Source organism: Psychrobacter sp. UBA2514, assembly GCF_002341255.1.
Taxonomy (GTDB): Bacteria; Pseudomonadota; Gammaproteobacteria; order Pseudomonadales; family Moraxellaceae; genus Psychrobacter; species Psychrobacter pacificensis.
The window spans coordinates 447-53,055 of the sequence record NZ_DDNS01000023.1; the positions used below are offsets into that span (position 1 = coordinate 447).

Consider the following 52,609-nt stretch of genomic DNA (forward strand, 5'->3'; position numbering starts at 1 on the left):
ATTTCAGGAATGGTATAGATACCAGTTGGGACACTAGATACTGGCTCGGCATCACTATCACCGACCATAAAGGCAGCAGCACAGCGACCTTGATCATAGGCAGCAGAGGCTAATGATGGCCAACCGATGACATCACCAGCAGCATAAATATTGTCGACGTCCGTACAGTAAGTATCATCTACTTTTAACTGACCACGGCTATTTGCTTTTAGCCCAATGGCTTCTAAGTTTAAGCCTTCTGTGTTACCTGAGCGACCATTTGACCAAAGAATGGCGTCTGATTTGATTCTTTTACCGCTTTTTAAATGTAGAACCACATAATCATCATGAGTCTCAAGATGATCAATCTCTTCATTACTACGGATAAGCACACCGAACTGTCTAAAGTCATGCGCGATCGCATCACTGATTTCGCTGTCCAAGTAATTGAGCAGCTGATCTTGGTTATTGATTAAATCAACCTTGTAGCCAAGACCCGTAAAGATAGAGGCATACTCACAGCCAATCACCCCTGCACCATAGATGATGATTTTTTTGACCACATAATCCATTTGCAAGATTTTGTCAGAGTCAAAAACGCGTGGATGTTTAAAGTCTAAAATATCAGGACGGTAAGGACGACTACCGACAGTAATGATGGCTTTATTGAAAGTAATAGTTTCGTAGACATTGTCGTCGACTTCAATGCGCAGCGTATGAGCGTCAATAAAACTCGCCCAACCTTGAATAACTTCGATACGGTTGCGCTCATAAAAACGGGTATGCGTACTGACTTGACGACGGATTACTTGACGCGCCTTAGCCAATACTTCATTTAGCGGAACTTGCTTATACTCCATCGCTTTGGTAAACATCGGGTCGCGACGGAAGTTAATCAAGTTAAATACTGATTGGCGCAATGCTTTACTAGGAATTGTACCGACGTGAGTAGAGTTACCTCCTACTTGATCACGCGGATCGACGACGACCACTCTTTTACCAGATTTGGTCAGCTTCATGGCAGCGGCTTCACCAGCAGGACCTGCACCTAAAACCACCGCATCATACTCATACTCGTGATCGTCACTTTTTAGTCGACGAGAATCTTTGGTAAATCCAGATTTGATATCAATACGAGTGTCATCAAGCGGGTTGATGAGATCAGGGTAATGCATGATATCTTCAGTGACCTGCTCATGAGTCTGCTCGATTTTCTGTTTTGCGTTTTTACCTTCAGTATGCTCAGGATTGGGCGAACGACCATTAGATTTATTCGATACTTCAGTATGGACGTCTTTACCAGTATCATTGGTTGCGTCACCTATATTCTTACTTACCATCATGTCCTCTTTATGTATTGTTTGCTCTATTAATATCTATGTGCACGAGTTAATATTTTTAATATCCAAGCAGCTTAGTAAAGTTGTACTCACCATAAGGCATGAATAGACTTTTTACAAACTTGATGACGATTACATATTATAAAATTAATAGTCCATTACCCAATGCGGCGTTTAAGACCTGTCATCTGTAAAATACGCGTTGCAATTTCTTCAACAGACATCTCTGATACATCCAAACTTGGGATACCATGCGTGATATAAATTCCCTGTATCGCGCGCTGTTCTTGCTGGCATTGCTGATAACTTGAGTAACGACTGCCCGCACGGCGCTCTTGGCGTATTTTTACCAAGCGATCGGTATCAATGAGCAAACCAAACAGTTTGTCTTTATGGTCACGCAGCGCTTTTGGTAGTTGATTGTCGTACAAATCATCTTCGGTCAGAGGATAGTTAGCGGCTCGAATACCGAATTGTAACGCAAGATATAGTGACGTCGGTGTCTTACCAGAGCGTGACACACCCACCAAAATAATATCTGCTGCATTATAATGACGAGTACGTGCGCCATCATCATTGTCTAAGGCGAAATGGACTGCATCGATACGCTCTTTATATGTCTCAGAATCAACATCATCATGCGCATGACCTGAATGACCATCTGGCTCTACGCCAGTCTCTTCTGCAACGCGGCCAATCAACCCTTCGTACATATCCAAATTACAGCTGTGTGCTGAGTTGATTGTTTCACGAATCTCTGGATTGACGATCGTATCAAACACCAACGGCAACGACCCATCACGTTGATACGCCATGTTGATCTGCTCTACGGCATCATCGGCACGCTCTAAGCTATCGACGTATGGCAACACTCTTGTCTCAAAAGGGACCGAGGCAAACTGACTCAAAATAGCGCGTCCGAGGGTCTCAGCCGTAATTGCGGTGCCATCTGAGATAAAAAATGCCGTTCTGATGGCTTGTGAGCTGTCCAAGTTTAGCGCATGACGATTTTGGATAGTGGACTTGACTTGTTCAGATGGATTGCTTGAGTACATAACGTTGACACCTCGGTTGAAAGCTCAATAATGATCTTCATTTCATTTTTAGTATTGATCTAATAGCAATTATCTAACTTTGGCTGCCTTATCTCTTGTAAATGCAGAACGATGGCAGCGCTGCTATTGCATATTTATATAGCCATATGCATCACTTATCTATCCGCTACATTATACGCATATTAGCTTGTTAATAGAAATTAATGTTACAGGCGTACACTTAGCACCAACATTGTTTTTCATCTTGTCGTCATAGCCAATCCACCTCTCATCAAGGCATTTTTTATAGCATTTCCTATATATAAACATAAGATTGAAACATAAATTATAAAAATACTCTAAATATGGCTTATTTAAATACGTCTATTTTATGCAGTAATTGGCTTTTGAAAGCGCATAACATCGTCACTAGCAATGATATTTTTCATCTGAGTAAATACGAAACTTGATTAGACTGGCCTTACTCTGTGTAGCAAATCCTACAATTTGTATATTTTTAACAAGTTTTTTGGTAAAACCCCTCGAATTCCTCCTAATATGGCGGTATAATTCACCGTTATAATCTTTACTAAATAACCTTATTTTCTGGAGTTATCATGGCAGCGCAATCTACAGCACTTGTAATCAATCTTGATCAGCTAGGAAAAGACGACATCGAAATGGTTGGTGGCAAGAATGCCTCACTTGGCGAGATGATCAGCCATCTTTCTGATTTAGGCGTTAGTGTTCCAGGCGGCTTTGCCACCACATCAAACGCATTCAATCGCTTTTTGACAGAAACAGGCTTATTAGAAAAAATCAACAACGAGCTAAACACATTGGATGTCAATGATGTTAATAAGCTTGCGGCGACTGGTAAAAAGATCCGTACTTGGATTATTGAGCAAGAATTGCCAAAAGATCTTGAGCAAGAAGTACGTCAAGCGTTCGAAACCATGAGCGGCGGCGAAGACATCGCTGTTGCTGTACGCTCTTCTGCGACTGCTGAAGATTTGCCAGATGCGTCATTTGCTGGTCAACAAGAAACCTTCTTGAACATTCGCGGTATTGATAACGTCCTAATTGCTATTAAAGAAGTATTTGCCTCGCTATATAACGACCGTGCAATCTCTTACCGTGTACACAAAGGTTTTGAGCACGAAGGTGTGGCATTGTCCGCTGCCGTACAGCGTATGGTGCGCTCAGAGACTGGTGCTGCTGGTGTTATGTTCACGCTGGATACCGAAAGCGGTTTTGATCAAGTCGTGTTCATCACGTCAAGCTATGGTCTTGGCGAAATGGTTGTACAAGGTGCGGTCAACCCAGACGAATTCTACATCTCAAAACGTCTGCTCGCTGATGGTAAGCCTGCCGTTATTCGTCGTAACCTAGGCAGCAAGCACAAGAAAATGGTTTATGGTGATGAAGGCAGCACCGCAAAATCAGTGAAAACGGTCGATGTTGAAAAACAAGATCGCATGCAGTTCTCTTTGACTACCGAAGAGCTGACCTCTCTTGCCAAGCAAGCAGTAACCATCGAGCAGCATTATGGCCACGCGATGGATATCGAATGGGCAAAAGACGGTGATAGCGGTGAAATCTTTATCGTTCAAGCACGTCCTGAAACCGTTAAGAGTCGCCAAGACAGCAATGTCATGGAGCGTTATGTCATCGACACGACTGGCGCAAAAGTATTGTGTGAAGGTCGTTCAATCGGTCAGCGCATCGGTTCGGGTAAAGTACGTATCGTTACTCACCTAAACGAGATGGACAAAGTAGAAGAAGGCGATGTTCTGGTATCAGACATGACTGATCCAGATTGGGAACCAGTCATGAAGCGCGCTTCTGCCATCATCACCAACCGTGGTGGTCGTACGTGTCACGCAGCCATTATCGCGCGTGAGTTAGGTGTGCCCGCCATCGTTGGTTGTGGTAACGCCACTGAACTGCTAGTCGATGGTCAAGACGTGACTGCGTCTTGTGCTGAAGGCGACACTGGTTTTATTTATGAAGGCCAGATTGACTTTGAAGTACAGACCAACTCGGTTGAGTCTATGCCAGAGCTTGCATTCAAAGTCATGATGAACGTTGGTAACCCAGATCGCGCCTTCTCATTCACCCAGATGCCAAACGAAGGTATTGGTCTTGCGCGTTTAGAGTTTATTATCAACCGTATGATCGGTGTGCATCCAAAAGCGCTGCTAAACATGAACAGCTTGCCACGTGAGATCTCACAAGCCATTCAAGAGCGTATCGCAGGCTATGCTTCACCTGTTGACTTTTATGTTGATAAATTGGTTGAAGGTATCTCAACCCTAGCCGTTGCCTTTATGGATCAGCCAGTTATTGTTCGTATGTCAGATTTCAAATCAAACGAATATGCTAACTTGCTTGGTGGTAAGCTGTACGAGCCATCAGAAGAGAACCCAATGCTTGGTTTCCGCGGCGCTAGCCGTTATGTCTCTGACAACTTCCGTGACTGTTTTGAGCTTGAGTGTAAAGCGCTAAAACGTGTTCGTGATGAGATGGGCTTAACCAACGTTGAGATCATGATTCCATTCGTCCGCACCACTGGTGAAGCGGCGCAAGTAATCGAGTTACTTGAGAAAAATGGTCTAAAACGCGGTGAAAATGGTCTACGCATCATCATGATGTGTGAGCTACCAACCAACGCGTTACTCGCAGAAGAGTTCCTAGAGTACTTCGATGGTTTCTCAATCGGCTCTAACGATTTGACTCAGTTAACGCTTGGTCTTGATCGTGACTCAGGTATCGTCTCACATCTGTTTGATGAGCGTGACACTGCTGTTAAGAAATTGCTCACTATGGCTATCGACGCTTGCCGTAAGCAAAACAAATATGTTGGCATCTGTGGTCAGGGCCCATCAGACCATCCAGATCTAGCGTTCTGGTTAATGGAACAAGGTATCAGCTCGGTATCATTGAACCCTGATTCTGTGCTAGATACTTGGTTCTTCCTAGCTGGTGAAGAAAAGTAGACCGTTACGTTCAGTCGCAGCGGTAACTCACACAGTCATTAAAGATACCACTATTAGGGTCTATTTGATTTTTTCAAATAGACCCTAATATAATGTCTTAAGACATGACTAACTATGCAGGCAACTATGCAGATTTTCCTTGCTCGAAATAACGTACAAGCTGGTCCATACAATCTGGAGCAGCTTAATATCATGCTGGCATCAGGCGAAGTATTGCTTGATGATTTAATCTGGCATGAAGGCTTAGATCAGTGGCAGCGCGTAGGAAATGTGACCAATAATCAAACGGTCTATCGACCGACTGGTGCTACTACTCCTGATGCGAATGATTCTATTATCAATAATGTGACCGTCTTCCCTGAAGATACCAGCAATACTAAAGATAATAATTCAATATCATTAGATAGACTATATGGCAAGCCTGAACGTTCTAAAAATGTGAAGGCCGATATGACGACCAATCGTCATCAAACGCCGCACAACAATGTCTCATTAAACAAAACTGCTCTCAAAAAGACGGTCGCAGATAATGATAAAGTCATTGGTGATGTGGTACTGGCGCCGATTATGTCACGCATATTGGCAACCGCGCTCAACGGCCTGCTTTACGTATTGGCCATATTGCCATTAGTAATGGCACTGACCAAAATGGATGTAGACTATACCAAGTTTCAAAACATCCAAAATATGGACGCTGCCTATCAATATTCAATGTCGTTGATGGAAAGCATTCCAAGCAGTACGCTCATGATGTCGCAAGTCATGGTTTTTGGCTTGTTTGCACTGCAGCTGGTATTTATTACCATGCGTGGTCAATCCCTAGGCAAAGTAATCACTGGTATTCGGGTTGTGGATCAGACCACACATCGTCTACCCTCGTTTATCAAGCTGGTCGGTACACGTACGTTACTGTTGTTTATTATCTATAATTTACTGTTTTCGTTTACTAGCTTTTTGGGTTTTGTGATTATTGCTATCCATTATTATATGGCATCAAAAAGCCCTGAAAATATCGGTTGGCATGACAAACTTGCCAAAACCTTAGTGGTCAAAGCAGACAGTAGCCAACTGGTAAAAAAGTCAAAATCTGAATAATATTTTATTCACCATATTGTTTCAGATAAAAACGCTGCGCAAGATCGCAGCATTTTTATTGAGTAACGCTTATTTTCCATCTTTTTATATCTTATTGGCAGCCGCTTGGTGATTACCCTTTGTGTTAAGCGCCAAGTGCTGTTATAATACGGCGCTTTATAAACTAAGCTTATTTCTTACTATATTTTTAAGAACGTGGGCTTACCTTATAAATCTCCTTGCTATTAACATAGGGTTAATAGCTACTAATCCGTAAGGAGTCATAATGCGACATTACGAACTGGTGTTACTTGTACACCCAGACCAAAGCGACCAAGTGGTCGGCATGGTTGAACGCTATATCAAGTTGGTTCAAGACAACGGTGGTACTATCCATCGCCTTGAAGATTGGGGCCGCCGTCAATTGGCTTATCCAATCAACAAGATTCACAAAGCTCACTACGTTCTTTTCAACATCGAAACTGACGGCGAGACTTTGGCTGAACTTGAAGAATTATTCCGCTATAACGACGCGATCATTCGTAGTCTAGTTATGCGCCGTGACGAAGCTATCACTGAAGAGTCGCAGTTAGCCAAGAATGCCGATGAAAAACGCGCACGCAAAGCAACTACTCGTCGTCCAGACAATCGTGAAAACGATAATGACGACAACGACAACAGTGAAGACTAATTAAAGGAGAATACTCATGGCACGTTTCTATCGCCGTCGCAAATTCTGCCGTTTCACTGCTGAAGGCATCACTCACATCGACTATAAAGATGTTGAATTGCTAAAACAGTACATTAGTGATAATGGCAAAATCGTACCAAGCCGTATTACCGGTACGTCTACTAAATATCAGCGTCAACTAGCGACTGCTATCAAGCAAGCTCGTTATTTATCGCTACTTCCATACACTGATAACCATCAAGGTTAACCGCTAACTAGGAATGACTCATGCAAATTATTTTGTTACAGCGTATCGTCAACCTTGGTAAACTCGGTGAAACTGTCGATGTAAAACCAGGTTACGGTCGTAACTTTCTTATCCCTCAAGGCCGCGCTCTACCTGCGACCAAAGCTAACATTGAAAAGTTCGAAGCACGTCGTGCTGAGCTTGAAGCTGAAGAAGCAAAAGAGATCGCTACTGCTCAAGAGCGTGCTGATGCACTAACTGACGTTAATGTTATCATGCGTGCGAAATCAGGTGACGAAGGCAAGCTATTCGGCTCTATCGGTACTCGCGATATCGCTGAAGCATTGACTAACTCAGGTTTAGAAGTAGACCGTGCTGAAATCAAGCTACCTGAAGGCACACTACGTCAAGTTGGCGAATACAATGTTGATATTCAGCTACACCATGACGTTACTGCTAGCATCTTAGTTACTATTCTTTCTGAAGATGGTAACAACGAAGATTCAGCTGACGAAGAAGAAGCTGAAGAAGATTATTCTGAAGAGTAATCTTCTAGATAATTAGACTCAGTCTATAAAAAAGCCAGTGACCTTGTGTTGCTGGCTTTTTTTATGTCGATATTTTATACATGTGATCGTAATACTTTCGCATTACATCAGAGTTTTCTTGATGCCTTGTAAGTATCAATCGATTACTAAAAGCTGTATTCAATACTATTTGTCAGCATGATATCTTGCAGTAACCATTTGCAACAACTCACTTAAAAATGCTATACCAACCAACAAGATACTGTCTATATAATTGTATTCATCATAACGAGTAGAAAGATTTTTCTATTTTTATACTTTTCGTTGATAGAGTACTTTAATATGACTAACACTGATGAAATAAACACTGACGATAAACTACTTTGTGTCAAAGGTAACGATTTCTATTCAGAGGGTGAGATCTATACGGTAGGTAGAATCGTAAATGACAAATACTTTCAGATACTGACCAGCGGCGATGATGATCACTGGTATGCAACGCTAGATGATAAAGGTATTTACGTAAGCTTCGATTCTACGATATCTACTGACAATAAAGCGTTCTTCGATAAGATTGCTTAGATTGGAGTTTATATAAAACTCATCTTGAACAAAAAAAATAAGCGATACCTTATAAAAGACTGGCCATCTATAGTGGTCAGTCTTTTTTTAGTGAAAAACCTTGGTTAAATGCGGTCTGAAAATCGAAAAAGCGATAACTCTGCAGGCATAAGAATGCCACTACTCTCATCAGAAAATGTTCATATCGCCATAACAAACAGCATCTCTTTGACAAATGTATTTCCTAGTGCCCCCTATTTGCTATAAAATATGCCCCTTCAAAATTTCGTATCGTTATTGATGCCTGTTTGTGTGAATAACTCATTAAGATATAAACCATATTGAGACAGTGATGATTGTATTTGGGCTTGTGCTGACCATTCTTTTTATTATTTTCGCTACCGCAAAATTGAAGTGGCATCCTTTTTTAGTGTTGATTTTGTCCGCTTTTTTGGTCGCGCTATTTTATCAAGTACCACTTAATACGGTCGCAAAAACGATCTCTGATGGGTTTGGTGGAATTCTAGGCTACATCGGTCTTGTGATTGTGTTTGGTACGATTATTGGCTTAATCCTCGAAAAAACGGGTGCGGCTATTGTGATGGCAGAGTCAGTCATCAAAGTATTGGGGCCACGCTTCCCTACTTTGACCATGTCTATCGTTGGTGCAGTGGTTTCGGTGCCTGTATTTTGTGACTCTGGCTATATTATCTTGAACTCTCTAAAAGAGTCTTTGGCTGAGCGCTTACATGTATCAAGTGTCGCGATGAGTATTGCCTTGGCTACTGGTCTATACGCTACCCACACCTTTGTCCCGCCTACGCCAGGCCCAATCGCGGCGGCAGGTAATTTAGGATTAGAGTCAAACTTAGGCTTGGTTATCATGGTCGGTGTGGTTGTCACGGCTGTTGCCGTATTGGCCGGCTGGTGGTGGTCGAATCGCTTTCTTAACGCTATGCCTGATAATATCAATGCCACAGATGTTCAAGCAGCGACCCTACCTGAAGGCATAAAAACACGCGATGACTACAGCAAACTGCCTTCAGCAACAATGGCGTTTTTACCTATCATTGTGCCTATCATATTAATTTGTCTGTCGTCGGTTGCCAATTTCCCAAGTGCGCCGTTCGGTAGTGGTACGCTAGCAGAGGTTTTGATATTCATCGGTAATCCACTGACTGCATTGTTGATTGGTTTGTTTTTATCGTTTTTATTGATTGATTCAGAGCAAAAAACGCAGCAAATCAGCGATAGTATCTCGCAAGGTTTGGTAGTAGCAGCCCCTATCCTACTGATCACTGGTGCTGGTGGCGCATTTGGCGCTATGCTAAAAGTGACGCCAATTGGCGATTATCTAGGTTCAACGTTATCGGCCTTGGGTTTAGGTATTTTTATGCCATTTATCGTCTCTGCCGCGCTAAAAACAGCACAAGGCTCAACCACAGTGGCATTGGTCACAACCTCTGCTATGGTTGCCCCACTGTTGAACCAAATTGGCTTGGACAGTGAGCTTGGCCGTGTATTCTGCGTGATGGCAATTGGTGCAGGTGCCATGACCATCTCTCACGCCAATGACAGCTTCTTTTGGATCGTGAGTCAGTTTAGTCGCATGAGCGTGGCACAAGCGTACAAAGCGCACTCAATGGCCACTGGTATTCAAGGGGTGACTAGCATCGTATTTATCTGGTTGTTAACCCTAGTGTTTATCTAGTTCATGAGATTGGGTACGTATATATACGTTTATTTGATTATTGCTAAGTAAACGTTTTAGAACACGACACTGTCGCGATGATCGTGTCATTAAGATATTCAAAGAGAGCCGTATGAAAATTTTGATCGCCCCTGACTCGTTTAAAGAAAGTTTAGAAGCACTCGATGTTTGCCATGCTATTCAATCCGGCTTTAGTCAAGTATTTCCAGATGCTGATTACAAATTATTGCCGATGGCCGATGGCGGTGAAGGCACCTCAGCGGTATTGTCTTATGTCTTGGGTGGACGTTGGAAAGAAGTCAGAGTGCATGACCCGTTGATGAGACCAATCATCGCCAAGTATTTGTTATTGCCTGACGCGACGGCGGTTATTGAAGTGGCTCAAGCCTGCGGATTGCACCTACTAACAGCTGATGAGCGTAATCCTATCGTTGCTAGCACTTATGGTGTTGGAGAGCTGATCGCTGATGCTTTGGAGGAAGGGGCTAAACGCATCATCATCGGTCTGGGTGGTAGCGCAACCAATGATGCAGGCCTTGGCATGCTAATGTCGTTAGGCATAACATTTCATGATATCAATGACAGTCTGCTCACTCATGGTGGTGGCGCACTTGCCAGCCTACATAAACTCGATAATACTAACCTTCATACAAAGATATCAGACACGGTATTTGAAGTTGCTTGTGATGTGACCAATCCGCTCTGTGGTCTGCTTGGGGCTAGCGCGGTATTTGGCCCACAAAAAGGCGCTTGTCCGGAGCAAGTCAATACCTTGGATAAAGCGCTCAGTCACTTTGCAACTGTCTGCGGCAATCATGGTTACGAAGACTGTCAACACGTTGCAGGCGCTGGCGCGGCAGGCGGTCTTGGCTATGCGATGATGACTTTCTTTGACGCTCAGCTGAAGTCAGGCTTTGATACAGTTGCCGAAGTGGCTCACCTGTCACAGCATATCGCAGAGGCTGATCTTGTCATCACAGGTGAAGGCAAGCTCGATGCACAAACCGCCATGGGTAAGGTCGCTGGTGGTATCAGCCAAATCGCTCAGGCCAGCCGTACCCCAGTCATCGCTATCTGCGGCAGTGTCGATGGACTAAAACCTGCTCAGACCAGTCAGTTCAATGTTGTAATGCCAAGTATCCAAAAAATAGACACGATCGATAACGTATTAGGCTCCGCTTATAACAACATTGAAACGACTGCTGCTAATATCGCTGCAAGTATCAAACTTGGGCAGACTTTGAGATAGTCGCAATCTATCAATGAACCTTCTTCACTAAATGTACAGTTATTAAACCCTTTGTTAGCTGTACATTTATCACTCTCAACATATCTATAGCCATTTTTTTACTGCATTAATGACCGTATGCATTCTATTAGAAAGTGCCTGCTGTTGTCTGACTGCCAGATATAGCGTTTCGCTAACAGCAACTGGTAAATGATGACTGTTAATCAGCTCAGGCTTTAGATAAGCAGCCACCGCATGCGCCGGCAAGACAGTAAAACCTATTCCCCTGCTGACGGGCTCTAAAATTAGACCAATCTGATTAGAGAAGCCTTTTTTCTCAAAATCATTGATATGCTGGAATTGCTCGTAATTGGCAGTCAGTAGCATGCCTGCATGATGGGCACCATCCGGATGATCGATAAATCCAAGTGCCATAAGCTGCTCCCAGCTCGGCTCTACTGTAGTCGCAGGGGTTACGAGTATCAATGCTTCTTGCGCCATAGGCTTGCAGCTAATCGTTTCATCATCTGAGATGTCCGTCATAAAACCAATATCGATCTCGTGATTTGCCAATGCCTGCTCAATATCAGCATTGGGGGCAAAGCGATAATCAATCACTAGCTTTGGGTGCTGTTGCTGTAAGGTCAAAAGCTGCGGGTATAGCTTAAGTCCCACACTACCCGGTGACATCAACCGTACTAGCCCTTCGTAAGGCGGATCTTCACTGATGCGCTGCTCTAAATTTGATAATCGCTGCAATATCTCGCCTGCTTCTTTATAAAGCTGCTCACCTGCATTGGTCAATGAGAACTGCTTTCCTTGTCGAATTAACAAATCTGTGTCCAGCTGCTCTTCTAGCTTACGTATATGTTGGCTCACACCGGACTGTGTCATATATAGACGTTCAGCCGTGCGAGTAAAGTGCCCAACTTCGGCAAGCGTACAAAAAGTGCGTAGCCATGTGACATTAATCATTACGTTTCATACTTATTTTTATAATATTTGATAATTTTACATAATGACAGTGCGTTTGTATACTGGCCTCACGTCAAACAAGAGTACAGCAAACAGGAGCACAAGCTATGAACAACGTTTATCCCAGAAGCTTTTCGCACATCGGTCTGTCAGTCCCTGACTTAGATGCTGCTGTAAAATTTTATACTGAAGTGCTGGGTTGGTACACCATCATGGAGCCTACTGAGATTATTGAAGATGACAGCCCGATTGGTAAGATGTGCACTGAAGTATTCGGTGCTGGTTGGGGCCGCTTTCGGATCGCTCACCTCTCCACTGGTGACCGTATCGGTGTTGAGATTTTTGAATTTAAAAATCAGGAAAACCCTGAAAATAACTTTGAATACTGGAAAACAGGTATTTTTCACTTCTGCGTCCAAGACCCAAACGTTGAAGCGCTGGCTGAGCGTATGGTTGCCGCAGGTGGCAAAAAACGTATGGAAAAACCACGCTACTACTACCCTGGCGAAAAGCCATATCGCATGATCTATATGGAAGACCCGTTCGGTAACATCGTCGAGATATATAGCCATAGCTACGAGCTTATCTATAGCGAAGGCGCATACTAGGTTCAGTATAAATACAGCTTAGTATGAATTTAGCTTATATTTAACTGAAAAACCAATAGCGTACTCCTCACCTGAGTGCGCTATTTTTTTATGCGCTTTCTATGTGCTCCATCTATTGTATAGAATATGAGCCATGCTACTATTTAGTCAGCTATATATAAAACTATAAACCAACCCATTATCAAGGATGATAAATGACTCAATTAGGCACCACTCTAGATAGAGATGACCTTCTGTATGTTTTATAAGCAGCTGGATATGAGTATCGAAGACGCTTATGACTATGCCAGTGAGGCCATGACTTGCAATATGATGGCAGACGATGTGGGTGAAGGGATTGATGCTTTTATTGAGAAACGCCAAGCGGTATGGAAAGAATGCTAATTCCTATAATAATCATTGTATTGCTTCGCTGATGTTATACGGCGCGTGCTTGGATTAAAAAGCTAGCATATTCCTTTTCAATAATCGAGTTGGCTTATTGCTACGCATAGAAAAGGCCATGATATCGCTATCATGGCCTTCTTTATTTCTATTTAATACATATACTACAAGTACTACGAGCCGCTTATTACTCAGCAGCGATGGCAATCATCTCAACCAATAGCTCAGGGCGTGCCAATGCTGATTCGCCGCAAGCACGCGCTGGTGGCTGTATGCCTTCAAACCACTTGTCATAGACTTCATTCATAGCAGCAAAATCCGCCATATCTTTGATCCAAACGGTGACTGATAGTAGCTTTGATTTGTCGCTGCCCACTTCTTCTAATAGCGTTTGGATTTTTTCCAAACACGTCAACGTTTGCGCTTTGATATCGTCTTCTGCATTACCGACCTGACCACACAAATAGATCGTCTGGTTATGGATTACCGTTTTGCTCATGCGCTGATTGCTATGTAGCTTCTTAATCATGTCTATACCTTTTTATTAATTTGAATCTGTGTTTAGTCAGTCAAGTCGCGCTTAGTTAGAAAAACGCTGGGCACTAAATGGTGCAAGATCGACCAATGCAGGCTTATTATGAATCATCTCTTCAACCAGACGCCCTGTCATTGGTCCCAAAGTGAAGCCTTGATGGCTGTGACCAAATGCGAACCAGAGGTTGTCATGCTTATCAGCAGGACCGATGACGGGCTTCATGTCAGGCATACAAGGACGCGATCCTGCCCATGCTTCACTCTCAACCGCATCTTCTAATGGCAAAATTTTTCTTGCAAGCTTCAATACCGTTTGTAATTGACCAAAATTCTTTGGCGCATTCATGGTAGTCATCTCAGCACCCGTAGTGATACGGATACCCTGCTGCATTGGCCCCATGACAAAGCCTTTGTCCATATCAAACATACTGTGATGGATTGTGTTCTTGTCTGTCACTTTGAAATGCTGATGATAGCCGCGCATTGGGAACAATGGCAGATTGTAACCAAGTGGTCTGATCAAATCATTTGACCAAGGACCTGCTGCGATGACCAATTTATCACTATAATAGGTATCTTTATCAGTGGTGATTTTCCAGCCATCCGCCTCTTTGACGATTTCTTTGACGTCATTTTCTTTGATCGTACCTTGCATGTCTTGGAAGTTTTTTGCGTAGGCTTTTACCAGCGAGCTTGGGTTTGATACCTGCCATGAATTCAACCAATGAATAGCACCAACGAAACCGTCAAAATTGGCGCGGGGCTCCATTGCTTTTAGCTCTTCAAGGTTCAATACATTGTGCTCAACCCCTTGATTACGTGCATCAATGGCGGATGCTTGCGCTTCTTTGAAAGTCTCTTCTGAGCGATGTAATTGTAGCCAACCATCACGAGTAATGAGCTCATCAGCACCAGAGGCGCTAATCATGGTTTGGTGCTCACTGGTACAATGCTCAATCAAGGTCTGCCACTCAGATTCGATTTTTTTGACTGACGCAGGCGTTGAGTATTTCCAGTACTGTAGCAGCGCTTGGTGATAACGCAGAATTGCCGGTATGCGATAACGAATATCAGTACCTTGGTTAGGTAATACTCGGATCATCTCTGTCAGCTGACGAGGAAAAGGATGCGTATGAATGGCTTCGCGCTGAATCAAGCCGGCATTACCATATGAGGTCTCTGACCCTGGCAATTTTTTGTCTAAGAGTAATACGTTTGAGTTATTTTTTTGTAGATGCCACGCGATTGACGTGCCAACCATACCTGCACCGATAACGATCACTTCGTAGCGCATAACCTATCCTTTTCTTAGGGTGTTAATACAGAGTATCAAATATAAAGGTCTTACCAAATTAGGTGGTCATAGTAACGCATTGGGATAAATTTTAAACCCTTATTTGAAAAATATTTTTGCTATTAAATACTTTTGGCTATACATTTATTTGTAGGTCATTTTCAAAAGGAATAGTTGGCGTATGAAGCCATTATTGGACGACCAAAATCCGCAAAATACACACTAAAACCCAGTATGATAGATACCATCAATATCCTCAAAAAATCACCACCATATTGGGTCATCATTTTTCTTGATAGGCGATTTTACCGTCTCTACTGTTACCTCGTCAGCCGATAGCTCCGCAATAAAGCGTGAGGCCATATCAAAGTATCCAGAGTAACTAGAGAAGTAATTCGGCGCGGTCAAATACAGCTGCGTCTTCGCACGACTACAGGCCACATAAAACAGCTTACGCTCTTCTTCTAATGCTTCAAAGTCATCTAATGAGCGATGATGCGGCGTGATGCCATCGACCAATGAATTGACGAATACCACTGGCCACTCAAGCCCTTTTGCGCTATGAATGGTTGAGATCGTGACTTTATCATTACTTTGTCCATCGTCAGAGCTTTCCATGACCGCGACAGAATCATTGGGCGGATCGAGCACAAGATTTTCTAAAAAGCTATCGAGGCTCGTGTGCTCTGCCGCTAAATTCTTTAGCACCCGAAAGTCCTCGCTACGCTCACGCCAGTTGTCTTCTATCAACTTTAATACAGGGATATAAAACTCAAGAATATGCTCAATGGCTGTCTCAACCGTTTCTGCTTGCTGGGCCTTGGTAAGCGTGTGATATAGAGGCTTTAGCTGATCGCTTTTTTTGGCAAACGATGCTGCCAGTAGCGACTCAAACGCATTATTGTCAGCGGTGATGGCTTGGGTTAAGCGCGTCGCCGTGACTGCTCCTACCCCTTTAAACAAAGTTAAAATACGATGCCAAGCAATCGTATCGTTCGGGTTATAGAGAACTTTGACAAAAGCCAACACGTCTTTGATATGGCGTCTTTCAATAAACTTGATACCGCCCACCACGATGAAGGGAATATTGCGCGCCATAAATTCTAGCTGTACGTAATTGGACTGAAAAGACGTGCGGCACAATACCGCAAAGTCGTTATAATCATACTCAGGCTTTAGCGCGACTATCTTATCAGTGATATAACTCGCTTCTTTTGTCTCATCGCTGAGTCGTCGAAATATTGGCTTGTCGCCTGCTATTGGCGCATCAGAATACAGCTGCTTTTGATAACCTAGCGTGATTTGCGCTGACAACGCGTTGATATAGTTTAGTACCGAAGGTGTACTGCGATAATTTTGCTCAAGCTTGATAAGTTTGGCATTGGGATACGTCTCACCAAATAGCAAAATATTTTCGTAATTAGCACCGCGAAAGGCATAGATGCTTTGATTGTCATCGCCAACGACCATTAGTGACACCGAATCAGGCTCACATATTAAGTCAATTAGCTGCTTTTGCGGAATATTGGTGTCTTGATATTCATCAACCATGACATAACGATACGTGTTTTGAAGTCGCTGCCTAAAGGTGTCGTTGGTTTTTAGATGACGTACCACTTGACTGATAATGTCGTCAAAATCGTATAAGTGATTGGCGCGCTTATACTCATGAAAATCAATTGCTAATTGCTCGATGATAGGAATATGTACGGCGATATCAGGATAGCTACTTTCTATTAGGTCGCGAATAGGAATGCGTCTGTTTCTAGAGGTTGAAATGATATTTTGCAATGTTTTTTTGCGCGGAAAGGCTTGGGTTTTGGTTTGGGTAGGATACTTTTTTTCTTTATGTACCAAGTCGATAGCATCCTCGCTATCGCCAGTATCTAAAATCGTAAATCGTGGATTGATACCGAGCAGACCAGAGTATTGACGCAGCAGCATATTGCAAAATGAGTGAAAGGTGCCACTGGTGATATTATTTAATGCCTTGTCAGTTGGTAATTTTTCTTCAGCCAATGCGTCATCAGATAGCTCTTGATTTGAAAGACTACTTGCCAGCAAAGATTTAGCGCGATTTTTGATTTCATTTGCCGCTTTACGAGTAAAGGTTAGTAGCAAAATCTCTTTGGGCGACACGCCATTTTCTAGTAGATAGCTGGTGCGATAGGTCAAGGTTTTGGTTTTGCCCGATCCTGCACCTGCAATCACCAAAACTTTACCTTCGATAGTGGTGGCAGCCATGAGCTGATCGGGATTGAGCTCACTGGCATAGTCGACCTTCAATCCTAAATGACTATCCAACCTTTGAGTCAACAGCTTCGTATTTGCTTGAACATTAGCATCGATGAGGTTTGTCTCGAGCTTTTTGATGGCCTGCTCAAGTCGAGTAAGTTTGGGCTTCATCTCAAGAAAATTCTGCGGATATTTATAGCGGCGTGTGTCAAAAATCGAGGTTGTCATTATCGGATATTGCCTTACATTGTGTTTTGGAGCGAGCTGATTATTTGAAAAAAACTAAACCAGCCAGCAGATTGTACTGACTGCTTGTGAGCTGATGCCACTATTTATCTATGATAACGTACTATAGCAAAAAATACTGAATACCAAATCGAACACCGCTTGTCTAAATAAGAAGCAACCCATTGTATTCACTTTTCAGCGTTTAACCTATCTGAGCCTTAGTAGAAAAACACCTGCCACCGCTGAGTAAAAACCTTAGCATATAAAGTAACAACCTCACCCCTATTCCCGTAAATTTGCTACAATGTGCCCAATTTTGATTGTCTATTTGACTGATATTTCAAACAAGCTGAGCTTTAGATGAACTCAGTTTTATCCTGACTAAATATCAAGTCTTATATTAGCTCAGCACCAACTATTTTATTAATACATTGAGAGACTGTTATGGGTTTTAATTGCGGCATCGTCGGCCTACCAAACGTGGGTAAATCCACCTTGTTTAATGCGTTGACCAAAGCGGGTATCGCCGCTGAAAACTTTCCGTTTTGTACCAAAGATCCCAACACCGGTATCGTACCAGTACCCGATCCACGCCTAAAGAAATTGGCTGATATCGTCAACCCTGAACGCGTATTGCCAACGACGATGGAGTTTGTAGACATCGCAGGTTTGGTGGCAGGCGCGTCAAAAGGCGAAGGCATGGGCAACCAGTTCCTCGCCAACATCCGTGAGACTGATGCGATTGCTCATGTCGTTCGCTGTTTTGATGATGACAATGTGGTACACGTCGATGGTCGCGTCAGCCCGATTGATGATATCGAAACCATCAATACTGAGTTGGCATTGGCAGATTTGGAAGCGGTTGAACGCGCGATACTGAACTTGACCAAAAAAGCCAAAGGCGGTGACAAAGACGCTAGCGCCATGCTGGATGTGTTCAAAAAGATTGAGCCATTATTAGCAGAAGGCAAAGCGGCGCGCGCGGCCAATCTAGACGCTGATGAGAAAAAACTCATCCGCAGCTACGGCCTCATCACCCTAAAGCCAACCATGTATATTGCTAACGTTGCTGAAGATGGTTTTGAAAACAATCCATATCTCGACGCTGTTCGTGATTACGCGACTGGCGAAGAATCTATCGTCATTCCTCTATGCAACCAAATCGAAGCTGAAATTGCCCAGCTAGATGAAGAGGACAAAAAAGACTTTTTGGCTGAAATGGACATGGAAGAAGCCGGGCTTGATCAAGTGATTCGCGGTGGTTATGACTTACTTGATATGCAGACTTACTTCACCGCTGGTGTCAAAGAAGTACGTGCATGGACCGTCGCAGTTGGCGCTACTGCCCCGCAAGCCGCTGGCGTGATTCACACGGACTTTGAGCGCGGCTTTATTCGTGCTGAAGTGATCGCTTATGATGATTTCATCGAATACAACGGTGAAAAAGGCGCTGCTGCCGCTGGTAAGTCACGTCTGGAAGGCAAAACTTACATCGTTCAAGATGGCGATGTCATGCATTTTAGATTTAACGTGTAGCTTTAGCTAGTCAATACTATCTGATAGCTAATCAGCCGATGTTGGATATTTTCCAGCATCGGCTTTATTTTATTATCCTTTTGTTATATTATAACATATCTTATCTTGCTTATTTGAGGGCTTATACTTTGACTGACTTTTTCTCTTTTTCCAAATTTGCAAGTGCTGCTCTCATAGGCAGTGTTATGACAGTTTCATTGTTAGGCTGCCAGCCAAAAACAGACGGTGAGCCAGCAGCATCTGAAGATGTGACAACCGTAGACAGTCACGCAGAGCACGATCATGAAGTACATGACCATGAAAGTCATAATGACATGGACGTTCACGAAGGACATGATTATGAGGGTCACGACCATTCTGAGCACGCTAGCAACAGCACACCATTCTCTTGTGAGCCTACTGCTACTATCGGCGTCTACTATCATACCGATGCCACACCCCAGACCGCGCACCTACTTATTGACGGTATCGAATACGATTTGACAGCTACCTCTGGTAGCGACGCCCTTACTGACAAAACCATATACACAAGTGATATTGGATTAGATGACACTCATGGCATTATATGGCAAGTGGATGGTGACAACGCAACCTTGCTAAACAAAACACTAAATAGTGATGTGCCTATCGACGAGGAAGAGGTAATTTTTGATTGTCATAAATCTTAATTGCCATGGCGCTTAGTGGCTGTACCAAGGGCGCTATTTTGTTATGCTAGAGGCTCCCTTGGTTTCGGATGTTCCAATATGCTAAGTACCCCAACCTCTTTGTCGTCTTCTACTGCGCAATGGTCTCATCTTCTCAACTCACAGCGTCTTGGCGCTGCCAAAAAATACGGCGCTAATACAAGCACTCGCTCACAGTTTCACAAAGACTATGACAGACTGGTATTCTCTCACTCGTTTAGGCAGTTGAATCAAAAAACCCAAGTTCATCCATTGACCAATCAGCTGGGTATCCATACTCGCCTGACCCATTCGCTTGAGGTCTCCTCTATTGGACGCTCTTTAGGGATGATGACCGCAGAAAAGCTCCATGATAAGCTAGGCAATGGCTTACTAGCAGGAGTCTCGCCATCTGATATTGGCGTAATTGTACAAGCAGCCTGCCTCGCTCACGATATTGGTAATCCGCCGTTTGGTCATGCTGGAGAGTACGCCATTCGTGACTGGTTTCGGCAGCCTGATCCTCAAGCGATTTTGCAAAAATTAAGCAGCAACGAGCGACTGGACTTACTGGCCTACGAAGGCAATGCACAAGGGTTTCGGTTGCTGGTGCGCAATGAGCACCATCCCGATAAAGGCGGTATGCGTCTTACCTGCGCAACGCTAGGCGCTTTTATGAAATATCCTTGGCTTGCCACTCACAGCAATGATGCAAATGACAACGCCCATAATGTACAGAAATTCGGCTGCTTTTATAGCGAGACCTCTCAGTTAGAGGAGCTGGCAGCCTGTTTGCATTTGCCGCGCTCAACACATCACGATGGCTTTGCACGCCATCCGTTGGCGTATCTGTTAGAAGCGGCAGATGATATCTGTTATGCGCTAATAGATTTAGAAGATGGTATTAATCTGAATATGCTAACCTATAGCGAGGTTGCCACGATATTTTACGAGCTGATTGGCGAGCATCCTGATAGCGTCAGCCTGCCTGTGCATATGTCAGTCAGGCAGAGTCTGGCCTCTTTGCGATCACGCGCTATGATGCGCTTGGTCAATACGATCACCGATGCTTTTGTGGCCAATAGTGAAGACTTGCTGGCAGGTACGCTCCAAGGCAGCTTGTTTGCCCATTGCGACACCACTGTACAAACTGGCATCTTGCAGGCCAAGCAATTGGCCCGCGAAAAAATATTTAATCATCCAAACAAAGTAAGAATGGAGCTAATGGCCAATCAATGCTTGCATCGTCTAATGGATGCCTTTGTACCACTGGCTTGGACGGGGACTGAGGCAGTAGAAGCTGCTGCATCTATGTCGTTTGAGCAACAGAGTCTGTTAAGATTACTACAGCCACACTTAGATGAGCATCGCCGCGTGTTATCAGATAATATTTATCACAATATATTGAATATTTTAGATTTTATTACAGGTATGAATGACCATGAAGCCTATCGATTGGCGCAAGAATTACAAGGTCACTGGGGTACGGTGGTTTAAAAGACCAATGCAGGTTTAGTAAATTAGCACGAATTGTGCATTTTGGTCGTATTTGTGCGCTGAAATGAGTATGATAAACCTCTATCGGATAATTTTGAAATATTATGAGCAGTCGCGAACAAAAAAAACTTCAAACTCGGCACGCTTTTTTTAATGCCGTACTCGATCTATGTATGACAGGGCAGTCTTTTAGCTCTATCAGTCTCAGACAAGTCACGCGTGAGGTTGGCGTTGTGCCGACTGCGTTTTATCGCCATTTTGATGATATGGAGTCGCTCGGTCGCGCCTTGGTCATCGAAGAGTTGGGTGGTACGCTCGCCACACTCAGCGATAGCCTACAAATTGGGCGCAAGCGTAGCTTTGATCGTCAGATAGCCAAAAGCATTCAGTTGTTCTTATATATGGTCAGCGATCAGCCTTACTACTGGCAGTTTTTGGTCAGTGAGCGCTACGGTGGCTCAGAATCTGTGCGAAAAGCCATCAATGAACTGGTTAAAAAACATGCCCAAAGTTTGGCAGATGATCTGGCATTACAGCCAGCATTTACCCATATCAATGATTATGACCGTCGTCTATTGGCTGAGGCTGGCGTAAATATGTTCTTTTCTTGGATTATCGACTGGTTAGAATTGACCTACACTGAAGATCACGATGACGAAATCGATCTAAACGTCATCGAAGAAAATAAACAGTTGATGCTACATAACTGCACTCGCCAAGCGCAGATGTTGTTTTATGGGGCTTATAACTGGAAATCTAGTGAAGAGACCCGCTTGAGAGATTAATAAAAAGCGCACTACCATTCATCAAAAGCTAGGACGAAACGCCCATAGTCGCTGCGTGACTACTTTGACTTCCTTGGGCTTTCCGCTAATGACATCGCTACTGCTACCACTAGTGTCATTTGTGGCTTGACTGTCGTTCGCTGCGTTTTTGCCAATTAATACGGTAGCAAAGCGCTGTCTTGCCTGACCAACAGTTGCATTATCACTCGCGGTAATAAGCGCCATAAATGCTTGGCTATCAACTGCCAACAAAGGCGTCAATGCTGCCCGCTGCTTTTCATCTAAGCCACTCAAAATTGGCAGTTGCCATAGCTCATCGATAGACGTGAGCACTTGCTTACTGCGCGTGTCGACTATCCCTTGCATCTGCTGACTGGTGGCACCATCGATCAGTGCGGCAAGCAATGCGGGGCTCGCAGTATTAATATTGATAGGTAAATAATAAGGAACCGCCGTCAGATAAGGTCGTAGTGTCGCTAACACCTCTGCACTCACCCCTCGAACCTCTTGTAACTGATCAATGCTAACAAAAGGCTGGTTTGGTAGTGCGCCATCTACTGAACGGTTTAGTTGCTGAGAATATACCGCACTTTCATCACCGCCATCTAGATAGACTTCACTGTCCGTATCTTGCCAATCGAGGACGGCAATAGCAATATCTGGTTCTAAATTCAACTGTGTTAAGAGACGTTGGAACACTTCTAGCGCAGCAGTATCAACCGTACCACCTTGGTACAAGTTATTGATATTAAAACGACCCGCCTCATCACGCAGCTCGATGCTGACACTATGGTTTGCTAATGTGTACGGCGGTATTGGCTGTGCCCAGATATCTTGCTCACTATCGGTGTCGTTAAGCTTGCTATCAGCACGAATCATCGTCACTGCCAGCTGCTGACCGGCATCGATGTCTTGCAATAGCTGATTTTGATCAAACAATAATCCGCTGCGCCTAATCGCAACTTTTTGGCTAGCAAGCATCGCGCCTGCCACCACCGTGATACTCACCACCAATAGTAAGATAGTAAGCAGCGCCACACCGCGCTGAGAGTTTGCTTTCATTGTCATAGAGAGCTTATGTTGCTGAGCAAGTGATGCATGTTAAATACTACCTTCTCAATTACTGTTTCCCACACTGCTATTATCTGTATTACTACTGCTATTACTGTTGTTACTATCACTACCATTATTATTGTCGCTGCTATTAGCAGCCTTTGCGCTACTACGGGGTATTGGTTGTGGCGCTAGGGCCCACTGCCAAGTAATAGGCATGTCTTGATAAGTAAAGTTGACGGCAATTCCTTTCGGTAGCAAAACAACATCGGGATTAGCACCCGCTGCTTGCCCCAATGCTATATTTGTATTGCTACTATTATTGACGTCATCGCTTGGAAATTTGGTGCTAAGCTCTGGCAAATAGGCTTGCCAACGCCCAGCAGTAACACCTTCTAATAGCACACTGTCTAAACTGACGCTATCGCGCCCATCTTCAAGACTGGTATATTGACGACGTATCAGGCGCTCATCTGCAAAAATATATTCAATATGCTGGAGACTAGTGCTGCTTTGATAACGTGGATCAGGATCAGCAAAGCGTACAAAGCTGATATGTTCACCGTCCAAGCTCATAAATGGCTCAGGCGTATTGTCTTGAGCATTATTATTCGTATTGCCATTTATATCGCTACTCGCCGTCCCAGTATTTTGAGTATTAGGCGCTTGATACGGGATTATTTGTGCCATGTCTTGCTGTAATTGTAGATAGGCATACTGTAGTACGGCTAAATTATCCGCATGACGTTGTACGCGCTCGCGGGCGCGGTTGACACCATCAAATACTTGCCAGCCTGCCACTGCCAGCATGGCAAATATCGCCATGGCAACCATTAGCTCAAGGAGCGTGAATCCGCGCTGTAGTTTCATACTCACAAGCCGCCCCCTGCTTGTCCGATACTACTTTCACTACTTAAATCTAAACTGCCTGTATCTTGGTCGGCATTGCTTAGCATGACACTAATATCAGTGACCGACGTGCCTGCCTGTCCGTCTATGATAGGCGCCACTGCGATATTTACTTGTTTTAGTGCAGGTGTGATGGCATCACCGACAGTCATGACTATTTGCCAGTCACGCCCTTGAGCATTAATCGTTTGGGTACGGTTGGCGGTCAACCATGTGTCTTGAATACGCAAATCAGCAGCGGCATTTTGTGCGACAAAATGAGCAAGCGTGCGGGTGCGCAATATATCAACCGATTTCAAATACGCACTGCTAGCACGGCTCGCCGCGACGGCCACTACTGCCAGAATGGCTAAGGCAACCATTACCTCAATCAAGGTAAAACCACTCTCGCGCCCAGACTTAAGTGATATAGATTTGAGAGACGTAGGCTGAGCCTTCGTCGCCGAATATTTGGACAACTTATTCACTATAATCCCTGCCCTATCATCATACTACCATCGGGCATTATCGTAATCACCTCACCCACCAGACGCGAATCGTGAATTACTTCGATGTTGACAGGCGTCGCTTGGCCCGTACCAAACCATAGTACCTGCGGCACGCTTTGATCACTAAACCAAGGCTGTAGCGTTTGCGTCTGTCCTGTACTCGTTGAATTACTAGCATCCAAGCTCTGCACTCTGATACTCACGCCAGCGGGCAGCTCAGGCAAGCTAACCTCTGATTCAACCTCCCAGCTCGGTGTTGGCTGAGTCTCTCCAGTAGAGTCTGACAGACTGCTCAAATCAGCAGACAGCTCCATTGCGTTCTTTGGCTGGTTGTCCCTGTTACCTACTGAAATATCAGCCGTTTGATAGGCAATATAAGGATTCGATAAGGTAACGATTACAGGCGCTACCTGTCCCTGCTTATCTGCCTGCAAACGTAAGCCCATCGGCTGCATACGCTCAACTGATAGCAAACGGACGTAGCTCAGCGAATCAGTGAAGTGTTCATAAAAGGCGCGGTTTTTGCGAGAGTCACTACTGCCGACAGACAGACTCATCATGCCGGCAAATATAGATAGAATCACCACCACTACCACGATTTCAACCAGCGTAAAACCACTTTGCTTATGACTGCTTATTGATGAGGTATGTTGTGAGGGACATGCATTACTTGATAGAGAGAGACAACTACAATCAGACGATGTAGCTAAAATACCAAAGCGATTTGGACAAGGCGATTGACCGACGATGGCTAAAGGGCAATTGGCTGCTGAGCTGGACTGAGTCTTGACAGTGACCGGCATATTGCACCTATAAGCCTGTAATTCAGTTTTGTATATAGGGTGATAACGTTCATTTTTATGAACGCTAAGAAAGATACATTGAAAGATACATTTTGACGTGCTGCCATATCAGGTATGACAACACGTAACACTAAATAATCAATGACATCGAAAATCAGTCGACATTCTAATAATTGGTATTGCGATGCTCTTCTGATTCAGTATCGATCTGCTCTACTAATTCTTGCATATCCTCATCCATCACCTCTTCATCTTCGGCAGGATAATGACTCGGCAATTCTAGCATTTGCTGAACAAAGGCGTAGCGCAAGGTATCACGTCGACCCAAATAACGCTGATAAAAGCTTGAGTTTAGTAGACCCGCACCGCCTTGACCCATCGCCCAAATAGAAGATAAATAATCGCGAGTACTCAGACTACTATGCTCGTCTTTCAGATAAGCACTGATAATATCAATCAAGCGCTTCATACGCTGGCGACGAATATCATACAACTCGCCAAATAAGCGATTCAGACCAGTGACCGATGCTGCCAGACGCTCTTCGATTTGATTCAATAGCATGGCTTTTTGTGGATTAAATAGCTGCTGAAGAATCATGCGGGCAACGCCTGCCGAGGGACAGTCATCAATACGGTTGATATCAAATAGCTGCTCTTCGTAGCGGATAATAATACGCAGATAAAGCTCATCTTTGCTAGAAAAATGCTTATATAGCGTGCCTTTAGCCAAGTCGAGCTGATCTGCCAAACTGTCCAAAGTAATATCACCATCGCCTGACTCAAGTAGCAATTGCTCTGCCATCGCTAAGATATTTTCTTCTCGTGCCTTAAACTGATGCTGACGACTCATAATCTCTCCTAAAACATGACAAGATTAAGCATACAACCATCATTTACGGCAGTACATCGGCAATGAAAGTATGAGACTGTACCAAGACTGCTCGAGGACCACAAAAGGGAATATGCTTATGTTTGCTAAATAGTCATTGATAATCAGGTGGCTATATTTAGTGTGATACATACCTAAGGGGATTGAACCACAAGACTATCAAATAAATGACTGAGTGGTCATAGCATAACCATTTTAATGATACTGTGCCAGTAAATTTTCAAAGTTTTTTGCCGTCAGTGCACCGACTTCCTCGCTACTACATCCATACATGTCTGCGATACAGTTTGCCACGTAGGGAACATATGCAGGCTCGTTTGGTCTACCGCGTTTGGGGACTGGCGCCAAGTATGGACTGTCAGTTTCAATAAGTATTCTGTCTCTCGGCATTTTTTGAGCTGCATCCTTGATGTCTTGCGCGCTCTTAAAGCTCACGATACCTGAGAATGAGATATAAAACCCTAGATCTAGCGCACGCTTCGCCGTCTCCCAATCTTCAGTAAAACAATGAATGATGCCATGCTCCGCACCTTCACTTTTTAGAATATCAATCGTGTCTTCTTTGGCATCACGCATATGGATGACGAGTGGCTTTTTTAGTTGCTGACTGGCATGAATATGACGCGCAAGGCTGGCTTGCTGCGCTTTTTTGTTTTCTGTTGACCAGTAATAATCGAGTCCTGTCTCTCCAATTGCCCACACATGATCCGCTTTGGCCGTTTCTATCAGACGCTCGACTGTCGCTGATTGTAATATACCAATGTCTTCACAAGGATGAATACCGACGCTCATCCCTAGGTTTAAAGTCTCATCATTATAAGTGCTGACAATATCAGCAATCTCATCATATTCAGCAAAATCACACATGATCGCCATCGCGCGAGTGACATTAGCCGTTTTCATGGCGTCAATCGCGCCAGCCAGTTGGCCATCATATTTGGTTAGATCTAAGCGGTTAAGGTGGCAATGTGTATCTGTAAACATAAATAATCTCGTTATTGGAACAATATCAGTAAAAGTTATTGGAATTTAACATTCGTTAGTGTGTTGATTGCTCTAAAGACTTATATTTTCAAGTCGAGAAAATATCGCTATAGTCAAACACAGCAATATTTAGGTGTGGCTATTGTTGATAATCTGGTTTGTAAATACCTCATACTAATGTAGCGGCACCACACGCATCACCTCTTCTATCGTCGTCACCCCTTCACTCACGCGTTTTGCACCAGAGACACGTAAGGGTTGCACCCCTTCGCGGTATGCCTGTTGCTTAAGTACGTCTAAATTGGCATCGGCAGCGACCAATTTTTTTAACTCATTAGAGAGCGGCATAATCTCATAGAGTCCGACTCGTCCTTGATAGCCAGTATGTCGACAGTGCTCGCAGCCTTGCGCGGTATAAATCTGTGTGGGTACTGGCGCGCGCCAAGGCTGAACAAGCTCTTGCCACTGAATGGCTATTTCGCTGTCCGGCGTCACCTCTACTGCTTTTTTGCAGTGCGGACATAGCGTCCGTAACAGGCGCTGTGCCATGACCCCTAATATAGTCGCTGAGGTCAAAAAAGGCTGAATACCCAGATCGTGCAAGCGCGTAATAGAACTTGGTGCGTCATTGGTATGCAAGGTCGAGAGCACCAAATGCCCCGTCAGTGAGGCTTGTACTGCCATATTTGCTGTTTCTGCATCCCGTATCTCCCCAACCATAATGATGTCAGGATCCTGACGCATCAGGGAGCGAATACCATCCGCAAAGTACAAATCGACACCTGGATTGACCTGCATTTGGTTAAAGGCAGGCTCGATCATCTCAATGGGGTCTTCAATCGTACAAACATTCACCTGCTCAGTGGCTAGCTGCTTGAGCGTGCTATAAAGGGTGGTGGTTTTACCTGATCCGGTTGGGCCCGTGACCAAAATAATGCCGTTGGGATTTGCGGTCAGCTCATGCCACGTCTCAAGCTGCTTACCCGACAGACCAAGCTGCGCGAACGAGCGTACGAGCACTTCAGGGTCAAAGACTCGCATGACCAGCTTTTCACCAAAGGCAGTGGGCATGGTAGAGAGACGTAGCTCAGTCTCTAGCCCTTTCGGCGTACGCGTTTTTAGTCGACCATCTTGCGGCTTACGTTTTTCTGCAACGTTCAGACGCCCTAAGATTTTGATACGTGCCGTCACTGCCACGATAATCGCGAGTGGCATCTCGTACACAGTATGCAGCACGCCATCAATACGAAAACGCACTTTTCCTGTCTCACGGCGCGGCTCCAAATGGATATCACTGGCACGCTGCTCAAAAGCATATTGTAAGAGCCAATCAACGACTCTGACGATATGCTGGTCATTGGCATCAGGGTTGGTGTTGTCACCCAATTGCAGCAATGCTTCGACATTAGTAACATCAGCCGCAGCACGTTTGTGAACACTATTTGCCCCTGCTATTGCTTGCGTGACTTGATAGAACTCTTGGCGGTAGCGATTGATTTGCTCAGGATTGATATAGACCGTGCGATAGCTTTTTGACTTGATTAGCTTTTCGATATTTGAGTGCCAATCGGTATAAAAAGGCTGATCTGTCCCGATGACCACTTCATCTAAAGTGACATCAATGGGCAAAATATACTGTGAGCGTGCATATTCAAAAGACATCAGCTGCGTCACTGCCGGGACGTCAACTTTTAATGGATCAATACGAACGAGTGGCATGTCTGCTTTGGCCGCTAGCCACTGATTTAGCCATGCCAGCGTCAACTTATTATCAGAGTTACCATCTAGGGCATGGCCATTGGGCAAACCAAACTCACTAATCGTCAGCAATGGATGCTGCGCTTTGTTTCGGCGGCTGGTGATTACCAAATTATAGCCACGTTGATCGATGACTTTATCTGCCAATAATTCATCTAGGCACCAGCGTAAATCAATCACTATCGAATAATTCTGAGCAGCCATATTTTTCTTCTTTTATTGTTTGGGGTACGTTGACAAACATGCTATCGATTCATATCACTTATATTGCCACTACCGCTGTTATTTGCAACTGTCCTGAGTCTATCAGCCAAAAGCTCACATCAACAGACTTATAGCGCATGATAAATGAGGTTTCTTTCTCTCTGCGGCGGTATGCAGGCCTTGGATCTTGCGCAATTAGCGCTTTGATAGCATCGATATCAGAGATTAGCAATTGACTTTGTATGTGCTCGACCATCGAAGCAACTGTAGCACTTTTCGGTACACTCTTTATAGAGCTATGGCTTGCATCATTATTACTGACTTCAGCAGGCTCTGCTACGCTTGCTAGCAGCATAAATTGTTCGTAAGCCGCCTCTGTCATCACCACATCTAACAATACTGGAGCAATTGGCGCAAATCCACTTTTTGCATCTAGAAGCACGTCGCTATAAGCTACGTACGGCTTTATATCGATAATTGGCGTGCCATCTATCATATCAGCACCCTTGATGATAAGTAGCACACGGCCTTGTACTATCTCCATACGCTCAAGTTTAACAACGGACAGTCCCAGCTCTGATGGACGATACATACTGCGACTGGCAAATACGCCTATCTTTTGATTACCGCCCAATCTTGGTGGCCGCACTTGCGCTCGAAAGCCATTATTGGCTTGTTGATTGTCTTTATCTCGATAATTATGATGAAACTGCCAACTGATCCATATATGGCTAAAGTCTTCTAAACCCTCAAACGCGGCTGGCGTATCGTAGGGCGCTAGCATTTCAATGGCACTGATCAGCGCGACCAAATTCGGCTGACGCGGCGCCCCAAATTTTTGTGAAAGCGGCGCACGATGGTAGCCAATGATTGGGGCGTGGTGAGAGTTATCTAAAGACATATTGTCATCAGACATAGCGCGGCTCCAGTAATAAAAAACGGTTCTTTTTAGACAATTTGGCCAAATGATACAAAATTACTCACTAACGATATTCCATTTTATCATGCTGGTGGGTAGCAGCTAGACGGATTTTTACTTTAAAGTTTGATATCATGTGCAAGAAATTTTTTGATGAGAGTCTTTTACATTTGGCTTGTTTGTAACTCCTCTTATCAATACTGATGATTTAACATGCAAGAAAAATAGTCTACAGCCCTATCGGCTGATAGATAAACCTGATTATTGAATTTTACGGTAGGTACGTTTTAACATTCAGCTTTTTCGATAACTATTAAAATACTGATAGGTTTTTATATTTTTTAATCTATCATTGAAAATTTTGATTTAATACGTATTTAAGCCTAACGACAGCGATAACCACTTATTAATTAACGAGGACTTTATGTCAAAACTTCGCACCGAAACGGTCACAGAGGTTCATCATTGGAATGACTCTCTATTTAGTATCAAAACCACTCGTGACGATGGCCTACGCTTTCGTAATGGCGAATTTGCGATGATTGGTCTTGTTGTCGATGGTAGGCCACTGCTACGTGCTTACTCGATTGCTAGTCCTAACTACGAAGAGCATTTAGAGTTTTTCTCCATCAAAGTTCAAGACGGCCCTTTAACCTCACGTTTGCAGCACATCAAAGTCGGCGATGAGCTATTGGTCAGCAAAAAACCAACAGGTACGTTGGTATTAGACGATCTACTACCGGGTAAGCATCTATATATGCTCTCAACAGGTACCGGACTTGCTCCATTCTTAGCACTTGCTCGCGATCCTGAAGTATATGAGCGTTTTGACAAAGTTATTTTGGTTCATGGTGTCCGCCACGTTGATGATTTGGCTTATCGCGATATGTTCGAAAATGAGCTGCCTAATGATGAAATCTTTGGTGAATGGTTCCGCGAAAAGTTCATCTACTACCCGACTGTCACTCGTGAAGAGTTTAGAAACCAAGGCCGAGTCACCGATTTGATGAAATCAGGTAAATTATTCGAAGACATCGGTTTACCACCAATGAATAAAGACGACGACCGCGCCATGTTATGTGGCAGCATGCCATTCAACGCCGAAGTGTCAGCCATTTTGGATGACTTTGGCCTAACCGTTTCACCGCGCATGGGTGTGCAAGCAGATTACGCAGTTGAACGTGCTTTTGTAGGATAAAAATGTTGAGTTGATCGAAAATTATTTTAAATAAGTCTTGACGATCAAAAATAGGCTGCTATAATACGCAGCCTATACAGAGTTAACCCTGTAGCCCAATTCGATAATATTTATTTAATAGACATTATCTTCTAACATGCCAGTGTGATGGAATTGGTAGACATGACGGATTCAAAATCCGTTGCCTTTAAAAGCGTGTCGGTTCGAGTCCGACCACTGGTACCATATAGCAGTACGATCTAACCTCCCTTTTCGGAGGTTTTTTTGTGTCTGTTACTTTTATATATCTGTGATATTCTTTGTTTACATCGCTACTTCAGATTCTCTAACAACACTTATCTTAATCGGTACGGCATAGCTCCATGGCATGCCAGCACTGCAATAAAAAGACCCATTACGAAACGACACAATATACGCGGTAAAGTCATTACCACAATGATCCATCATAGCTTGCTCGTCGCTGTCATCGCAAACTGCACACCATATTCGTTTTTCGCCGCGTGCTAGCATTGCCCGTGTTAAATCACTCCCTTTCAATTCGTTATTCATTTTCTGCTCCTTGGTCGTTCTGAACTCTCTAGTAACGATATTTTTTTCAAGAGCTAATCTACCAGTACTCAATGCACAAGTTTGGTATGAGCGCTACAAACAACGTCTTTTTACAGTACTAAAAATATATGAGGCGTTAACTATTCTTGTTACCGTGCCTATTACTGTGAATACTTATAGTTTAAAACTTTAATCTGCCAACTATAATAGATGTCCATCAAATTTACGATGAATGGCAGCTCTATTAAGATAGACGGTTTATTAAAATAAGATAACTTGACACACCTCTTAATAAAAGATGCTGATAGAAAACAACTGTTCGCTAACATTAGCATAAGGTTTATAAAGCTGTCTTGTTTACTGTACATAATATTACAATATATTTAATTACCGATATATATCAATAGTTAAATATTATTGCGGTTTAGTCAAAAATTTACGGAAAAGCTACTTTGGTCTCTAACAATTGATAATAGAAAAAGCCATTAATTTAGGTAAAATATTGGATATGACAGACTCTACTCAATTGAACTCCCGTAAAATCATTCATATCGATATGGATGCTTTTTATGCCAGTGTGGAGCAGCGTGACTTTCCTGAACTACGTGGTAAACCATTGGTGGTTGGTGGCGATCCTAATGGTCGATGTGTGGTTGCCGCTGCCAGTTATGAGGTGCGTCAATTCGGTGTACGCTCTGCAATGTCATGCTATGAAGCTCGCAAACGTTGCCCAGAAGTGATATTTGTAAGACCGCGTTTCGAGGTTTATCGAGCGGTCAGTAGTGATATTCGCCGCATTATGCATAGTTTAACGCCCCATGTGGAGCCGCTATCATTAGATGAAGCGTATCTTGATGTCACAGGGTTATCTGTACACAAAGGCTCAGCGACATTGATGGCCAATTGGTTACGTGCGCAGATATTGGAATATACAGGATTGACTGCTTCTGCTGGCGTGTCATTTAATAAAATGCTCGCCAAGATTGCCTCTGACATCAATAAGCCTAACGGTACAGCCATCATCACGCCAAAAGAGGCAGATCACTTTATTAGCACGCTACCCATTGAGCGGTTTCATGGCATAGGCAAAGCAACGGCAAAGCGCTTACATGCGATGGGTGTGAGTAATGGCGCTGATCTTCGGCGTACACCAGCTGCCGTATTGGTACAAGAATTTGGTAAACGTGGTCAGTTTTATCATGATATTGCTCATGGCCGCGATGCGCGCCCTGTAAAGTCTGAACGCACGCACAAGTCTGTTGGTTCAGAGACCACATTTAAAGATAATCTAAATGATGATGACGCGCTACTCACCCAAATATATGAGCAAAACGCCGATGCCTTTAATCAAATGCACCAAAAGCAGTTAGTCGCTCATACCATTACTCTAAAAATCAAATATTCAGACTTTACTCAAATCACTCGCTCACACACGCTTTCTACGACGTTTGATAGCGCTGAGTCTGCACATTATTGGCTAGACAAGCTATTCTTGGATATTCCACGCCAGCTGCCTATTCGGCTAGTTGGTGTGACTTTTTCTTCGTTAGTACCTGCCGCTCAGTTACTGCCTCAACTAAATCTATTCGAGTAAATTAGTCTACAATTGATAAAAACTTCTTTGTAAGTTGACATAGCCTATAATATTTACTTAGGCTATTTACAGGTTTGAAGCATATCTTATACATGATTACTGCTGAGCAAAGTATCCTCTCACAAAGGTATTTCTGCTACAATTATGCCGAAATCCCTATCCATTTAAAGACTGATTATGACCGACTTTCACATTGACTCTGCTGATACTGACGCGCCAACTGATACCGACAAAAACAACGACGTCTTAGATTATCTGAGCGTTGAAGATTATGACTATGAGCTGCCAGACAGTCTGATTGCACGCTACCCATTAGCGCAGCGCTCTGCTTCAAAACTTCTATACTTGCCAGCTCGTACTCAAATAAATGACACTCGTGTAGAAGATCGTTTGTTTTCTGAGTTGCCTCACTTATTAGAGGCTGGAGATCTGATTGTCTTTAATGATACCAAGGTGATGAAAGCACGCTTATTTGGTCAAAAGGATACTGGCGGTAAACTTGAAGTACTGATTGAACGCCTAGTTGGTATCTCGGACTTGGATGAAGTGCCACTGCATCTAAAAGACACCAATGATGAAGCAGTTAATCAAGAGCATATTGCCCTTTGCCATGTAAAAGCCAGCAAAGCGCTCAAGCTTGGTCAACGCTTACAACTTGCCGATGGTCATATGAGCGCTACGATGATTGGTCGCCAAGACAACTTATTCATTTTGGCGTTTGATGCGCCGATATTGCCGCATCTAGAGCTTTATGGTGAACTGCCTATCCCGCCCTACTTTGAGCGCCATGCTGATGACACTGACAACACTCGTTATCAAACCGTTTTTCATGATCCTGCCAAGCTCGCCAGCGTGGCTGCACCAACGGCAAGCTTACACTTCGATGAATCCGTACTGAGCAAGCTTGACGAGAAAGGTATCAACACCGCTTTTGTCACATTGCACGTTGGGGCGGGTACTTTTGCTCCCGTCAAAACAGACAATCTGCTCAATCACACCATGCATAGTGAATACGCGCATTTGCCGCAGGCCACGGCAGACCTCATCAATCAAACGCACGCGAATGGTAAAAAGGTTATTGCGATTGGTACCACAGTGACACGGGTTCTTGAGACAGCATATCAACAGACTGCCATTGAAGGTCAGGCACTTTCTAGTTGGTCAGGCGATACAGATATATTTATTTACCCTGGGTTCAAATTCGGCGTTATCGATCGGTTATTGACCAATTTCCACTTACCTAAATCGACACTACTAATGCTAGTATCAGCATTCGCAGGTAAGGCATCTATTGAACACGCCTATCAACATGCTATCGAAAAACAGTATCGATTCTTTAGTTATGGCGATGCCATGCTACTAGATAAAAAAGCTCAGTGAACACTACAAAGACACTTTGTGCATTGGACACAACAGTTGTGAAATAAACTGGTAAACTAAACGGTATTTTGTTATAACAGCAAAGACAACTTATTATACTAAAGGGCTGCTCATGTCTTGTCATCTATCTCGTCGCTTGACTACTGTACATCGCGCGGTATCGATGGCACTATTTTGTTCTGTAGGGTCCGCCGTGTTAGTGCCGAGCGTACAAGCAGCAACCATTGGTAAGACGGTGGTCACTTCGGCCCAGCATGAGCCTTTAGTAGCGAGCATCGTCGTCAGTAACATTCAATCAGCTGACTTTTCTGCCAGTTTGGCAAACTCGACCATTTACCAGCAAATGGGGTTGACCCCGACTGACTCTATGACAGTGCGTTTTCAGCCTACTTCGGCGACCAGCGGTCAAGTTTTTATTACCACATCACAGCCTGTGTCTAAGCCTTTTGCTGATGTCGTTTTAGCGATTAATGATAATGGTCGGCAAAATATGGTACCAAAAACGCTACTGATGCCATTAAAAGATAGTGTACCTATCAATACTGGTAAGAATATCGCCACAGGTGCCAAGAAGCCAAATTTGCCTAGCGTTTCTGTAAGTAATGCCATGCCTTTGACGGTCAGAAAAGGCGCGCCGCCGCCACTGATGTCGGCCCCTGCTATATCCTCGCCCAAGTTATCAAAACCAAGCAAACCAGCGACTGAATTGTTGGCTTCTACATCACCAGCACCTAATATTAAGGCGCCAACAGTGACGGCTATCTCACAGGTCAACAGTCTTACCTATACACCTAGCCGTCTCAATAATGGTCGCTTAAACAGCAATGCTGACATAAAGAATAATACCGGTCATTCAACTGCTATTGGTAACAGCCAAAGCTCGGTGAACACTTCGGATAACAGTGGATTAAGTGTAGCAAGTAGTAGTAGCGGTACCATGACACCTGATGATAAAGGCGGTACTGAGGCGCGCACTCATAACAACGTAGTTGCGGCAGATAAGCCAAGTACTGACAAGCAGCTTGATATCCTAAACATACAAGTGACGCGCCAAATACAGCCAAGCAGTAAGGCAGACTCTGACCTCATGGCAAGCTCACCTGTCAAAGCAACAACCACTAAAGCGAGAGATGACTCAAAAAGTGCAATCGACTCAGACAATCGTGTTATCGCCGCAGCTCAAGGCAGTAATATACCTGATAACACAGCATTGCCTCCACCAGCTAAAGTGCCCAGTCGCTCAATGAGCACTGGCAATGAAACAACAAATCATGCAACAACTCAGTATCAGGTGCAACGCAATGATAGTTTGTGGATGATCGCGGAGCAGATAGCGCGCGAGAATAATCTCGATACGCCAACAGTAATGAAACAAATTCAGTCACAGAACCCTGATGCTTTTATCAATCAAGATGCTGACCAACTAAAAGCAGATGCTAAGCTTCGTTTACCTAGCTACGATGTTATACCGTCACAGCAAAGCTTAGAAGCAGCCATTAGTGCCCAAAGACAATACAGTCGTAGAGCAAATACGCCTGTGGTAAAAAAATCAGCGCAAACAGCACCCAAAAAGTCGTCTGAGACAGTAAAGGCGGCCAGCGTACCTAAGAAACCGACTACCACTAAAACACAGAAACTGCCACAAGCACAGTTTTCTGTACTTGCCCCTGGTCATGATGGTAATGCAGATGGCACTCAGGCGAAATCAGCGGCAGATAAAGGCAATGGTCTAAGCACCGATATATTAGCAGCGCTAAAAGCATCAAGACAAGAGACTGCCTCACAAGCTCAGCGCTTGTCAAAAACCAGCAGCGCGCTGGACAACTATACGAAAAAGCTTCAATTACAAAATCAAAAACTGGCTGAGCTACAAGCTCGTCTCAAAAAACTACGCAATCAATAATTGCCTAACGGATCAACGCACGATGCTGTGATCTTAGGAGTAGGAATAACTATGGACAATATGCTATATATCATCGCCGGATTGGTGCTTATCCTGTTAGTCGCTGTTTTTTTATTGCGCAAAAATAAAGCACAAAACCAAAGTGTACAACCACCTGCAAGCTCAGTAAAAAATACCGCTGCACCAGCATCAAAAACGGATTATGGCACTGCTGCCCAAACCAATCAAAATGATAGCAATAAGTTCGATCATATTACGATTGCCCAGCGTTTCATGGATCAACAGCGCTACGACAAAGCCATTGAAACGATCAATCGTGGACTAAACGAAAAGCCTAATGACAGTCAGTTATCTATTAAGCTATTGAGCATATACGCTACGCTAGATCAGCCAGAAAACTTTCATGATGTCTATAACCGCATTAAAATGCATAACGATGCCAAAACCATTACGCTTGCTGATGAATTAAAAGATTTATACATTGGAGAGCAAAGTCCAGTAGCCACGCCAGAAGTAGCAATAGAAGATAATAATGATCGTTTTGATAGTTTAGATTTCGATTTATCTACTACTAATCAAGCCGATGATACCGCTAACATATCTGCTCGTCCTGTTATTGAAGATAGTAATGATGCTGTAATAGATGAACCTATCGATAGCTCAGTGTTTTCAAGTGAGTCTACTGAAAACGTAGACGATAGCTTTGATCTGACGCTCAGTGACTTAGAAGATGATTTCAATGAGTCAAATGCTACTGATGAGACTCCTGTTACATCATTGGCCACGGATGAGGATAGCCTTTATATTTCTACAAGCGACCATACTAATACCATCGAAAATAACGAGGCCAAGAATGATGAGGTCATAGAAGACAACGACCTTAGTGACTTTGAGTTCGATTTTGAATCACCTGCAGAAAACACTTTAATTAAAAATTCTGACGTATCAGATGTTCAAGACAGTGAAAGCGAAGCATTAGTGTTAGAAGACGACTTCATCTTAGATTTTGATGATTTAGCAGCCGATGCAGATAAAGATGATTCTGTTAATAAAAATGAAGAAGAAGCTTCTAGCAATGCTGTCCAAAACATTGAAGATGACTTTACTTTATCTTTAGACGATCTGAATGAATCAGACGACATTGATACCGTTAACACTTTCGCGATTAATGAGCCATCTACTACTGACGTAAGTAACGATATTGATGGCTTTGTTTTGGAAGATATTGACTTTGAAAACGCTGATAATGACAGTAGCACTCTCGAAGATGATAGCGTTGCAAACTTAAGTTTTGAAGAACAACTGATCAACGATGACACCGACATTGATGCTTTTGAAGCATCAGATACTACGCCAGTTACGTCGTTAAGATTTGATGATGACACGCCTATAGCTGATGACTTCGATATCATAGAAACTGACTCTTTATTAGATTCTTCCGTAGCGACTCCCCCAGCCTCTACCGTTGCACCAGCAGAACTTGAAACAGATATCAGTCATGAAGCGGTTGAATCAGCAGAAGATTTTTCATCGCGCTTTGCCGCAGATTTTGACTTTGTAAAATCATTAGATAGCAATCAAGTGACGCTAGATTTAGCCAATCAGTATTTACAATTAGGCGAATATGACAGTGCCAAACGTTTGCTTAATGAAGTGATCGCTCAGGGTAATAGTGAGCAGAAACAACAAGCACAACTATTACTTGAGCGCACAGCATAATTAGTCGTTTAAATGCCTATCAGCAAGTATCTCTTATTATCGGAGGCTTGCTGATTTTTTGCATTTAATTCTGATACTATCTATTACTGACCTCTCAACCTGTCACTAATAAACGCTCTGGCGCTTCTTTTTTCATAATTGTTTACTGTGTTGATACTATGCCATCTTCTTTTATGACCAAAACTATGTCTGACCCCATTCAATTAATCTATGCTGGTGGTACCTTTGGTAGCTATGGCAAACCTCTAGCGCCGCTATCGGCAGATATCTTTTTACCTACGCTACAAAAACTATTGGCTGAGCAAGGCAATACGACTGGTTCACCAGAAATTTCATGGCTAGACAACACGCTGATCAAAGACAGCAGCCAGCTTACGCCAGTTGATTTTGTACATTTTTATCAGCTATTACTGAATGCTTATAATCAAGGTGATAAACGCTTTGTCCTGATTAGTGGCACTGACACGTTAAGTTATTTAGGTGCATTTTTAGCAGAAGCGTTTGCCGGTAGCGATATTTGTATTGTGGTCACTGGAAGTATGCGGCCGTTATTAGATAGTGAAGTGATTCACTCCTACGATATCGATGCTCATAGCGACGCTTGGGGCAACCTTAACGACTCATTAAAACTAGCTACGGCTGGTGAATCAGGTGTCAAGATTAGCTTTGGCGGTGAATCGTGGCCTGCACAAACGGTGCAAAAAGTTCATAGTCATGACCTTATGGCATTTACTGGGCATTCTCGAGCAGCATATCCAGCCAACAGTTATATAAAAAATCTCTCAGATACCCGTAGGCAGCATTGGCTTGATGATCAGCAAGACTTACTACCCAATATCAAAGCAAGTGCTGAGCAGGCCAAAATCCATGCTTTATACTGCTTACCTAATGATGTTCAGGTGCTCAATGATCAACTACAAGCGTTATTATCACAGCCGCCTTGTGGCATTATCCTATTAGGATTTGGCGCGGGGAATATTCCCTATTCGGCTGCACTAGCAAAGACGCTTGATTTGGTTCACGAGCATGGACACATGGTGATATCTGCCAGTCAATGTCCGTTTGGCGGTGTGAGCGACAGCTACGCGGCAGGCAGTTGGCAATATGACTACCACATTATTGCTGGTGGACGCTTAACCATCCCTGCTATTTATGCACGGTTGTTATGGTTGCTACTGCGCTATGACAGTCCAGCAAGGCGCCGACAGCGCTGGTTGAATAATGTCAGTCAGCCTGGCACAAGCATCAAAAAGCGATAAATGCTCCTTAATTAATTCCAACTTTATAAGCTTAGAAACCAAAATGTCTAAGATTGAAACTATCGAACCTGAACGTTCACCAACCTATACTTTGGCGATTGCGATTGAGTTTTTGGGTACGCACTATCATGGTTGGCAGCGGCAACGAGAAGTGCTGGGTGTACAAGAAGCACTAGAAACCGCTATCGGCAAGGTCGCCAATGAATCCGTCGAAGTCATCGCCGCTGGACGTACTGATGCCAGTGTCCATGCCAGCAATATGATTGCTCATTTTACCACGCATGCGTATCGCCCTACTCATAACTGGTTACGGGGTGTCAATAGCCTACTACCTGACGATATTGCTTTGCGCTGGATTCAGCCGATGCCAGCTGATTTCCATGCGCGTTTTGGTGCGATTGCTCGTCGTTATCGTTATATCACCCTTAATCAAGCGCAGCGCCCTGCAATACTCAATCATCAGGTTACCCATATCTATGAGCCTTTAGACCTAGCAGCGATGCAAAAGGCAGCTGCCGATATCGTTGGTACTCACAATTTTAGCAGCTACCGTGCGGCAGCCTGTCAGTCCAATCAGCCAGTACGTACCGTCAGTCATGCCGACCTTTTCGCTCATGGTCAGTTTATAGTGTTCGATATACAGGCAGATGGATTTTTGCATCACATGGTTCGTAACTTGATGGGTACGCTATACGCGATTGGCAGACATGAGCTAGAACCAGCAGACTTTTTAAATATTTTGAGCAAAGAGGATCGGACAATTGCGCCGCCTACGGCCTCAGGGGATGGCTTGTATTTCATCAATGCCTATTATCCTGAGCATTTCCAGCGCCTATTGCCGCAAGCACCCCTCACACCGATTTGGTTAAACTTACCTGACTAAATCAGTGTAAATTAGCATACATATCACTTACATGCTGTCAAGTCAAAACCAGGTTCTGTATTGCTTTAATCCGCTAACTTACGTATAATATGGGCTTATTTTTAATTGATTGATACAAATTATGGCAAAAGACGATATTATCGAATTTGAAGGCGAAGTCATTGATACCCTTCCTAACACTTTGTTCAAAGTTCGTTTAGAAAACGGACACGAAATCATTGCACACATCTCAGGTAAGATGCGTAAGCACTATATTCGTATCTTGACAGGTGACAAAGTTAAGGTTGAAATGACCCCTTATGACCTATCTAAAGGTCGTATTACTTACCGTGGTAAAAACTAAATACTCGCCAACCCATATGGTTATAAAAGTATTTATAAAAATACAGCCAATAACCAAATAGCTACTTTATCGCTGATAGCTGATATAGACGCTTGAGTAGTTTGACTGATAATAATAATGAAAACGCTAACCTGCTCATTATTGCCTATCACTGTTTTAGCTATTTAGTGTTCGCTGTTTGTTTTACCATAAAAAATACCGCTAAATTTCAGCGGTATTTTTTTGTCTGCGTTTTATGAAATAATTAAACGATGAGTTATTTGAACTCGACAGTGGCATCGTTCTTGATAACACCTAATAGGCTCAGTGCATCCCAGTTAGTGAGGCGAACACAACCTGCTGATGCCTGACGACTGATACGTTCAGGATCGGGTGATCCATGAATGCCATACGATGGTTTGCTAAGGCCTATCCATACCACACCAACGGGATTGTTAGGGCCTGGCGGGATAATAGATTTTTTGCCATTATCGCTAGTATAGGTGTAATTTGGCTCGTGAATTTTGACTTTGACTTTATGCGTACCCGTTGGCGAAGGTGTTGCTGTGCTACCTACTGTGGTTGGATAGCTGGCAACCAGATTGTCACTGTCATCGTATGCATATAGGGTTTGCGTGTCTTTATCAGCGACCACTCGGCTCACTGGTGTTGTATTAGGGTTTCCTGGGTTATAGACAATGATGGTTTCGCCACTTTTAAAGCTGGCATTTGGGTTAAGCGATTTGAGATAATCACGACTGATATGAAATTTTTCGCCCAAGGCTTCAAGGACGCTTTCATAATACATACCATCTAGCTTGGCTTTGGCTTCAGCACTAGCAGGAATTTGGGTAGTTTTGACATTCACATCAGCATCTGTCAGCTGATAACTGACCAATACAGGCTGTGAAGTAAGCGTAGAGTTCTTAGTCAATGCTTGCCACGTCTCTTCATTGACCGCTTCAGTTACTGGTAATCCTTGAGCCTTTTGAAAAGCTTGCATGGCTTTACGCGTGTTTTTGCCCCAATAGCCATCCACTGCACCCACACCACTATGATTCCAGTTCAGTAGCGCTTGTAATTTGGTAGCAACATTACGATCAATTTTGGTATCAGCTTTCCATGTTGCTTCATTTACCTTTTTAGCAGTTTCTGATAGATTTTCTGTACTGTATTCAATTTTGGTTAGTAATTCATTTAGCGAATTTGCGGCTTTGCTATTACCCTCTATTTGCTGACTAACACCGTTGGTTACTGGACTAATATCGTTACTATCAGCCATCGTGCTGTCCATCGTATCAGCATCGATACTGTTGCTATTAGTTTGGTTACTAGTAGATTGGTTGCTACTAGTACTCATCTTTGCTTCGGTTCCTGCATGGTTATTATTATCTGTTGTAGTGCCTGTCATACCACTATTAGACGACTTGCTGTCATTAGCCGTTTGTGCGCTATTATTAGCATTGCTACTACAACCTACTAATAATGCGGACGTTGTACCCATCGCTATAACAAGGCTGCTAACCTTAAGTAATTGAGACATAAAAAAACTCCCTAAATAGTTACCATATATCAAAAAATATCGAAAAATTTATTATAGAAATATATTGCCATAGTCTTGCCACTATTCCCTAACAGCTTTATGTTAATAACTGACTCTTCCTACTGTGCATTTGTTAAGAGGGTGAACAAACGCACTGATCCGTTTACAATAAGGCATGACTCAATACCATATAACAGAAAAAACCCATAAATTGCTCAGCAACTTATGGGTATAAAATGAACGAGATTAAACTGTAAAAACTACCTTAAAATGGTCTACATTAGATTAGCTGACTTATACCAGTTTAGCCAATACCGCTTGCCCCATCTCTTGACAGCCCACTTGCTTGAGTCCAGCTTCACTGCTGTCTAAAATATCAAGCGTACGCAGACCATCATCAAGCACCTCACTGACTGCTTGCTCGATCGCTTGTGCGGCTTCCTCTTGCTTAAAGGTATAACGCAGCATCATAGCGACAGACAAAATAGTCGCCAATGGATTGGCTTTATCTTGCCCAGCGATATCAGGCGCAGAACCATGACATGGCTCATACATACCTTTGCCATTCTCATCCAAGCTCGCTGATGGCAGCATACCAATAGAACCGGTCAACATTGCCGCTTCATCAGATAAGATATCACCAAACATATTGCCTGTTACCATGACATCAAACTGCTTAGGATCTTTGATCAACTGCATACAAGCATTGTCAGCATACATGTGGGATAACGCCACATCGCTATACTCTGCTTGCTGCATCTGAATCATTGTTTGTTTCCACAGCTCAGTCACTTCTAAGACGTTGGCTTTGTCTACTGAACATACCTTGGCAGCTGTACCTGCGGCTTGGGCACGGGTTTTTGCTAACTCAAAAGCAACTTTACCGATACGCTGAATCTCACTGGTGCTATACACCATCGTGTTATAGCCTTGCTGCTCACCATTTTCTAGTGTGCGAATACCACGTGGCTCGCCAAAATAAATGCCACCCGTCAGTTCGCGAACAATCAGCAAATCTAAACCAGATATAATTTCAGGCTTGATACTTGACGCATTGGCTAGCTGCGGATAAAGCTTTGCCACACGTAAATTGGCAAACAAACCCAGCTCACCACGGATTTTAAGCAGACCGCGCTCAGGGCGCTTACTACGTTCAATCGTATCCCATTTAGGGCCACCGACAGCGCCTAATAATACAGCATCTGCTGCACGTGCACGCGCTAATGTTTCATCAGGTAAAGGCTCACCTGTGGCATCAATAGCCACACCACCAATCAATCCAGACTCTAATGTCAAATCAAGTGAAAACTTCTCATTGACGGCTTTGAGCACGTCAATGGCTTGAGTCATGATTTCAGGGCCAATACCATCGCCCGCTAATGTTAAAATCGTTGCCATACTAATCCTTTTGGACATATTTTTATCAATTAATTTTTATTACGCTGTGGTCGTTTTAGGTTTAGATGCTGACGTCACTGCTCTGACCATGCCTGTCTCTACAAACTCACCTTGGTGCTCAGACTCTAACTGTTTACAGAATCGGCGCTGCACCTTATTACCTTGTAATAGATCAATACATAAAGGCTCAGGCGACGCTGTATCCAACAAACTGCCAGATTTTTCACTACTTTTCTTTTGATAAGCACGTAACTCGTAAGTACCTGCGTCCGCAAAATCATGAATCATCGCAAAACGCTCAACGTATCCCATGTTATTCTCTGGATAAAAATTGACATGGACTTCACGTTTTGCAGGCATCACCCGTGCATAATAGTTGGTCAACCCTGGCATACCAGATGCGGCTAGTGGCACTATCTTTATAGAGTTTTTACTCATGAGCGGTGTCATCTCTATGCTCATTTGGGGCGTTGCAGTACCTTTATAACTTGGTAAAGCCTCTACAATCTGAGGATTAATTGGCTCATGATTATCAGGAGAAATAACCAGTGTCTTATCTATTTGCACGATTTCACAGTGGTAAGTACCCACGCACGCGATATTTACTTCGCCAGCAACGGGTTGGATCTTACCTACCCACGCTTTCGCACTTTCTGCCTCATCTATTTTTTGATAGCCCGTCAATAGCTGGCAGCCTGACAAAAATAAGCTTGCAGCAACAATCGTACTTGTCGATAGAGCATAACGTTTTTTATTCATAATGGCGGCTACTGTTTATCAGAAAGATAATTTATAAGAAAGATAATTTATAAGAAAGATAATAAAGTATGGTAAAAACTACCCTTCATTTTAGCCAGTTCACCGCCATAACTCAACGATGCGTTGCGACTGGCCAGCAGTTTTGTGAGCAAGGCATCATAAAATCCTTACCTAAGCGCGTACGTCGTTAAAGATCCACGGCGTTTTTTGCATCATTTTATGCTCGTAGTCTTTGATAGCATCGCTTTGCTGCAAGGTTAAACCGATATCATCTAGCCCATTTAACAAGCAATGTTTGCGAAAAGCATCCACTTCAAAGGCATACTCTTCGCCTGTTGGCGTGATGACTACCTGACGCTCAAGATCTGCCGTCAGCTCATAGCCTTCATTAGCAACAGTCGCCTTCATTAAAGTATCCACAATTGCTTCATCTAGTACAATCGGTAACATGCCATTTTTAAAGCAGTTATTGTAAAAGATATCAGCAAAGCTTGGTGCGATAACCGTACGAAAGCCATACTCAGAAAGTGCCCAAGGTGCATGCTCACGACTAGAGCCGCAGCCAAAGTTTCTGCGTGCTAGCAATATAGTAGCGCCTTGATAGCGAGGTTTATTCAATACAAAGTCTGGATTGATAACACGTGTGCTGGGGTCTTGGCCTGGATATCCTTCATCAAGATAGCGCCAATCATCAAATAAATTCACGCCAAAGCCTGTACGTTTAATAGACTTCAAAAACTGTTTTGCGATAATTTGATCGGTATCGACGTTTGCGCGATCAAGTGGGCAAACGATACCGGTTTGGGTGTTATAAGCTTGCATAAAATTTCCTATCAATTATATTTTTGCTGGCTGACGATCTTGATAAGCGTATTAAACAGTAAATAAATTTTTACCGTTTTGACACCATGCTCATATATTTATCGTTGATATAAGCATGATGTCAGCTACTTATTATCAGTCTTAAAACGTACGAACGTCTACAAAATGACCTGCCAACGCTGCTGCAGCTGCCATTGCTGGACTGACCAAATGCGTACGACCACCATTACCCTGACGACCTTCGAAATTACGATTAGACGTCGATGCACAATGCTCTTGCGGCTCAAGTTTGTCTGCATTCATGGCAAGACACATTGAACAACCCGGCTCACGCCATTCAAAACCCGCTTCGGTAAACAAAGCATCTAAACCTTCAGCCTCTGCTTGTAGTTTTACTTGTCCAGAGCCTGCAACAACGATGGCTTCTTTGATATTATCAGCCACTTTGCGTCCTTTGATAACTGCTGCAGCGTCCCGCAAATCTTCGATACGCGAATTGGTACATGAGCCAATAAATATACGATCAAGCTGAATGTCCGTGATTTTCTGACCAGCTTCTAGACCCATATAGGTATATGCGCGTAACCAACCCTCTTCTTGGGCTTCATCAATGGCTTGGTCAGGTGTCGGTACCGATTGGGTGATATCAACGACCATCTCAGGCGAGGTACCCCAAGATACTTGCGGTGCTATTTGGCTACCATCGATCTCAACCACGGTATCAAATACTGCGTCATCATCTGAATATAATGTACGCCAGTAGGCTTCAGCTTGTGGCCACTGTGACTCGTTTGGCGCGTACGGGCGACCTTTAACATAGTCTATCGTCGTATCATCAACGGCCACCATACCCACGCGAGCACCAGCCTCAATTGCCATGTTACAGACAGTCATACGACCTTCCATACTCATGTCTTCAAACACTTGACCTGCAAATTCAATCGCATGTCCAGTTCCGCCTGCCGTACCGATCTTCGCAATAATGGCCAGCACGACGTCTTTTGAGGTCACGCCCGCACCAAGTTGACCAGTGACGCGGATTTGCATATTTTTTGATTTCTTTTGGATCAAGCACTGCGTTGCCAATACGTGCTCAACTTCAGAAGTGCCGATACCATGTGCCAAGCAACCAAGTGCGCCATGTGTCGCTGTATGCGAATCACCGCAAACAACGGTCATACCTGGCAATACAAGACCTTGCTCAGGACCAACGACATGCAAAATTCCTTGACGCGCATCGTTGATTGTAAATTCTGCGATATCAAATTTGGTGCAGTTCTCATCCAATGTGACAACCTGCAGACGTGATACCTTGTCTTTAATACCAGGGACACCTGCTGAGCGCTCTTTGGTGACTGTTGGCACATTGTGGTCAGGACTGGCGATATTGGCAGACAAACGCCATGGTGCTCTATTGGCAAGCTCCAACCCTTCAAACGCTTGTGGACTCGTCACTTCATGCAACAGATGGCGATCGATATAAATTAAGCTCGAACCGTCGTCACGCTTGGTGACTTCATGAGCATTCCAAAGTTTGTCATATAAAGTTTGACCGGCCATGATGCTATCCTTTATTAATTACTACTGACTTGATTTTCGCTTGCTCACCTGTTGGTAAGCTAAGGTTCTGTTTGTTCAATTAACGATTAGATTTATCTATAATGTCGTATTTAACTGCATGATAGCTCTTTATGATTTGTGTGAGAGCATCATTTTGCAATAACTTCTACCTAATCAATGATATTGAAATATATATTCTAGAATTGCTATATTTTGTGTAGTATAAATATTATTCATTAATAATTTTAGATTTGTGGCTATAAGCAGCGCCTAAACACGCTTGAGACTGCAAATAATCAACTTAAAAGAATAAATATGTGACAATACGCCTTGATATCTTGTGATTATAGCAGGCAAATCCTATAATAATAATTGATGATTTTTAACCAGATGCAAACTTTTATTTTTAATACGTTATCATTGGCTCAGCCCACTTTTATTTATAGCTCATAAAGTAGCTAAGGAAATCCGTTTGAACACCACAAACTTGACGACATTCGTTACCGTTATGCACACTGGCAGTATTTCAGGTGCCGCAGAAAAGCTGTTCATCACTCAGCCTGCCGTCAGTAAGCGCATCAAAAACTTAGAAGATGAGTTTAACATTACTTTGTTTGATACTGTAGGCCGCGGGATTGTACCCACGCAGGCTGCTATTGAGATGCTGCCACATGCAAAACGCTGGTTGGAAGATTATGAGAATTTTAAGATTAACTTGCAGCATTCTCAGCATATCGTCTCTGGCAAGCTTGTCATTGGTACAAGCCATCATATTGGTTTACATCATCTAGCACCCGTGCTTAAGCATTTTATTCAGACTTATCCTGCTGTTCAGTTAGAAGTTCATTTTGTTGACTCAGAAAAGGCCCACAAAGCAGTACTGGACGGCGATCTGTCATTGGCGTTTGTCACGCTACCGCCTGTATATGATAAGCGCCTAACCTATCATACGCTTTGGTCAGATCCACTATATTTTATGACAGGGACATTATCACCTCTAGCGACCAAATCTAATGTCACTTTAGAGCAGTTAGCACGCTATCCTGCTATTCTACCGTCTGCCAATACCTTTACCAGTCAGATTACTTTGGCTGAGTTTGCTAAGCATAACCTAAAACCTTATGCCACGATGAGTACCAATCCGCTTGAATCTATTCGAATGCTGGTTTCTGTTGGACTGGGTTGGTCAGTCCTTCCGCAAACTATGGTCAGTCAAGATTTGGAACGTATAGATATGGCAGATAACATTGAGTTACAACGCTATTTAGGTGTGGTTATCAATCCGAAGCTAACACAATCTAGTAGCGTAACCGCACTACTAGATTTGCTGGCGCCGATTGAGTAAAAACCTCCCAATACAACAATTTAGGTATTTAAGCTATTCGCATTCGTGACTCTCATACGTTATAATATGCTTGACGTTGTTTTAATAACAAAAATTTACCACAAGGACACTGATAGTCATATATTGAATACTTCTAGTAAGATATGATGGTTAACAGTAGGTTTAATGGTTTCGCTGATTGGTTATGTAGGTTGCTAATACTCATATATAAATAGCAGATGCGAGCAATAACAGCAGATAAGTGGAATGCGAGGTTCCCATTGTTCTCTATCTCTATATGAGTGCTAGCCATATAACGACATCAATCATATAAAACTACAAAAGATACTGAAAAAAGCCATTATGTCTTAATTAATGGCTTTTTTTGTCTTTAAACATTGTTTGAGATATTTTGTTTGAGGCATCGTCTTTTAAGACAGAACTTTTATAGTTAAAAAATAATTAAAGCCAACGATGTTGGTTAAGGATAACTTATATGAACGGAGTTTCTAGTGGCGTGCTTATATCACTTGGCGCCTATTTTTTAGTGATGATTGGAATTGGTGTTTATGCTTATTTTAAGCAAGCCAATGATACCGAGGGTTATCTTTTAGGAGGACGTAATCTAGGTCCAGCAGTTACTGCACTTTCAGCAGGCGCATCGGACATGTCAGGTTGGTTGCTACTCGGACTACCAGGCTATATGTATGCAGATGGTGTGGTGAGTATTTGGATCGCACTTGGTTTGACCCTTGGTGCCTTCTTAAACTATATCATCGTAGCACCGCGTCTTCGTGTTTATACCGAAGTCGCTGATAACGCTATTACTTTGCCTGACTATTTTGCCAACCGCTTCGAAGATAAATCGCATATGCTGCGTGTAATCTCCGCTTTGGTTATCATTTTATTCTTTACTGTTTACACAGCGGCAAGTCTCGTAGGCGGTGGTAAGCTTTTTGAAAGTTCACTTAACCTATCTTACACCACAGGACTTTGGGTGACTGCTGGCGTCGTTGTCGGTTACACGCTATTCGGTGGTTTCTTAGCAGTATCGATGACTGACTTTGTTCAGGGTATCATCATGCTGTTTGCGATGGTCATTGTACCTCTCGTTGCCTTTACAGATCTTGGCGGTGTTTCAGCCACGACTGAAGCCGTTAGAAACATTGATCCAAGCCTACTAAATATTACTAGCGGTATGAGTATCATCGGTATCATTTCACTCATGGCATGGGGTTTAGGATATTTTGGTCAGCCGCATATTATTGTGCGTTTTATGGCAATCCGCTCAGTACGAGATGTGCCTACTGCACGTAATATCGGTATGGGCTGGATGATTGTCAGTCTTATTGGTGCGCTCATGACTGGTTTTGCTGGTCGTGCTTATGTACAAAAGACAGCTATGACGTTAGATGATCCTGAGACTATCTTTTTAGTATTCACTCAGTTCCTATTCCATCCGTTGGTTTCAGGTTTCCTATTAGCAGCGATTTTAGCGGCCATCATGAGTACCATCTCATCGCAGCTATTGGTAGTATCAAGCTCATTAACCAAAGACGTTTATAAACTATTCTTTGACAGAGATGCACCAGAAGCTCGTCAAGTATTGGTTGGACGTATCTCAGTTGTCGTGGTCGCCATTGTTGCTATCTTGTTAGCTTCTGATCCAGACAGCTCAGTATTGAACCTAGTATCAAACGCATGGGCAGGATTTGGTGCAGCGTTTGGGCCGTTGGTTATTTTCAGTCTCACATGGCGCCGCATGAACCGTAATGGCGCTGTTGCCGGCATGGTTGTGGGTGCATTGACGGTTATCTTATGGATCTATGGTCCTTTCCAAATAGATGGTATGGCACTAAATAGCTGGTTATATGCTATTGTTCCAGGCTTTATCTTAAGTACCATCGCTATTTTTGTAGTCAGTATCATGACGGGCGGTCCAAGAGAATCAGTCGCCGCTAAATACAAAGAGATGGAATTGAACCTGAACAAGTAGGTTTATACAGTAACTTGACCTTATCACTATAAAAAAACCTCGCCACTAATGGCGAGTTTTTTTATTGGTAGCTATTAATTATGATGTAAGTAGCTACTATTATAAGTAGGAAGGCTGCTCTAACCTTCTATTATGAGTATCTACTCTTAATAGAATAGCTATGTACTATTGCCAAATGAATCTGTCTAAACATGCCCCTACCTATATGGATAGCTAACTATCATATAGGTAGCGACAATGGATACATTGCTTATCATTCAATCAACTGGAAGGCAGATATCACACGTATAACAACATATGAGTAGTAAGTAGGTTGTAGCTATCAGTTATTAATTTACTCTCTGTAAAACACTCTAAATATCTTTCCATATCTAAGAGTTTTTATTCACTTCAAAATATTGGAATCAATAAAAAGCGACCTATGATAGGCCGCTTTTTATTGTCTACAGGAGATACAAATCGATTATTTACCCTGATAAGAAATCTTCAAACCAGCAATATAACCATCATTATCTTGGAAATCACCAACGATTTTTCCACTAGGTAGACGACCTTTTGCATCACCGAACCATAAGTATTTACCACCAGCAGACACGGCCCAGTTTTCCGTCACGTTGTATTTGGCACCAAGACCGACGCTGTAATAGCCATCGACAGGACCTAACGACGTTGTTGGATCACCGGCACCACTATCCCAACCCACAGTACCACTGATAGCAAGTGCTGGTGCAACACGCTTGGCAAGACCAAGCTCCACTTGCCATTGGTCATCATCGTATTCAACCAAGTCCAAACCATCAGGGCCGTAATTACGTTTACTAACGTCATTATATAATGGTGGTGTGATGACAAAATCGCTCCATGGTACCCAACGCACTTTTGCCGTTGCTAAAGTAGTCGGATTGATACCTGTTTGGAAATCAAAGTTGACTGATTTAGGGGTTGTAATCTCATAATTACTGTTGCGGTTAGCAGCCGCAGCCCCTATAGCCGCTGCCTGTGCTGGAGTCGCTCCTTGCTGCAAAGCAGCTCCTTGAGCCAAAATACCTGCTATAGGATAATTCTCAGAGATATCTATATCATGATCAATCTCAGAACGATAAGTCAACGCTGCTTTTAGAGCAATTTCAGGCTTGCTATAGGCAATACCTGCGATATAACCATAATCCATATCAGGATTGCTGTTTGACGTATAGCCAGTAGCAGGTCCATAAGCTAAGCCACGCAGCTTGGTTTCAGATTGGATACGCTGAGCAACTGGACCACCATAAATTTGGAAGTTTTTATTGGCACCGAATTTCATTCCCAGAATACCAGTCAAGCTTTGGCTACGGACTTCTACATTAGTATTTTCGCCTGCATTACCTGCTTCAGCTTGTGCTACTGCTACTGCTCCACGCAATCCGTCTAACTGAGCCTGCTGTTCTGGAGTCAAAACACCCGCTGTTTCTCCTGCAGCCAGAGCACCGATTGCACCCTGTGCCGCTGCCAGACTTGGCGCTGCACCATTAGTAATAGAAGCAATAGAAGCGTCGACATCTCCTTCTGAGACGAAGTTACTTTGGGTATATTCAGCAGCAGCACCAAAGGGCTCGTCATATAGCACACCCACACTGAACGTGTCGTTGATATCAGTCTTCACGCCATAGCGGAAAAAGTCATAAGACTCAGCAATATCACCTGTCTTATCACCACGTACATAATCATTTTGAGAAGGGTTAGTGTTAGCACTATCATAACCACTTACATCAGCATCAATATAAGTATAGACGGCTTCTGCATAGGTACCATCTTGAAAGAAAGCAGTGACGTCCTGGCCTGAACGATCAAGACCAGCAGCATTAGTAATGCTAGCGACAGAGAGAGTAGCGATTGCTACTGCAAGGGTTTTCAAGTGAAAGGTAGTGCGCATTATGTATCTCCAACGGTCCTTGTTGTATTACTACTTTGATAATCAATATATAGCATTGCTGCGCTTAACATTGAGAGTCTCAAAGTCGTGTCCTAAGTTGAATACTAATAGCTTTTTGACACTAAAACAACATTTAAAGTGCTTTATTTCTCAATTATGACTGAACAGTACATATAAGATATAAATAAAATGCTGTAGTTTACTTTTTGTCTTTAATGTGATTTTTACGGTGAGGTCTATAGTCAGAAAATAAATATTTTTACCTATAGTCTGTTACATGTGATTTCTAACAACACATAATAAAAAAGCGACCCTTAAAGGATCGCTTTTTTATATTAGTAGCAAACAGTAGACCTCTTGCAAAAGTAGT

General features: G+C 43.3%; 45 protein-coding genes and 1 tRNA gene. 25 read left to right on the top strand and 21 right to left on the bottom strand.

Annotation, left to right across the window (positions count from 1 at the left end):
* Both sthA and ppsR read right to left on the bottom strand, forming a co-directional pair.
* A partial coding sequence (sthA, locus tag B3V51_RS07890) for a Si-specific NAD(P)(+) transhydrogenase (RefSeq protein ID WP_286708199.1) occupies positions 1 to 1,319 on the bottom strand: 1,319 nt, incomplete at its 3' end.
* A gap of 158 nt (positions 1,320 to 1,477) precedes the next feature.
* On the bottom strand, positions 1,478 to 2,374 hold the full coding sequence (ppsR, locus tag B3V51_RS07895; RefSeq protein WP_414706373.1) for a posphoenolpyruvate synthetase regulatory kinase/phosphorylase PpsR: 897 nt from the start codon (positions 2,372 to 2,374) through the stop codon (positions 1,478 to 1,480).
* 596 nt (positions 2,375 to 2,970) lie between these two features.
* Here ppsR and ppsA point away from each other — a divergent pair.
* The 8 genes from ppsA (at position 2,971) to B3V51_RS07935 (ending at position 11,391) form a co-directional block, all read left to right on the top strand.
* Positions 2,971 to 5,352, top strand: a complete 2,382-nt coding sequence (ppsA, locus tag B3V51_RS07900) for a phosphoenolpyruvate synthase (protein WP_093070996.1) — start codon at positions 2,971 to 2,973, stop codon at positions 5,350 to 5,352.
* A gap of 114 nt (positions 5,353 to 5,466) precedes the next feature.
* On the top strand, positions 5,467 to 6,447 hold the full coding sequence (locus B3V51_RS07905) for an RDD family protein (RefSeq protein WP_093070994.1): 981 nt from the start codon (positions 5,467 to 5,469) through the stop codon (positions 6,445 to 6,447).
* Between the two features lie 265 nt (positions 6,448 to 6,712).
* On the top strand, positions 6,713 to 7,117 hold the full coding sequence (rpsF, locus tag B3V51_RS07910) for a 30S ribosomal protein S6 (protein ID WP_071001316.1): 405 nt from the start codon (positions 6,713 to 6,715) through the stop codon (positions 7,115 to 7,117).
* Positions 7,118 to 7,133: 16 nt separating this feature from the next.
* Positions 7,134 to 7,364 carry a 30S ribosomal protein S18 gene (gene rpsR, locus B3V51_RS07915; protein ID WP_010198808.1) on the top strand — a complete coding sequence of 77 codons (231 nt, stop codon included), beginning with the start codon at positions 7,134 to 7,136 and terminating at the stop codon, positions 7,362 to 7,364.
* Positions 7,365 to 7,384: 20 nt separating this feature from the next.
* Complete coding sequence (gene rplI, locus B3V51_RS07920; protein ID WP_093070991.1) at positions 7,385 to 7,891, top strand: 50S ribosomal protein L9; 507 nt, start codon at positions 7,385 to 7,387, stop codon at positions 7,889 to 7,891.
* Between the two features lie 321 nt (positions 7,892 to 8,212).
* Positions 8,213 to 8,452, top strand: a complete 240-nt coding sequence (locus B3V51_RS07925; protein WP_286708200.1) for a hypothetical protein — start codon at positions 8,213 to 8,215, stop codon at positions 8,450 to 8,452.
* Between the two features lie 331 nt (positions 8,453 to 8,783).
* The gene (locus B3V51_RS07930) at positions 8,784 to 10,142 is read left to right on the top strand and encodes a GntP family permease (protein WP_286708201.1); all 1,359 of its coding nucleotides are present in this window, start codon (positions 8,784 to 8,786) and stop codon (positions 10,140 to 10,142) included.
* 112 nt (positions 10,143 to 10,254) lie between these two features.
* The gene (locus tag B3V51_RS07935; RefSeq protein ID WP_286708202.1) at positions 10,255 to 11,391 is read left to right on the top strand and encodes a glycerate kinase; all 1,137 of its coding nucleotides are present in this window, start codon (positions 10,255 to 10,257) and stop codon (positions 11,389 to 11,391) included.
* An 84-nt stretch (positions 11,392 to 11,475) separates the two neighbouring features.
* On the opposite strand, the gene B3V51_RS07940 is transcribed toward B3V51_RS07935, so the two are convergent.
* Positions 11,476 to 12,345, bottom strand: coding sequence for a LysR family transcriptional regulator (locus tag B3V51_RS07940; RefSeq protein ID WP_286708203.1), 870 nt, complete (start codon positions 12,343 to 12,345; stop codon positions 11,476 to 11,478).
* A gap of 107 nt (positions 12,346 to 12,452) precedes the next feature.
* On the opposite strand from B3V51_RS07940, the gene B3V51_RS07945 reads away from it, so the two are divergent.
* Positions 12,453 to 12,953, top strand: coding sequence for a lactoylglutathione lyase family protein (locus B3V51_RS07945; protein ID WP_071001310.1), 501 nt, complete (start codon positions 12,453 to 12,455; stop codon positions 12,951 to 12,953).
* A gap of 258 nt (positions 12,954 to 13,211) precedes the next feature.
* The gene (locus B3V51_RS07950; RefSeq protein ID WP_286708204.1) at positions 13,212 to 13,337 is read left to right on the top strand and encodes a hypothetical protein; all 126 of its coding nucleotides are present in this window, start codon (positions 13,212 to 13,214) and stop codon (positions 13,335 to 13,337) included.
* Positions 13,338 to 13,524: 187 nt separating this feature from the next.
* On the opposite strand, the gene B3V51_RS07955 is transcribed toward B3V51_RS07950, so the two are convergent.
* The 3 genes from B3V51_RS07955 to B3V51_RS07965 form a co-directional block, all read right to left on the bottom strand.
* Positions 13,525 to 13,863: a RidA family protein gene (locus B3V51_RS07955; protein WP_071003571.1), complete on the bottom strand. Its 339-nt coding sequence runs from the start codon at positions 13,861 to 13,863 to the stop codon at positions 13,525 to 13,527.
* A 54-nt stretch (positions 13,864 to 13,917) separates the two neighbouring features.
* Positions 13,918 to 15,165, bottom strand: a complete 1,248-nt coding sequence (locus B3V51_RS07960; protein WP_071001309.1) for an NAD(P)/FAD-dependent oxidoreductase — start codon at positions 15,163 to 15,165, stop codon at positions 13,918 to 13,920.
* Positions 15,166 to 15,429: 264 nt separating this feature from the next.
* Positions 15,430 to 17,628, bottom strand: coding sequence for an ATP-dependent helicase (locus B3V51_RS07965; RefSeq protein ID WP_286708205.1), 2,199 nt, complete (start codon positions 17,626 to 17,628; stop codon positions 15,430 to 15,432).
* 444 nt (positions 17,629 to 18,072) lie between these two features.
* Between B3V51_RS07965 and ychF the strand changes: the two genes are divergently transcribed.
* The 4 genes from ychF (at position 18,073) to B3V51_RS07985 (ending at position 22,111) form a co-directional block, all read left to right on the top strand.
* Positions 18,073 to 19,164 (top strand): redox-regulated ATPase YchF, encoded by a 1,092-nt coding sequence (ychF, locus tag B3V51_RS07970; RefSeq protein WP_286708206.1) that lies wholly within the window; start codon positions 18,073 to 18,075, stop codon positions 19,162 to 19,164.
* Between the two features lie 185 nt (positions 19,165 to 19,349).
* The gene (locus tag B3V51_RS07975) at positions 19,350 to 19,832 is read left to right on the top strand and encodes a hypothetical protein (protein ID WP_286708207.1); all 483 of its coding nucleotides are present in this window, start codon (positions 19,350 to 19,352) and stop codon (positions 19,830 to 19,832) included.
* Positions 19,833 to 19,910: 78 nt separating this feature from the next.
* Positions 19,911 to 21,326, top strand: a complete 1,416-nt coding sequence (locus tag B3V51_RS07980) for a deoxyguanosinetriphosphate triphosphohydrolase (RefSeq protein WP_186474749.1) — start codon at positions 19,911 to 19,913, stop codon at positions 21,324 to 21,326.
* Between the two features lie 104 nt (positions 21,327 to 21,430).
* Positions 21,431 to 22,111, top strand: coding sequence for a TetR family transcriptional regulator (locus B3V51_RS07985; protein ID WP_058023818.1), 681 nt, complete (start codon positions 21,431 to 21,433; stop codon positions 22,109 to 22,111).
* Between the two features lie 21 nt (positions 22,112 to 22,132).
* Here B3V51_RS07985 and gspK read toward each other — a convergent pair whose 3' ends face one another.
* The 8 genes from gspK to tsaA form a co-directional block, all read right to left on the bottom strand.
* Positions 22,133 to 23,179 carry a type II secretion system minor pseudopilin GspK gene (gspK, locus tag B3V51_RS07990; protein ID WP_286708208.1) on the bottom strand — a complete coding sequence of 349 codons (1,047 nt, stop codon included), beginning with the start codon at positions 23,177 to 23,179 and terminating at the stop codon, positions 22,133 to 22,135.
* Between the two features lie 48 nt (positions 23,180 to 23,227).
* Positions 23,228 to 24,034 carry a type II secretion system minor pseudopilin GspJ gene (gene gspJ / locus B3V51_RS07995; RefSeq protein WP_286708223.1) on the bottom strand — a complete coding sequence of 269 codons (807 nt, stop codon included), beginning with the start codon at positions 24,032 to 24,034 and terminating at the stop codon, positions 23,228 to 23,230.
* A gap of 2 nt (positions 24,035 to 24,036) precedes the next feature.
* A complete protein-coding gene (gspI, locus tag B3V51_RS08000; protein WP_227517161.1) occupies positions 24,037 to 24,540 on the bottom strand; it encodes a type II secretion system minor pseudopilin GspI in 504 nt (167 codons plus the stop codon).
* A complete protein-coding gene (locus tag B3V51_RS08005) occupies positions 24,540 to 25,364 on the bottom strand; it encodes a prepilin-type N-terminal cleavage/methylation domain-containing protein (RefSeq protein ID WP_083328789.1) in 825 nt (274 codons plus the stop codon). Before B3V51_RS08005 ends, gspI begins: the two co-directional genes overlap by 1 nt.
* Before the next feature lie 166 nt (positions 25,365 to 25,530).
* Positions 25,531 to 26,214 carry a TetR/AcrR family transcriptional regulator gene (locus B3V51_RS08010; protein ID WP_071001302.1) on the bottom strand — a complete coding sequence of 228 codons (684 nt, stop codon included), beginning with the start codon at positions 26,212 to 26,214 and terminating at the stop codon, positions 25,531 to 25,533.
* A gap of 234 nt (positions 26,215 to 26,448) precedes the next feature.
* Complete coding sequence (locus B3V51_RS08015) at positions 26,449 to 27,237, bottom strand: TatD family hydrolase (protein ID WP_071001301.1); 789 nt, start codon at positions 27,235 to 27,237, stop codon at positions 26,449 to 26,451.
* Positions 27,238 to 27,411: 174 nt separating this feature from the next.
* Complete coding sequence (locus B3V51_RS08020; protein ID WP_286708209.1) at positions 27,412 to 29,199, bottom strand: GspE/PulE family protein; 1,788 nt, start codon at positions 29,197 to 29,199, stop codon at positions 27,412 to 27,414.
* Positions 29,200 to 29,257: 58 nt separating this feature from the next.
* The gene (tsaA, locus tag B3V51_RS08025; protein ID WP_286708210.1) at positions 29,258 to 30,115 is read right to left on the bottom strand and encodes a tRNA (N6-threonylcarbamoyladenosine(37)-N6)-methyltransferase TrmO; all 858 of its coding nucleotides are present in this window, start codon (positions 30,113 to 30,115) and stop codon (positions 29,258 to 29,260) included.
* A gap of 427 nt (positions 30,116 to 30,542) precedes the next feature.
* On the opposite strand from tsaA, the gene B3V51_RS08030 reads away from it, so the two are divergent.
* Together B3V51_RS08030 and B3V51_RS08035 are read left to right on the top strand one after the other, a co-directional pair.
* Positions 30,543 to 31,316 carry a ferredoxin--NADP reductase gene (locus B3V51_RS08030; RefSeq protein ID WP_286708211.1) on the top strand — a complete coding sequence of 258 codons (774 nt, stop codon included), beginning with the start codon at positions 30,543 to 30,545 and terminating at the stop codon, positions 31,314 to 31,316.
* A 138-nt stretch (positions 31,317 to 31,454) separates the two neighbouring features.
* A tRNA-Leu gene (locus B3V51_RS08035) sits at positions 31,455 to 31,541 on the top strand.
* A 78-nt stretch (positions 31,542 to 31,619) separates the two neighbouring features.
* Here B3V51_RS08035 and B3V51_RS08040 read toward each other — a convergent pair.
* Positions 31,620 to 31,865 (bottom strand): hypothetical protein, encoded by a 246-nt coding sequence (locus B3V51_RS08040; RefSeq protein WP_058023809.1) that lies wholly within the window; start codon positions 31,863 to 31,865, stop codon positions 31,620 to 31,622.
* A gap of 508 nt (positions 31,866 to 32,373) precedes the next feature.
* Between B3V51_RS08040 and dinB the strand changes: the two genes are divergently transcribed.
* From dinB to infA, 7 genes are all read left to right on the top strand, one after another.
* Positions 32,374 to 33,459 carry a DNA polymerase IV gene (gene dinB, locus B3V51_RS08045; protein WP_286708212.1) on the top strand — a complete coding sequence of 362 codons (1,086 nt, stop codon included), beginning with the start codon at positions 32,374 to 32,376 and terminating at the stop codon, positions 33,457 to 33,459.
* Positions 33,460 to 33,636: 177 nt separating this feature from the next.
* Entirely contained in the window at positions 33,637 to 34,839 is a 1,203-nt protein-coding gene (gene queA, locus B3V51_RS08050; protein ID WP_286708213.1) for a tRNA preQ1(34) S-adenosylmethionine ribosyltransferase-isomerase QueA, read from the top strand.
* A 112-nt stretch (positions 34,840 to 34,951) separates the two neighbouring features.
* A complete protein-coding gene (locus B3V51_RS08055) occupies positions 34,952 to 36,742 on the top strand; it encodes a type IV pilus assembly protein FimV (protein ID WP_286708214.1) in 1,791 nt (596 codons plus the stop codon).
* A gap of 51 nt (positions 36,743 to 36,793) precedes the next feature.
* Entirely contained in the window at positions 36,794 to 38,461 is a 1,668-nt protein-coding gene (locus tag B3V51_RS08060; protein ID WP_286708215.1) for a FimV/HubP family polar landmark protein, read from the top strand.
* 173 nt (positions 38,462 to 38,634) lie between these two features.
* On the top strand, positions 38,635 to 39,720 hold the full coding sequence (locus B3V51_RS08065) for an asparaginase (RefSeq protein ID WP_414706374.1): 1,086 nt from the start codon (positions 38,635 to 38,637) through the stop codon (positions 39,718 to 39,720).
* Positions 39,721 to 39,763: 43 nt separating this feature from the next.
* Complete coding sequence (truA, locus tag B3V51_RS08070; RefSeq protein ID WP_071003569.1) at positions 39,764 to 40,603, top strand: tRNA pseudouridine(38-40) synthase TruA; 840 nt, start codon at positions 39,764 to 39,766, stop codon at positions 40,601 to 40,603.
* A 121-nt stretch (positions 40,604 to 40,724) separates the two neighbouring features.
* Positions 40,725 to 40,946 carry a translation initiation factor IF-1 gene (infA, locus tag B3V51_RS08075; RefSeq protein WP_021814850.1) on the top strand — a complete coding sequence of 74 codons (222 nt, stop codon included), beginning with the start codon at positions 40,725 to 40,727 and terminating at the stop codon, positions 40,944 to 40,946.
* Positions 40,947 to 41,202: 256 nt separating this feature from the next.
* On the opposite strand, the gene B3V51_RS08080 is transcribed toward infA, so the two are convergent.
* From B3V51_RS08080 to leuC, 5 genes are all read right to left on the bottom strand, one after another.
* Positions 41,203 to 42,468 carry a L,D-transpeptidase family protein gene (locus tag B3V51_RS08080; protein ID WP_286708217.1) on the bottom strand — a complete coding sequence of 422 codons (1,266 nt, stop codon included), beginning with the start codon at positions 42,466 to 42,468 and terminating at the stop codon, positions 41,203 to 41,205.
* Positions 42,469 to 42,762: 294 nt separating this feature from the next.
* Positions 42,763 to 43,866: a 3-isopropylmalate dehydrogenase gene (leuB, locus tag B3V51_RS08085; protein WP_414706375.1), complete on the bottom strand. Its 1,104-nt coding sequence runs from the start codon at positions 43,864 to 43,866 to the stop codon at positions 42,763 to 42,765.
* A gap of 39 nt (positions 43,867 to 43,905) precedes the next feature.
* Positions 43,906 to 44,625: a hypothetical protein gene (locus B3V51_RS08090; protein ID WP_286708219.1), complete on the bottom strand. Its 720-nt coding sequence runs from the start codon at positions 44,623 to 44,625 to the stop codon at positions 43,906 to 43,908.
* A 171-nt stretch (positions 44,626 to 44,796) separates the two neighbouring features.
* A complete protein-coding gene (gene leuD / locus B3V51_RS08095) occupies positions 44,797 to 45,447 on the bottom strand; it encodes a 3-isopropylmalate dehydratase small subunit (RefSeq protein ID WP_071001288.1) in 651 nt (216 codons plus the stop codon).
* A gap of 141 nt (positions 45,448 to 45,588) precedes the next feature.
* On the bottom strand, positions 45,589 to 47,007 hold the full coding sequence (leuC, locus tag B3V51_RS08100) for a 3-isopropylmalate dehydratase large subunit (protein ID WP_186474764.1): 1,419 nt from the start codon (positions 47,005 to 47,007) through the stop codon (positions 45,589 to 45,591).
* A 472-nt stretch (positions 47,008 to 47,479) separates the two neighbouring features.
* On the opposite strand from leuC, the gene B3V51_RS08105 reads away from it, so the two are divergent.
* Both B3V51_RS08105 and putP read left to right on the top strand, forming a co-directional pair.
* Positions 47,480 to 48,352 carry a LysR family transcriptional regulator gene (locus tag B3V51_RS08105; protein ID WP_071001286.1) on the top strand — a complete coding sequence of 291 codons (873 nt, stop codon included), beginning with the start codon at positions 47,480 to 47,482 and terminating at the stop codon, positions 48,350 to 48,352.
* A gap of 475 nt (positions 48,353 to 48,827) precedes the next feature.
* On the top strand, positions 48,828 to 50,327 hold the full coding sequence (gene putP / locus B3V51_RS08110; protein ID WP_286708220.1) for a sodium/proline symporter PutP: 1,500 nt from the start codon (positions 48,828 to 48,830) through the stop codon (positions 50,325 to 50,327).
* 463 nt (positions 50,328 to 50,790) lie between these two features.
* On the opposite strand, the gene B3V51_RS08115 is transcribed toward putP, so the two are convergent.
* Positions 50,791 to 52,239 carry an outer membrane protein transport protein gene (locus B3V51_RS08115; protein WP_286708221.1) on the bottom strand — a complete coding sequence of 483 codons (1,449 nt, stop codon included), beginning with the start codon at positions 52,237 to 52,239 and terminating at the stop codon, positions 50,791 to 50,793.
* Positions 52,240 to 52,609: the final 370 nt, after the last annotated feature.

Coding starts and splice junctions, on each gene's coding strand:
- B3V51_RS07935 (WP_286708202.1), top strand. CDS start 10,255: ATGAAAATTTTGATCGCCCCTGACTCGTTTAAAGAAAGTTTAGAAGCA.
- B3V51_RS08115 (WP_286708221.1), bottom strand. CDS start 52,239: ATGCGCACTACCTTTCACTTGAAAACCCTTGCAGTAGCAATCGCTACT.
- B3V51_RS08090 (WP_286708219.1), bottom strand. CDS start 44,625: ATGAATAAAAAACGTTATGCTCTATCGACAAGTACGATTGTTGCTGCA.
- B3V51_RS07945 (WP_071001310.1), top strand. CDS start 12,453: ATGAACAACGTTTATCCCAGAAGCTTTTCGCACATCGGTCTGTCAGTC.
- B3V51_RS08065 (WP_414706374.1), top strand. CDS start 38,635: ATGACCAAAACTATGTCTGACCCCATTCAATTAATCTATGCTGGTGGT.
- B3V51_RS07960 (WP_071001309.1), bottom strand. CDS start 15,165: ATGCGCTACGAAGTGATCGTTATCGGTGCAGGTATGGTTGGCACGTCA.
- B3V51_RS07940 (WP_286708203.1), bottom strand. CDS start 12,345: ATGATTAATGTCACATGGCTACGCACTTTTTGTACGCTTGCCGAAGTT.
- B3V51_RS07975 (WP_286708207.1), top strand. CDS start 19,350: ATGACAGTTTCATTGTTAGGCTGCCAGCCAAAAACAGACGGTGAGCCA.
- tsaA (WP_286708210.1), bottom strand. CDS start 30,115: ATGTCTGATGACAATATGTCTTTAGATAACTCTCACCACGCCCCAATC.
- B3V51_RS08055 (WP_286708214.1), top strand. CDS start 34,952: ATGTCTTGTCATCTATCTCGTCGCTTGACTACTGTACATCGCGCGGTA.
- putP (WP_286708220.1), top strand. CDS start 48,828: ATGAACGGAGTTTCTAGTGGCGTGCTTATATCACTTGGCGCCTATTTT.
- ppsR (WP_414706373.1), bottom strand. CDS start 2,374: ATGTACTCAAGCAATCCATCTGAACAAGTCAAGTCCACTATCCAAAAT.
- B3V51_RS08005 (WP_083328789.1), bottom strand. CDS start 25,364: ATGCCGGTCACTGTCAAGACTCAGTCCAGCTCAGCAGCCAATTGCCCT.
- ppsA (WP_093070996.1), top strand. CDS start 2,971: ATGGCAGCGCAATCTACAGCACTTGTAATCAATCTTGATCAGCTAGGA.
- ychF (WP_286708206.1), top strand. CDS start 18,073: ATGGGTTTTAATTGCGGCATCGTCGGCCTACCAAACGTGGGTAAATCC.
- leuD (WP_071001288.1), bottom strand. CDS start 45,447: ATGCAAGCTTATAACACCCAAACCGGTATCGTTTGCCCACTTGATCGC.
- rplI (WP_093070991.1), top strand. CDS start 7,385: ATGCAAATTATTTTGTTACAGCGTATCGTCAACCTTGGTAAACTCGGT.
- rpsF (WP_071001316.1), top strand. CDS start 6,713: ATGCGACATTACGAACTGGTGTTACTTGTACACCCAGACCAAAGCGAC.
- B3V51_RS08060 (WP_286708215.1), top strand. CDS start 36,794: ATGGACAATATGCTATATATCATCGCCGGATTGGTGCTTATCCTGTTA.
- leuB (WP_414706375.1), bottom strand. CDS start 43,866: ATGGCAACGATTTTAACATTAGCGGGCGATGGTATTGGCCCTGAAATC.
- B3V51_RS07905 (WP_093070994.1), top strand. CDS start 5,467: ATGCAGGCAACTATGCAGATTTTCCTTGCTCGAAATAACGTACAAGCT.
- B3V51_RS07925 (WP_286708200.1), top strand. CDS start 8,213: ATGACTAACACTGATGAAATAAACACTGACGATAAACTACTTTGTGTC.
- gspK (WP_286708208.1), bottom strand. CDS start 23,179: ATGACAATGAAAGCAAACTCTCAGCGCGGTGTGGCGCTGCTTACTATC.
- B3V51_RS07980 (WP_186474749.1), top strand. CDS start 19,911: ATGCTAAGTACCCCAACCTCTTTGTCGTCTTCTACTGCGCAATGGTCT.
- B3V51_RS08010 (WP_071001302.1), bottom strand. CDS start 26,214: ATGAGTCGTCAGCATCAGTTTAAGGCACGAGAAGAAAATATCTTAGCG.
- B3V51_RS08040 (WP_058023809.1), bottom strand. CDS start 31,865: ATGAATAACGAATTGAAAGGGAGTGATTTAACACGGGCAATGCTAGCA.
- B3V51_RS07950 (WP_286708204.1), top strand. CDS start 13,212: ATGAGTATCGAAGACGCTTATGACTATGCCAGTGAGGCCATGACTTGC.
- queA (WP_286708213.1), top strand. CDS start 33,637: ATGACCGACTTTCACATTGACTCTGCTGATACTGACGCGCCAACTGAT.
- dinB (WP_286708212.1), top strand. CDS start 32,374: ATGACAGACTCTACTCAATTGAACTCCCGTAAAATCATTCATATCGAT.
- B3V51_RS08030 (WP_286708211.1), top strand. CDS start 30,543: ATGTCAAAACTTCGCACCGAAACGGTCACAGAGGTTCATCATTGGAAT.
- B3V51_RS08020 (WP_286708209.1), bottom strand. CDS start 29,199: ATGGCTGCTCAGAATTATTCGATAGTGATTGATTTACGCTGGTGCCTA.
- infA (WP_021814850.1), top strand. CDS start 40,725: ATGGCAAAAGACGATATTATCGAATTTGAAGGCGAAGTCATTGATACC.
- B3V51_RS08015 (WP_071001301.1), bottom strand. CDS start 27,237: ATGTTTACAGATACACATTGCCACCTTAACCGCTTAGATCTAACCAAA.
- B3V51_RS07985 (WP_058023818.1), top strand. CDS start 21,431: ATGAGCAGTCGCGAACAAAAAAAACTTCAAACTCGGCACGCTTTTTTT.
- B3V51_RS08080 (WP_286708217.1), bottom strand. CDS start 42,468: ATGTCTCAATTACTTAAGGTTAGCAGCCTTGTTATAGCGATGGGTACA.
- B3V51_RS07930 (WP_286708201.1), top strand. CDS start 8,784: ATGATTGTATTTGGGCTTGTGCTGACCATTCTTTTTATTATTTTCGCT.
- leuC (WP_186474764.1), bottom strand. CDS start 47,007: ATGGCCGGTCAAACTTTATATGACAAACTTTGGAATGCTCATGAAGTC.
- gspJ (WP_286708223.1), bottom strand. CDS start 24,034: ATGAAACTACAGCGCGGATTCACGCTCCTTGAGCTAATGGTTGCCATG.
- B3V51_RS07965 (WP_286708205.1), bottom strand. CDS start 17,628: ATGACAACCTCGATTTTTGACACACGCCGCTATAAATATCCGCAGAAT.
- truA (WP_071003569.1), top strand. CDS start 39,764: ATGTCTAAGATTGAAACTATCGAACCTGAACGTTCACCAACCTATACT.
- rpsR (WP_010198808.1), top strand. CDS start 7,134: ATGGCACGTTTCTATCGCCGTCGCAAATTCTGCCGTTTCACTGCTGAA.